We start from the raw sequence: 56533 nt of genomic DNA on the forward strand, positions 1-56533 counted from the left end.
TACCAACATCAGCGAAGCCACCATGCAAAAGGTTGATGCCGAGGTACGGCGCATCATTGACGAGCAGTATTCCCTGGCGCGCCGGCTGATTGAGGAAAACAAGGACAAGATCCACGCCATGGTGAAAGCCTTGTTGGCTTGGGAAACCATCGACAGGGAGCAGATTGATGACATCATGGCGGGCCGCGAGCCACGTCCGCCGAAAGATTGGGTACCGCGGACTATTGCCACGGGCGGTGGCAGCGGGGGCAACGGTGGAGCACCCGCCGTCTCTACGGATCCCGCACCCACGGTTGTATGATCCAGTGAAACTAAAACAGACGGGGCCTTGTGCCCCGTTTTCTCATTTCTGGACTGCGACGGGAGTACGGCCATGCGATGGCAAACCAGCCACTTTTTGATCGACCTGGGCACGCCCAAGGTCATGGGCATTGTCAATGTGACGCCCGACTCGTTCTCCGACGGCGGCCAGCATGCCAGTCGTAAGGCCGCGTTGGCGCACTGCGAAAAGCTGGTGAAAGACGGTGCCGACATTTTGGACATTGGCGGCGAATCCACCCGCCCTGGGGCCCTGCAACTTCCGGTGGAGGAAGAGCTGGAGCGCGTGCTGCCGGTTGTGCGTCACGCGGTCAAGCTGGGCGTGCCGGTATCTGTGGACACCTATAAGCCAGAGGTCATGCAGGCCGTGCTGGACTTGGGAGCAGACATCATCAATGACATATGGGCCCTGCGCTGGACCGGTGACCCCGCCGGCCGCTCCGGCGTGGACGTGGTGCGGCAGCACCGCAACTGCGGCGTCTGCCTGATGCACATGCACCGCGACCCGCAGACCATGCAAGCGGCGCCGATGGAAGGCGAGGTCATGCCACAGGTGCTATCTTTTTTAGAGCGGCTTACGCACGACCTGCGAGGGCTGGGGGTCGATCCGGCTCGCATCTGTATCGACCCCGGCATCGGTTTCGGCAAAACCGTGCAGCAGAACTTTGCGCTGCTGGCACAACAGGCTGCGCTGCTGCCCATGGGCTATGCGGTGCTGGCGGGCTGGTCGCGCAAGTCTTCGCTGGCGGCTGTGGCCGAGCGTTCGCTGTCAACGGTGGCGTCGCTGGACGTGCACGACCGCCTGGTGCCCAGCGTTACCGCGGCGCTGTTGGCGGTGCAAAACGGCGCCCACGTGGTTCGCGTGCACGATGTCCGGGAAACGGTGCAGGCGCTGCGGGTTTTCAGTGCCATGCAGCAGCGGTGCTGAGGCGGGCTTTGGTTTTTCAAAAAGAAGTAAACGTACAAACATGACACGACAATATTTTGGTACCGATGGCATACGCGGTACGGTGGGCCAGGCCCCCATTACCCCCGACTTCGTGATGCGCCTTGCGCATGCAGTGGGCCGTGTGCTCAAGCGCACCGAGGCTCGGCCTACGGTGCTGATCGGCAAGGACACCCGTATCTCCGGCTATATGCTGGAGAGCGCGCTGGAGAGCGGTTTCAACTCTGCCGGAGTGGATGTCGTGCTGCTGGGCCCGCTGCCCACGCCGGGTGTGGCCTACCTGACGCGGGCACAACGCGCGTCACTGGGCGTGGTTATCAGCGCCAGCCACAATCCGTTTGCCGACAATGGCATCAAATTCTTCAGCGCCCAGGGCACGAAACTGTCTGACGCGTGGGAGCTGGCCGTAGAAGCTGCCGTGGGCGAGCCACCGGTATGGGCCGATTCGGCATCGCTGGGCAAGACCCGCCGTCTGGATGATGCAGCCGGTCGTTACATCGAGTTTTGCAAGAGCACCTTTGCCAATGACCTGACACTCAAAGGCATGCGAATCGTTGTCGACGCCGCGCACGGTGCGGCCTACCACATCGCACCCAAAGTCTTCCACGAGTTAGGCGCTGAGGTGGTCGCCATCGGTTGTGCACCCGACGGCCTGAACATCAACCACGACGTAGGCGCCACCCATCCGGCCGCGCTGGTATCTGCGGTCAAGGACCACCGAGCCGACTTTGGCGTGGCGCTGGACGGCGACGCCGACCGCCTGCAAGTGGTGGACGCGCAGGGCCGCCTGTACAACGGCGACGAGCTGCTATACCTGATGGCAGATGACCGTCTACGTCGCAACGAGGACGTGCCCGGCGTAGTGGGCACGCTGATGACCAATTTGGCCGTAGAAGTGGCGCTTAAGGCACGTGGCGTGCAGTTTGTGCGCGCCAAGGTGGGCGACCGCTACGTGCTGGAAGAGCTGGAAAAAAACAAATGGATTCTGGGCGGCGAAGGCTCGGGCCACCTGCTGGCGCTGGACAAACACACAACCGGTGACGGCCTGATATCCGCCCTGCAGGTGCTGCAGGCTTTGCAGCGCAGCGGCAAGACGATAGCGCAGTTGTTGTCGCAAGTGACGCTGTTCCCGCAGACCCTGGTCAATGTGCGACTCAAGCCCGGCCAAGATTGGAAGAGCAATGCCCGTATGGAGCAGGAAACCCGTGCCGTGGAAGCCGAACTGGGCGATACCGGCCGCGTGCTGATACGCGCCAGTGGCACCGAGCCGCTGGTGCGCGTCATGGTCGAGGCACGCGATGCACTCCAAGCCAAAACCTGCGCCCAACGCATTGCCGACACCTTGGCCGTCTGAGAATCTGCCGATGACGACCACTACTATCCGCGTGCTGCGCGCCGACTATGCCAACCCTATCCACGCAGAAGCTCTGATCCAGCTTATGGAGGCCTACGCCCACGACCCCGCCGGCGGTGGCCATGGCCTCAGCGATTTCGTCAAGACCAACCTGGTGGCCGAGCTGGCTGCGCGGCCCCAGGCTTACAGCGTGCTGGCCTTTGATGGGGACCACGCCGTAGGTCTGGTCAACTGCCTGGAAGGCTTCTCCAGCTTTGCCTGCCGCCCGCTGGTCAATGTGCACGATGTGGCCGTGCTGGCCAGCCATCGGGGTCAGCGCATTGCCGAAAAGATGCTGGCTCTGGCCGAATCTTTGGCTCTGGAGCGCGGCGCCTGCAAGCTGACGCTGGAGGTACTGTCTGGCAATGCGGGCGCCTACAAGCTGTACCAGCGCCTGGGTTTTGCCAACTACCAGTTGGACCCCGCGATGGGGCAGGCACAGTTTATGCAGAAGTGGTTAGACTGAGCAGTTACGCCTAGGCCCCGGGCTTGCAGAAAGAGGGGGGCCATACAGCAGACACCGTCAACCAGGGGGTCCCATGCCAAACAAGCACAGAACGATTGCCATCGTCGAAGATGACGCCATGATGGGTGCCTTGATCGTTCAGATGCTGGCCCAGCATGACCAAGTCGCAGTGCACTACCAGGCCGGGTTGGACCTGCTGCGCAGCAGCGCTCTGCAAACTTACCAGACCATTGTCCTGGACTTGTCACTCCCCGACATAGACGGCTTCGAAATGATCAGCCGACTCGCCGACCATGCGCCTATGGTGGACCTGCTTTTGATCAGTGGTCGCGGCAATGCCACCCTTGACAGCGCACGCCTGGTGGCGCAAGGCCTGGGCTGTCATGTGGTCGCAACCCTCAACAAACCCTTTTCCAGCATGGAGTTGTGCATCGCCTTGAAGCTCGAAGGCGCTTTCTCCCCATCGCAGCGCATGCCGCTGGGCTAGTCGTACCAGGCGCGCAGCGCGTCGGCATGCAGCTTTGCCCGCGCTTCGTTGACCGGCACCCACCGCGCGTGGCTGGCGGTGGCCCGCGATAAAAAATCGAGCAGCGACAAATGCCGCCGCAACACGCGGTGCTGGCGGTGTGCGATCAATGGGTTGAAGATGCCCTTCAGCGAAAACATCTGGCGCGGGTTCTTCTTGATCCACAGCCACGAGCCCATCTCCAGCGTCAGCGGCAAGAAGATGCGTTCCGGCTCGACGCAGGCCTCCCGGTACAGGTAATCCCAAACATCGCCGTGGGCCAGGTACTGCAGGCTTTGCGGCTCGAACACATAGGGGTGGTGGCTGTAGGTTTGTAAAAACACCTCTTTTAGCGCCTGCATCTCCGCCAAGTGCGCGATCGGCTTGCGGGTATGGGCGTAGGGCAGCCAGATGCGGTCGCTGGCGCCAAAGCCTGAGTGGCAGTCCAGAGCCATGCTGAAGGGGCGCGACAGCAGCTCGCTGCGCACGGTGTCGCACAGCGCCATAGCCTCTGGCTCCATATCAGCGTCGGCCCGTCCGCGGTACCACGGCAGCGTTGCGCTGATGCGCTGGCCGCCCACCAGAAACGGAACCTTGTCCACCGCATCCACTGGCGCATTGCGCATCAGGTCTACGCCTTGCGGGTTGGCACGCGTGCCCAGCAACATGCCACCGGGGTTGATGATGGGCATGAACAGCAGGCGCACCGATTCCAGTTGGCTGTGCAGCGTCGCGTCCCACTGCAGGCGCATCACCAGGCTTTGCAGGAAAGCGATCACCACCTCAGCGCCGATACGCTCCAGCCCGTGCACACCACCGAAGAAGCCGATAGCGGGCACCTGCGGGCTGGGGTTGCCCAGGCTGATAGCGTAGACGGGCAGGGCGGTACCGGCAGGGGCTGTTACCTGGTGCGCCACCCGCACCTGCAGGTGCGGCGCGCCCAGGTCCAGGATACGTTCCAGGGCTTCGAGTTCTGGCAGATGGGTGGCTTGCACGCTGGAGTACGGGTTGAGGGCAACAGATGGAGAAGCGCCAAGCTTAGCCCGCAAAGCCTCTTGTTGCTGCATGGCACAGCGTAGGGCAGGGGTATGGATGCTTTACGCAAAACTGTCACACAACGTCGATAGCCTAGAGGTCTTACTACACCACTAGGAGGCCACCATGCTCTGGAAACTTTTGGGTTTGCAAAAGAAGCTGGATGCTTTGTTTGACGATGGCTGGATCAGCCTGGGTCTGCCCACGGGTGGCAGCAGCGCTGCGAAGGCCTGAGGCCATGCGTCGCCTGTATGTGCTCAGCAGCATCACCTGGGGCGTGGTGGAGCTGGTAGCCCTGCAACGCTCTCGCTACCAGGCCTGGCGGCGGCGACGCTAATGGATTGTCTTTTATTTCTGTATTGACAGAAATAAAAGACAGAAGTACAGTTGCAGCCAAGGACACACCGGCATGCAACTCAGCGAAACCAGCCAAAAATTCATACTCCACTGGGGCGAGATGGGCACGCGCTGGGGCGTCAACCGCACCGTGGCCCAGATCCATGCGCTGCTGTACCTGGCGGGCAAGCCACTGCCGGCTGACGAGATTGCCGACACGCTGAACGTGGCGCGCAGCAATGTCAGCAACTCCATCCGCGAGCTGCAGGCCTGGAACCTCACCAAACTGGTCCATGTGATGGGCGACCGGCGCGACCATTTTGAATCCAGCACCGATATCTGGGAACTGTCCCGCACCATCGTGCGTGAGCGCCAGGAGCGCGAGTTGATGCCCACGATTGCCATGTTGCGTGAGCTGTTGAACCACCCCGAGATCATGCTCGACGGCGTCGAGCGCGCCAGCCGCATGCGCGAGATGCTGACCATGCTGGAGACGATGACCGCGTGGAGCGACGAGATGCTGCGCCTGGACACCGAAACCCTGACCAAGGTTCTCAAACTAGGTGCCAAGATCCAGAAACTGATACGCGGTGAGGCCGCCAGTACCGACGCCAAATCCGCAACGCGCGACAAGACTACCGATCTGCAAGCCATGGGTTCGGTGATAGGGCCCTGAATGCAAAGACGGGCCTTTTTTTGCCCTTTAATTTCTGTTTAGACAGAAATAACTGAATGAAAGGATTGCGTATGAACGATGAGCGACCCGACAGCAGCCACTATCCCCTGACCCTGTACTTCGATGCGGCTTGCCCGGTCTGCAACCTGGAGATGGACAACCTGAAGGCCCGCAATACCGCAGGACGGCTGCGCTTTGTCGACATCAGCAACCCGGCCTTTGACCCGGCACCGCTGGGCGTCAGCCTGCAGGCGCTGAACGGCTTGCTGCACGCGCAGCGCCCCGATAGCAGCCTGATCATCGGCGTCGAAGTGTTCCGGCTGGCCTATGGTGCTGTGGGCCTGGGGCACTGGACGGCGCCTACGCAGTGGCGGCTGGTTGCGCCGAGGATAGAGCAGGCGTATGGCGCGTTTGCGCGCAACCGCTACGGCCTCTCTCGCGCCACGATGCCGCTGCTGCTGTGGCTGCGCCGATACCGGGCGCAGCCGCGCGCCGCACAACTAGAGCACACGGCGCCGCGTGCCGCGCGGGCCGCAACAGCCTGCCACGACGGGGTGTGCGCCCCATCCACCGGGGTAAAACCATGAACATCCTCGTCTTCGGCGGCGCCGGCGTGCTGGGCCGCGCCATTGCCAGTAGCCTGCGTCGGGCCGGCCACACCGTGACAACGGCCGGGCGCACCGGCTGCGATGTGGCGGTGGATTTCCGCTTTGACACCACGCCCGAAGCCTTTGCCGAGCTGTTGCGCGGCACGCACATTGTCGTCAACGCCGTAGGCCTGCTGATCGAGCGCGGCGACAACCGGTTCGACGCAGTCCACGTGCAGGCACCCGCAGCGCTGTTTGCCGCCTGCGCCAAGGCGCGCGTGGCCCGAATCGTGCAGATATCCGCGCTGGGGGTTGGCACTGGCATACCCGGCGCTTACATGGCCAGCAAGCTGGCGGCCGAGCAGGCATTGCAAGCGGGCCCGGTGGACTACGCGATCGTGCGTCCAGCCTTGCTGTTGGACGATGCCAGCCCTAGCACCCGGCTGTTCCGATTTCTGGCCCGGCTGCCCGTGATCAGCCTGCCGGGGTTGCTGCACCCGGGCGCCTCGCGCATGGCGCCCATCCATACCCAAGACGTGGCCGATGCGGTGGCCAACCTGTGCGAGTACCCCAAGGCGCTGCGCCGCGTCGTGGAGCTGGCCGGTGCGCAAACCCTGTCATACCGCGAGCTGCTGGCGGGCTTGCGCCGTGCGGCGGGCAAGGGCGCTGCGCTGTACCTGCCGATGCCATGGTGGCTGGTGCATGTGGGTGCTTGGATGGCTACATTCCTGCCGCAAAACGTGTTCAGCCGCGACACCGTGCGCATGCTGCAGGCCCAGAGCCTGCCCAGCCCCAATGCTGCCCAGACCTGGCTAGGCCATATGCCAAAACCAGCGCTAGCCCTCGTGCAGAGCGCGTAAGCAGCTACCAAAAACATAGCAACATTAAAGGCCTTTACCCATGAGCGCTGCCGTACCACCCCCGCCCGAATCTTCCGAATTGCCCGAACCCGCCGAATGGCCAGAATTACCGCTGGTGATACAACCCAAGTCCATGATCCCCTACAGCTGGTGGGCACCGTTGTTGGCCGGTATTGCCGGTGGCCTGGTGTTGCGCTTTTTGTTTTCCGGCGCTGCGGGCAGCAACTGGTCGCCGATGGCTGGCGCATTCATTTACTTGTCGCCACTGGTCGTGGGTGCACTGACCGTCTATGTGGCCGAAACGCGGGAGCGCAGAACCTGGGGCTACTACCTATGGGCGCCGTTTGTGGCCAACTGCCTCTACGTGCTGGGCACACTGTTGATCATGGTGGAGGGGCTAATCTGCGCCATCATCATCATCCCCATGTTTGCAGCCCTGGGCGCGCTGGGTGGCTTGCTGATGGGCTGGGTGTGCCGCATGACCAACTGGCCGCGCCAGACCCTGTACGGCTTTGCCGCGCTTCCCTTGGTGTTGGGCGCTTTGGGCGACTACTTGCCCGAGCCCACGGTCTTGAACACGGTACAACGCAGCGCCGTAATCCAGGCCGCACCCGAGCAGGTGTGGGCGCACCTGAACCAGGCCACCAATATTGCGCCGGAGGACTTTGGCGCCACCTGGGCCGCCCGCATTGGAGTGCCCATGCCATTGTCTGGCGTGACCACATCCACGCCCGAAGGCCACGTACGCACTACGCGCTGGGGCAAGGCTGTGCACTTTGACGAGCCCATCTCCGATTGGCAACCCAGCCGCTACCTGCGGTGGACCTACCGTTTTAGCCCTACCTCGTTCCCGCCCCAGGCGCTGGACGACCATGTGCTGATCGGCGGGCACTACTTTGACCTGCACGACACGGCCTTCACGTTGACGCCAGTAGCCGGTGGTGGCACGCGTGTCGATGTGGTGGTGCACTACCGGGTGACGACACAGTTCAACTTCTACGCCGACCGGGTGGCGCAGTGGCTATTGGGTGACATGTTGGATACCGACCTTCAGTTTTACAAAAGCCGTAGTGAGGCGAGCGCCCGGTCCGGTTGACGGCTTACCTCGCCGCGTTGTATACAGGGCCTTTGTAGAACGTGTAAGTTCTTGCTTGCCCTGTGCGTCGCACGGGGCACAAGAGTGTCAGAAAGTACCCTATGAACGCGGCCTGGCCTGCCACTTTGCCCCATGCGCGCAGCGCTGCATACAGCGTATTGTTGTGGTTGTGCGGTCTGCTGCTGGCTGCAGGCCAAGCCTGGGCTGGCGAAGCGGTGCTGGACGCCAGCCGCATGGGTTCCAAGCCAGTCTCGCTGACCGGATACCTCTCAGTATTGGAGGACAGCAGCCTGAGCCTGCGGATCGATGACCTGCAAAAGCCCGATGTTGCCGCCCGTTTCAAAAGCGGTGTTGCGTCGGGCGAATCCTTGAACTTTTCCTACACCCAGTCAGCCATCTGGCTGCGCCTGCATGTGCAAAACACCGGCTCGCAACCGGTGGTGCGCATGCTGGAGATTGCCAATCCACTGCTGGCACAGTTGGCGCTGTACCAGCCGGTCGATGGCGGCGGTTACCAGAGTACGCAAACCGGCTATGCATTGCCTTTTGCGACGCGCCCGCACGCCAGCCGCTTCTTTGTGCTGCCCATCACATTACCGGCACAGGCCGACCAAATGCTGTACCTGCGGATTGCCACACCCAATTCGATGATCCTGCCGATTTCGCTGTGGGAGCCGCAGGCCTTCCACGCCCACGAGCGGGCCGACTACGTGTTCCAGGCCCTGTACTTTGGCAGCGCGCTGGCCATCATCCTCTACAACCTGATGCTGTTTGTAGCGCTGCGAGACACCAGCTATCTGCTGTACGTCGTGTCGGCGGCCTTCAGTGCGCTGACCTTGGCCGCCTTCGTCGGCGTGGGCACGGAGTTCATCTGGGGGGACCAGCCGCAGCTGACGATGGTGGCGACCAATGTGTCGCTGGCCATTGCGCTGACGGCATTTTTGCTGTTCACGCGGCGCATGTTGTTCACGGCCCAGCATGTGCCGGTGCTGGATCGGTTGCTGAAGCTGTTCGTGTTCGTCAACATCGCGTTCTGTGGCCTGCTGGTGCTGTGGTTCCAGCACTTCGCGCGCCTGTTTGTCATCAACTACGCCGTGACCGCGGTGCTGCTGCTGGTCACCGGCGCCGTCTGCGCGTTCAAGCGCGAGCGCAGCGCCTACTTTTTCATGGCGGCGTTTGTCGTTGTGTTGCTGGCGCTTGCCATGCTGTCGATGCGGCAGCTGGGCATCTTGCCGACGAATGCGCTAACCACGTCGGGTGCCCAGATAGGCTCGGCGCTGGAGATGCTGCTGTTGTCATTCGCACTGGCTGACCGCTACAACGTGATACGCCGCGAGAAGGAAGCCGCCCAGCAGCGCCTGGTGGAGAACCTGCGCTCGTCGGAGGCCATTTTGGAGGAGGGCGTGGCCGTGCGCACCCACGAGCTGCAGATACTCAACCAACGGCTGGAGGCCCTGAGTACCACCGACGGCCTGACCGGCATCGCCAACCGGCGCCACTTTGACAAGTTGCTGGCCAACGAATGGCTGCGCAGCACGCGGCTGCAGCAGCCCCTTGCGCTGGCCATGGTGGACATCGACTGGTTCAAGAAATACAACGACTGCTACGGCCACCAGGCGGGGGATGAATGCCTGCGCAACTTCTCTCGCATCCTGGCCGCTACCGTGTGCCGCACCGGTGACATGGTGGCACGCTACGGTGGCGAGGAATTCGTGTTCTTCGCACCCGCCACCGATGCCGAAGGCGCGCTGAATATGGCACACAAGGTGTGTGAAGAGCTGGAGATGGCGGCGCTGCCGCACGCGTTCTCGACCTTTGGTTACGTGACAGCCAGCATCGGTGTGGCCGTCATGGTGCCACGCGAGGGGCAGGAGCCGGCTGCGTTGATCCAGGCTGCCGATGCATCGCTGTACCTGGCCAAGACCCAGGGGCGCAACCGCGCGGTGCTGGCGTCCATGGTGGTATGAGCCGATAAGCCTCGGTTTAAGGGTTGCTATCGTTTCGGTAGCGGCTTACGCTCATTGGGCGAGGGCTACAGCCCGAAAAGACTTATGTGATCGCGCGGAAGGCATTTCCTTCTGCCGCCCGTGCCCTGTCATACAACTGCCATCTAACTGACGTGAACGCGTCATCTGCGCCTCTCAAAATCGCCGCATAACAAGCACGATGGAGAGAAGCACATGGGAAAACATCTGCACGCAGCAGTGGAGTTTGGCAGGTCTCTGACAACGTCCACCAGCCGCCCCACCTACGATTTTGAGCAGCAGTGCATGCGCATCCTGCGCTGCACCGCGCATGCGCTGGCCAACAGCCCTGGCGGTCTGCGGTTCAAGGCCGGCACCCAGCCCTGGCTGGATGCACTGTCCGAGCACCGCGCCCAACCGCGCGTGGCCATCCACACCGGAAACTGATCATGGCAGACAACTTCGGCATCAACCTGTCATCCGCGACCAGCCTGGCCCTGGATACCCAAACCGCGCTGGGCGCGCAGCGCGGCGCTGGCCTGCCAACAGCGGCATCTCAACCCCTGGCGATCAAGGTCTTCTGGGCCCAGCACCTGGACGAAGTGCGCGCCGCCCAGCGCCTGCGCTATGACATCTTTGCCGGTGAAATGGGTGCGCGGCTGAGCACAACACTGCCTGGCCACGACATCGACCTGTTTGACAACTTTTGCGAGCACCTGCTGGTCTGCGACGAGATCACAGGCCAAGTCATCGGCACCTACCGCGTGCTGACGCCGGTGCAGGCCCAGCGCGTGGGCAGCACCTACAGCGACACCGAGTTTGACTTGACCCGCCTGCGGACGCTGCGCGATCGCATGGTGGAGCTGGGTCGCAGCTGCGTGCACAAGGACTACCGCCATGGCGGCGTCATCATGGCGCTGTGGGGTGCTTTGGGTGCCTTCATGGTGCGCAACCAGTTGGACACGATGATCGGCTGCGCCAGCATCCCCATGCTGCACAACGGCGTGGTCAGTGGCGACCTGGCGGCCAGCATCTGGCGCAAGGTGGCGGCGACGCATCTGGCACCGATTGAATACCACGTGCGGCCGCGCTTGCCGCTGCCCATAGAGCAGCTGGACGCGTCGCTGGATGTGGAGCCACCCGCACTGATCAAGGGCTATCTGCGCCTGGGCTCCAAGGTTCTGGGCCCCCCGGCCTGGGACCCAGATTTCAATTCCGCCGACCTGCCGATGCTGATGCGCCTGGACGACTTGCCCGCGCGTTACCGCAAACACTTTCTGGGGGCCTGATGCGCGCCGGCCTAGACGCGTTTGCCCCGCAGATGCAGGGCATGCTAGCCGGCGCCCGCATAGATACCAGCACCGACGACGATGATGAGGATGACAAGCCCGGCCGCCGCTACCGGGCTATCTTTGTATCTGACATCCACCTGGGCACGGCCGGCTGCCAGGCCCAGGCATTGCTGGGTTTCCTGAAGGCCCACCCCAGCGACACGCTGTACCTGGTTGGCGACATTGTCGACGGTTGGCAGCTGCGCCGGCGCTGGTTTTGGCCGCAGTCGCACAACGACGTGGTGCAAAAGCTGCTGCGCCGGGCGCGCAAGGGCTGCAAAGTCATCTTCATACCTGGCAACCATGACGAATTTGCGCGCGGCTTTCTGGGCCATGAGTTTGGTGGCATAGAGGTACGCGAAGACGCGGTGCACACCACGGCCGATGGCCGACGCCTGTGGATCACGCACGGCGATTATTTCGATGGCGTCATCCAGTGCGCGAAGTGGCTGGCTTTTCTGGGTGACAACCTGTACGAGTTCACGCTGAAGCTCAACCGCCACCTGAACAACCTGCGCGGGCGCATGGGCTTGCCGTACTGGTCGCTGTCGGCCTACCTGAAGCAGAAGGTCAAGACCGCGCTGAACTATGTGACTGATTTCGAGGTGGCGGTGGCCAACGCCGCCCGTTCGCTGGGGCACGACGGCGTGGTCTGTGGCCACATCCACCGTGCCGAGATGCGTGACATCAACGGCATCCTGTACTGCAACGACGGTGATTGGGTAGAGAGCCGCAGCGCGCTGGTCGAGCACATGGACGGCCGCCTGGAACTGGTGTACTGGAATGAAGAGCGGACCAGCACAGTGCTGGTGCACGCTGCACAGGAGGTAAGCGCATGAAGCTGGCGCTGGTAACGGATGCCTGGCTGCCCCAGGTCAATGGTGTGGTGACAACTTTGGTGGAACTGGTGCGCGAGATGGAGGCCCAGGGCCACCAGGTCGAGGTCATCCACCCCGGCCAGTTCGACACCCGGCCCTGCCCGGGCTACGCCGGCATCGACCTGGCCGTGCGACCTGCCAAGGCGTTGTGCCGCCGAATGGATGCCATTGGTGCTGACGCTGTTCATCTGGCAACCGAAGGCCCGCTGGGCTGGGCTGCGCGGCGCTATTGCCTGCGCCGGGGTCTGGCATTCACAACGGCCTTCCACACGCGCTTCCCCGAGATTTTGAAAGCAGCCATTGGCGTGCCCTTGTGGATGGGCTATGCGCTGTTTCGGCACTTCCACCGGCCATCGTCCGGCGTGCTGGTGCCCACCGACAACGTACTGCGTATGCTGCAGGGCAGGGGTTTTCGCAACCTGCGCAACTGGACGCACGGTGTGGACGTGCGCCTGTTCCAATACCAAGAGGTACCGCAGGTGTTTGCCCCGCTGGGCACGATGGCGCGGCCGGTGTCGCTGTTTGTCGGGCGGGTGTCCTACGAGAAGAACATTGATGCATTCCTGCAAATGGATGTGCCGGGGACCAAGGTGGTCTGCGGAGTAGGGCCGCTGGAGGCCAGCCTGCGCGAGCGCTATCCGCATGTGCGCTGGCTGGGCGTGCTGCCGCGCGATGTGCTAGCCCAGGTCTACGCCGCGGCCGATGTGTTTGTAATGCCCAGCCGTTCTGAGACCTTTGGCCTGGTCATGCTGGAGTCCATGGCCTGCGGCACGCCAGTGGCGGCCTACCCGGTGGACGGCCCGCTGGAGGTGGTGGGCCAGCCCGCCTGTGGCGGAGCACTGCAGGCAGATCTGTCGCTGGCCTGGTACCAAGCGCTGAGCATCCCCCGACATGCGGCTCGCGCGCGAGCGCAGGCCTTTAGCTGGGCGCACGCCTCGCAACTCTTCCTGGGACACCTGGTGCCGGCGCGCAAGGGCCTGCCTGGCAGCACGGAACTTGCAATTCACAACACTGTCACACAACTGTCATCCCGCTCGTAAACAATCCGTCACCGTTGTGTCATAGTGAAGCCTGAGCCTATGTTGTCTTTCCTGCGCAGTTCTCCGTTGCAAGCCCCTGATAAGCCGCCGAGCCAGGCACCGGATCTGCTGGACCGTGACCACAGTATTCTGGCCTTCAACGAGCGTGTGCTGGACTGGGCCGTGCGCAGCGATGTACCGCTGCTGGAGCGGCTGCGCTTTCTGTGCATCGTGTCGTCCAACCTGGACGAATTCTTCGAGGTGCGGGCCGAACCCCATGTGATTGCCGTGCAGGCAGGTGAGCGCAAGGGCGTGTTCTCGGTCGGTTCGTTCGAGCGGCTGGCGGCATCGTTGCACGACATTGTGGGCCGCCAGTACACGCTGTACAACGAGCAGCTGATGCCAGCCTTTGAGCGGGAGGGTATCCAGATCGTGTCGCACGGCGACCGCAACACGGCGCAGCGCAACTGGGTGAAACAATATTTCGAGCGCGAGGTGCGCCCCCTCTTGATACCGGTGGGGCTAGACCCCTCGCACCCATTCCCGCAGGTGGCCAACAAGTCGCTGAACTTCATCGTGCGGCTGGGCGGGCGCGATGCCTTCGGGCGCGAGAACGAGATCGCCATCGTCAAAGTGCCGCGCGTGTTGCCGCGCATGATCCGCATGCCGGCCAAAGTGTCGGGTACGCGAACGCTATTCGTGTCGCTGTCCAGCGTGATCCGCGCGCATCTGTCGGAGCTGTTTGCAGGGCGGCACGTCGGCGAGTTTTCGCAGTTTCGGGTGACGCGGCATTCCGATCTAGCGGTGGACGAGGACGATGTGCAAAACCTGCGCATGGCCTTGCGCCAAGGATTGGTACACCGCCACTATGGGCAGGCTGTGCGCCTGGAGGTATCGGCCGGGTGCTCGGAATACCTGTCCGATTTCTTGCTGCACCAGTTTGATTTACCGGCCAAGGCCTTGTACCGGGTCCATGGGCCGGTCAATCTTGTGCGTCTGACCCAATTGATCGACCTGGTGGACAGGCCCGACCTGTGCTTTGCGCCGTATAGACCGTCCTTCCCTGCGCGCCTGGATACCAACCTGTCCATCTTCGAGCAACTGAAGCTGGGTGATGTGCTGATCCACCAACCGTTCGAGAGTTTTGACGGCGTGTTGGAGTTCTTGCGCGAAGCTGTCAACGACCCGCAGGTGCTGGCTATCAAGCAAACCATCTACCGGACGGGCCCCAACTCAGAGCTGATGGACCTGCTGCGCGAGGCGGTGCGCCGCGGTAAAGAGGTGACCGTGGTGGTGGAACTGAAGGCCCGTTTCGACGAAGAGGCCAATATCAACTGGGCCGAGATGCTGGAGTCGATCGGCGCACAGGTTCTGTACGGTGTCGTTGGTCTCAAGACCCACGCGAAGATGATGCTGATCACCCGGCGCGAGGGCAAAACACTCAAGCGTTATGGCCATCTGTCGACCGGAAACTACAACCCCCGAACAGCACGCTTGTACACCGACGTCAGCCACATCACGGCAGACTCGGTGCTGACGACGGACATGGAGCACGTGTTTGTGCACCTGGCGAGCCAAAGCAAGCTGCCGACCTTGCGCAAGCTGTGGTTTGCACCGTTTTACCTGCACCGCAATTTGCTGGACCGCATAGATGCGTTGGGGTTGGCGGCGGCGCGCGGCGCAGATACGCGAATCGTTGCCAAAATGAACTCGTTGACGGATGAGGCGCTGATACGCAGTCTGATGCGTGCAGGCAGCAAGGGCGTGCGCATCGACCTGATTGTGCGCGGAGCATGCATGCTGCCGGCTCAGGTGCCCGGGCACACAGACAACATCCGTGTGCGATCGATCATTGGGCGATTCTTGGAGCATTCGCGGGTGTTCTATTTTCGCGAAGGCGACACGGAAGAGCTCTACCTCTCCAGCGCCGACTGGATGAACCGCAACATGGTGCGTCGCGTCGAGCTGGCTTGGCCGGTGACCGATCCCGTGCAGCGCCAGCGCATTGTTGATGAATGCCTGGTGGCTTATCTGCACGACGGCGTTGACGCCTGGGACCTGGGGCCAGACGGCAAATACACACGCAGCCGGGCCGACGGCAGCAAGCCCGTACACGGTGCGCAGGCAGCGCTTATGGCGCGCTACGCACAGGCCGGCAAAACCCACGGCGGAGCCTAGGACGATTATGGACCTGATCCTGTGGCGGCACGCCGAAGCCGTTGAAGACATGCCGGATGGCGATGACATGGCGCGGGTGCTGACATCGCGTGGCGAGAAGCAGGCCGCGCGCATGGCGGCCTGGCTGGACCGCCAGTTGCCAGACAGTGCACGTATCTTCGTCAGCCCGGCGCGGCGCACCGAACAAACGGCCCGCGCGCTGGAACGGAAATTTCGCTTCAGCCCGGCCCTGAGCCCCGCCGGTAGCAGCGCGCAGCTACTGGAGCTGGTGCAGTGGCCGCAGTCCAAAGGCTGCGTGCTGGTCGTGGGGCACCAACCCATTTTGGGCCAAACGATTGCCAGCCTGCTGGGCCTGAACGCCAGCGAGTGCGCTGTCAAAAAAGGCTCTCTGTGGTGGCTGCGTCACCGCGAACGCGAAGCCGGTGCGCAGACGGTCGTAGTGACGGTTCAATCGCCAGAAGTGCTGTAGCCGAGGAAGGTTTCACCGCGGGGCGGCGCATCACACGTCGTGGCAAGCGCCGGGGCTCTATACCGCTTTAGCGGGGCGCCCGGTTTTCAGGCTGGGGACCGATTTCAGTGCGGCGACAAATGCAGCATCTTGCATGGCCGCAATCACTTTGATACCGGCACGCAACAACTCGGTTTTCTTGGCCGGACTGCCGAGCTTGGCGGCGCGCATTTTCAGACCGTCCAGCACCGCGTATTCGGCTTTGGGGAAGGTAAAGCTGTCGCGCACCATCTTTGGCTTCTTGACCTTCACAGCTTTTGCTGGTGCCGGCTTTGCAGCAGACTTTGCGGAGGGCTTGACCGCCAGCTTTACCGGGAGCTTTACCGCCGGTTTGGCCGCAGCCTTGGGTTTCGGCACCGTAGAGGTTGTAAGCTTTTTAACCCGTGGCGCGGCTTTGGCCACTGTCTTGGATTTGGTCGCGCGCTTGGGAGTTGCAGCTTTTGCTGGAGCAGCCTTGGGAGCAGCAACAGGGTTCTCGATAACAGTCATGTACTCTTTCATATAAACGGTATATACAGTTTATATGGTTGACTTGGCAGTGTCAATTTTTGGGCGGCGCACCCGCGTTGTGGATCAGTGCAATGCGCCTCTGGATGCGCTCTGCCTCTGCAGGCTGACCTGCCGTTGTCGCCCGCTGCAATTGCACACCTAGCCATGCCAACAGCGGTCGGCGCCAGCCCTGGTTGGAGGCCACGTCCACGGCCTGTGCGATGGTGGCCGGATTGGCCTTGCCGGACTCCAGTAAAACACCGGCCGCCACCAATAGCGACAGCGGGTCTTCAATGCCGAGCAGGGCGCTGGGGTCATTGGTACTGCGCGCGGCGGCCGCCTGTTGTGCAGCGGGCAGCAAGGGTATGCGCGATGGTGCGATTTGCCCACGCAGGTAGTCGGCGTAGGCGCGTTGGGCTTCCGTGGCATCGGGCCGGAGCGATTCAAATCCGGGGCAAGGCTCGAAAGCCAGACTTGCTACCTGGGCGGCACAGTGCAGCAGTTCAGCGCCCGCCACCAGGTCGGCACGGCCCGTGCGGGCCAGCTGCGCGCGGGCGCGACCCAGCTCAGCCACCTCAACACGTGTGTTGCCCTCCAGGTAGGCGGCCACCGCACGGTCCACGGCACCTTTGGATTCAAGTTGCCAGTCCGGAGTCTTGGGGGTGCTGGAGCAGGCGGACAGCAGTAGCGCACCCATGAGCATCGACGCACAGCGGAAGGTTGGGTTGAAATGGTTCATGGCAGCTGAATATCCGTGGTGCGGGCAAACGGCCACTTGCGGTTGATCTCGTTGACCAGTCCGTCAATCTTGCGCAGGCTTGCTTCCACGTCGCTGCGCAGCACGCCCAAGTCGGCCGTTGCGTCTTTGGCGTTGGCGCTGATAGCCTGTGCGTTTTGCAGCACAGTGTCGACCTTCTTCAGGCTCTCGCGTGCGTCACCCAGCAGCGCATTGAGTTGCACGACGGTGACGCGGGTCTCGGGCATCAAGCCTTTTTCGCCAAATACTTGGGTATCAGTTTTGGCGGCCAGACCGTCGAGCCTGGCCAGCAGCGCGTTGGTGCGGTCCAGGGTCGTCAAAATCTTTTTGGCATCTTGCTCGCTGCCCAAGAGCACGCCGAGTGCGCCACCTGGACCGTTGAGCTTGCCGGTCAGCGTTTGGATATTCCCCAGCGTGCCATGAACGGCGCCGCCTCCACTGACCAATGTGTTGAGGTTGTCGATCAGTTCGCGTGTGGACGAGATGACCTTGGGGATTTCTGCGCTGACATCGCCCTGCAGCACGGTGCGCACAGATCCGTCGGGCAGGGCGGGGGCATCCAGCACGCCGGTGTAGGCGCGCAGATTCGGCCCGCCCACCACACCCCGAACGAGCGTGAAGACACTGCTGGTGCGCAGCCAATGCGCATCCTTCTGACTGACATCGATGAGAATGCGGACCTTGCCGGTTTCTGCCAGTTCTATGCTGCGCACGCGGCCGATCGGAAAGCCGGAGAAGGTAAGGTCCATGCCTATGACGACGCCCTCGGAATCGTCGGCCATCAGCACCAGTTTTTGCGTGGCGTCAAAGGCGCCGCGCGCATACATGACAAACAGCACGGAGCCGCATACCAACACCAGCATGAACACCATCAGCAGACGTGCTTTGAACTCCAGGCTTTCGCCGGTTGGGGTAGGGGGTGGGGATTCGTTTGCGTTCATGGAAGAAGCGTGTGGAACATGTCAGTAATAGTTGCCGACCAGGGACACTATCTCGATCAACAGTATCACGGTGAACATGCGCACCAGACCGCGCATCTCGGCGCTGGTGCGCACGGTGCTGGCGTACATGCCGGAAGTCCCGCGCATGCCAACCAGGGCTGACACCATGGGTAGCAGAGATACGGTCAGGCAGAAAAAGATGATCTTGAGGACAAAAATCAGCGACACGGCCGGACTGAACACTTGGCCAAAGAGCCGGGTGAAGTTGGCCAAGCCCGACAGCGTGAAACCATAGCTTGCCAGGTAGGCCACGACAAGCGCCACGACACTGCTGAGCGCTGCCAGCGTGGCGCCGGCAAACAGACCCGCCACCAGGCGTGGGGGCACCTCGCGTTGCATGGCCGCCCATTCCTGCCCGGGCGACATGTCCAGCTGGCCTTTGGCGTGCAGCGCCAGCAATTCTGCACCGTCCGGTATCGTGCAGCGCAGGGCCACAAACAGTGCAGAGGTCAAAGGAATCAGCTCCAGTACCAGCACGCGTATCACCAGTTGCAGCGCGTAGTGCGAAAGGCCATAGCTGTGGGCCGTGACCACGACAATGCGGGTCAGCACCAAGGCCGCCAGTGCACACACGATGCTGAAGCCCAACAGAATGGGCGCGGTATTGGCGTACATATTGCGCTGTAAAGATGCGCGGTTGGCGGGTACGTAGCTGCTTGGGGACAGCGCAAGCACCAGAATATGCAGGCCCAGGCTCAGCAGCTGAACCCACTCCATCAGCGCCTGTTGGCCGGCCCGGCCCATGTTGGCCAGCCATCGGTGCGTGTATACCGAAACAGTCATGCAGGCATGATACCCGTGGCTGTCAGCAATCCACCACGGTCAGCAACCCACCACGTTCAGCGACCAAGGCGTTTTCTGCCAGGCCTGCGCTTCTTCGCGCAGCAGGTAGGCCGATTGCGGGAAGGCCTCGGCCCAGCCTGCGCGGCAGCGCAGCTGCATGTTGCGGCCCTGCGGGTCCAGGCGCTCCAGCACCAGACCGGCCATGTCCGGATCGCGGCGGGCGTGGCACAAAATGACCGCCAGGCGCAATGCCATCAGCTGGGCCAGCAGATCGGTGTCTGCCAGTGCGGCCTCAATCTTGCGCAACTTGCCGCGGTGGCCCAGCACCAGCAGGCTCAGGCGGTGCATTTCAGACAATGAGAACCCCATGGCGTCTGCATGGTCCAGGATATAGGCGCCGTGCTTGTGGTATTCGCTGTGTGAGATGTGGCTGCCAATCTCGTGCAGCTGGGCGGCCCAGCGCAGCTTGCGCAGGTGGCGGTCGCCGTCGACGGAAACGGTCGCAGCAGGGGACGTCATCAGTTGGCTAAACAAATGGGTGGCGACCTTGCCCACGCGCTCGCCATGCACGCCGTCCACACCAAACTTGGTGGACAGGCGTTGCACGGTTTTCACGCGCAGGTCATCGGTGTGGCTGTTGGTATTGCCAAGCAAGTCGCAGATCAACCCGTGGCGCAGGCCGCCCGCAGCCTGGTGCAGCGTGTGGATGCCCAGCAGGTCGAAGACGGCGCGCACGATGCTGACACCGCCGCCAATGATGGCCTTGCGGTCTTCGCGCATGCCGGCCAGCTTCAATTTGTCGGCACTTTGCGCAGCCACCAGTTTGTCCAGCAGCCAATCCAGCCCGTCTTGCGTCACGCTGCCCGCGGGCCAGCCCGAGGCCACCAGCACGTCCGCAATGGCACCTACGGTGCCAGCGGAGCCATAGGCCATTTCCCAGCGGTCCGGGTGGTAGGCGTCCAGAGCCTCGTCCAGCACCGCCTTGGCCGCGATTTCGGCAATGGCAAAAGATTTTTTGGAGAACTGCCCATCGGGAAAGTACCGGGTGGACCAGGCTATGCTGCCTACGCGAAAGGATTCCATGACCAACGGGTTGGTGCCCTGGCCCAGGATCAGCTCGGTAGACCGCCCCCCAATGTCCAGCACCAGGCGCCGCTCGTCTGACTGGGGCAGCATGTGCGCCACACCCTGGTAGATCAGCCGTGCTTCTTCACGGCCAGAGATCACGTTGATCGGAAAACCCAGCATGGTGTTTGCGCGCTGCAAAAAGGCGTCGCGGTTGCGGGCTTCGCGCAGGGTCTGGGTGGCTACGGCGCGCACTTCGCCGGGCTTGTAGCCCGCCAGCCGCTCACCGAACCGGGCCAGACAGTCCCAGCCGGCCTGCATGGCTTGGGGTGTCAGATTGCGTTCATCATCCAAACCGCCACCCTGGCGTACGGTTTCCTTCAGGTACTCGGTGCGTATAAAACTGCCATGCTCCACACGCCCGATCTCGAGTCTAAAACTGTTGGACCCCAAATCCACGGCGGCCAGGCGATTTCCCATTTGCATCGGTAAGTTTCGGTAAAAGACGGAAAGATCGCCCGAGCATAGCACCGGCCCCGTAGCGTCTTAGCCGATCAGGCGGCCATCCGCGGCGATCATGCTTTGGGTCACGTAGGCCACCCCGCGCGTGCGGCTGTCGGGGACGATACGAAAGCCGCCCAGGTCTACGGTGTTACGCCGCGTAAAGGCCTGCAGCGCATTGGTGCGGGTGATCGGGCCGTCTATGCCTTGCAATACCTCGTACGTGTAACGGGCAGACATGTAGCCGGCCAGGCTCAGCGGCGTTGGCGGCTCGTCGAAGAAACGCCCCAATGCGGCGCGGTAGGCTTTGACGATGGGCAGCGGGGCATTCACCATGGGCACGACCTGGGTTGCGATCATCGGCGTGAAGCGCGACATGCCCATCTGCTGGATGCTCTGCAAGTTGACGTCCGACATCGCAATGATGTAGCGCTGGGCCGCCTGCTTTTCCACCCCTTGCGAAAAGCGAACCAGTTCAGGCGTTCCGCCCACGAACAGCAGGATACGCGGGCTGTCTGGCTTCAGCGATTGCGCCAGATCCCGCAGGTCGCCAGCCGTGGTGTAGGACACGATATCCAGATTGAGCGCCTGCGCCACCTGTTGCAGATCGGTCTTGTAGGCAGCGTGTTCGGCGGATGAGCCATACACTGCGCCCACCTGTGTAATGCCCATCACCGCCAACGACTTGATGGCATGGGCTATCTGCTCCTGGCGCGACGCAAAGATGGTGAAGGTGCTGGTCGACGTGACCGCTTCCACGTTCTGCAGCCACGGGGCGACGTGTGCCAAGTCTGGCAGCTCGCGGCCCAGAACGCCCACAAGTTGGGACGCAGCCCTGTCCCCGGACGAGCCAAACATTGCAATGCACTGGGGCACGCCCTTTAGCGAATCCACGGCCGCGCGAAGGCTGGCTGCACTGCCGTCCACCTCCATGACCATATGCTTGACGGCATTGCCCTGCAGACCGCCGCGGCTGTTGATTTCTTGCCACGCGGCACGCGAGCCGACCAGAAAGTCTTTGGACACGTCGATCTGGCTGGTCGACACGTCGGCAATTTGCGCCACCGCTATGGCGCGCGTGCCCTTGGACGGCTGGGCCCACACAGGAGCGGTTGCCGCCAGGCCAATGCCTGACAGAGTGCGCAACACGGCGCGGCGGTGGGGGTTTTGTGGAGTCGACATGGCGGAATCCTTGGCCAGATGGAGGAAACAGTGGCGGACAAGCGCCCACCCGCTATTATTTTGATAGCTGCTTACGCTCGCCCCGCGAGGGCTAGCGTCTGATTTGATACATTGTCCTGCGGCTGGCGGGCCGCAGGACCGGCTGGCAAGGGATTACTTCTTGGGGGGCATCAGCACGGTGTCGATGGTGTGCACCACGCCATTGGTTGCGCCCAGGTCGGCTGTTACCACAGCGGCGTTCTCCACCGTCACAAAGTCCCCGGCCTTGGCCAGGGCCAGCGTCGCTCCGTTCAGTGCCTTGGCGTTGCTGTTCTTGATTTCAGTGGCTGTGAGTTTGCCAGCGAGCACGTGGTAGCCCAGCACATCCTTCAGCTTTTCGGGGTGCTTGTTCAAGTCATCCATGGCCGCGGCGGGGACAGCTTTGAAAGCTTCGTTGGTGGGGGCGAACACGGTGTACGGTCCGCCGGATTTCAGGGTCTCAGACATACCGCTTTTGGCAACCAGGGAGTTGAAGGTGCTCAGCGACGGGTTGGTGGCAATGCTGTCGGCCAGGTTGACCGGGGTGGGTGTGGTTGCGCAAGCGGCCATAGCCAGCGCGACAGCGGCTACCAGCGCTGTACGGGAAAGACGTGCGAAAGAGGGAGTGTGTGACATGGCGATGGATCCTTGAACGTAACGGGTTTGTTGGAGGGGTAGAAACGGCTTAGCGTAGAAACGTCGTGTGACAGGTATGTGACAAATCCTTGAAAGTTTCGCGACAGGGCTTTGCGAGGGTCATTTGGTACAAATGGAAAGAAATACATGAAATTTGTCACCGACTTGTCACAAAACTTTCTTAAAGTCCCCTCACTCCTCCATCAACCGAATAAGGGTTAGCCATGCGAATCGCGTTCAAATTGCCACTTCTGTCCTTGGCCGTAGCGGCCTCCCTGGGTTTTTCTGGTGCGGTTGGCGCCCAGGAAATCACCGGCGCCGGCGCATCTTTCCCCGCGCCCATCTACTCCAAGTGGGCCTCTGAATACAACAAGGCGACTGGCGTCAAGGTCAACTACCAGTCCATCGGTTCCGGCGGCGGCATCAAGCAGATTGACTCCAAGACCGTAGATTTCGGCGCATCCGACGCGCCGCTTACCGATGAAGTGCTGAAGTCCAAGGGCCAGATGCAGTTCCCCACCGTGCTGGGCGGCGTGGTGCCGGTCATCAACGTCAAGGGCATCGAACCCGGTCAGCTGAAGCTCACGGGCCAGTTGTTGGGCGACATTTTTCTGGGCAAGATATCCCGCTGGAACGACCCGGCTATCAAGGCGCTGAACCTTAGCCTGGCTCTGCCGGATGCGGCCATCGCCCAGGTGCGCCGTGCCGACGGTTCCGGCACTACCTTCATCTTCACGAACTACCTGAGCAAGGTCAACGCCGAGTGGAAAGCCAAAGTGGGCGAGGGCACAGCGGTGAACTGGCCGGTGGGCGCCGGTGGCAAGGGCAACGAGGGCGTCGCAGCATTCGTGGCCCGCCTGCCCAACTCCATGGGCTATGTGGAATATTCGTACGTCAAGCAAAACAAGCTGAACTACGCGGTGATCCAGAACGCGGCTGGCAACTTTGTGAAGCCGGATGACGAAACATTCAAGGCTGCTGCTGCTGGTGCTGACTGGAACAAGTCTTTCTACCAAATATTGACGAACCAGCCCGGCAAAGATGCATGGCCCATTTCTGGCGCGACCTTCATCCTGATGCACCTCAAGCAGGACAAGCCCGCCAACGCTACCGAGACGCTGAAGTTCTTCAACTGGGCTTATACGAACGGCGCCAAGTCTGCTGCAGATCTGGACTACGTGCCTATGCCACCAGCCGTGGTCGCGGCCATTCAGAAGTCCTGGGGTGAGATCAAGGACGCGTCCGGCAAACCGGTCGCGTTCAAGTAAGCAGGACTGTGCACAGCAGGGACTTGCAAGGTACAACAACCATGTCAACTACACTCGTACGCGACGATTTCTCCTCCAGTCCCTCTGTAAACCAGTCGGTGCGCGCAATGACCCAACCTCCTCCTGTCAAGAGAGCCCGTTCGGGCCCTTGGGCTGATCTTGTTTTTGGCTGGCTGGCCAAGGGTGCTGCCCTGGTGACGCTTGGCATGTTGCTGGCGATCCTGGCATCGCTGACGATCAGCGCCTGGCCTGCCATCCACAAGTACGGCTTTGGTTTTTTGACCAGCACCACCTGGGACCCCGTCAAGGAGGAGTTTGGGGGCTTGGTGATGATTTACGGAACGCTGGCCACGTCCTTCATTGCGCTGCTGATTGCGGTGCCGGTCAGCTTTGGCATTGCGCTGTTTTTGACCGAGTTGTCCCCCGCCTGGCTTAAGCGCCCACTGGGCACGGCCATTGAACTGCTGGCGGCGGTGCCCTCCATTGTTTACGGCATGTGGGGCTTGCTGGTATTCGGACCGGTGTTGGCAACCTACGTTCAGCAGCCCATGCAGGCAGCCTTCTCCGGGGTGCCCTACCTGGGGGCGTTTGTCTCCGGGCCCCCAGTCGGTATCGGTATTTTGTCGGCCGGCATCATACTGGCCATCATGATCATTCCCTTCATTGCCGCCGTGATGCGCGACGTATTTGAAGTGACGCCCCCGCTGCTCAAAGAGTCTGCTTATGGGCTGGGCGCTACCACCTGGGAAGTAGTATCCAAGGTCGTGCTGCCCTACACCAAGACGGGTGTGATCGGCGGCATCATGTTGGGCCTGGGTCGCGCCATTGGGGAGACCATGGCCGTGACCTTCGTCATCGGCAACTTCAACCAGCTCGATTCCCTCAGCCTGTTTCAGGCTGCCAACAGCATCACCTCTGCGCTGGCCAACGAGTTTGCAGAAGCCGGCGAGGGTCTGCACCAGGCATCGTTGATGTACCTGGGTCTGGTGCTCTTCTTTATTACCTTTGTGATCCTGTCGCTGTCCAAACTGTTGCTGGCGCAGTTGCGCAAAAACGAGGGAGCCAAAACATGAGCGCGGCCGCACACCAACTCAAGCTTGACAAGTTCGCCCGTCGCAAGCGCGTCAACCAGTTGGCAACCGGCCTGGCGCTGGCTGCGATGGCCTTTGGCCTATTCTGGTTGTTCTGGATTTTGTGGGAGACCATTCTGTTGGGCGTGGGCGGACTGTCGGTTGCGACGTTTACCCAGATGACCCCGCCGCCCAACGAGGAGGGCGGCTTAGCCAACGCGATCTACGGGTCTTTTGTCATGGTGGCCCTGGCGACCGGAGTGGGCACACCAGTGGGCGTGATGGCAGGCATCTACCTTGCGGAGTTTGATTCCAAGAGCTGGCTGGCATCGCTGACGCGTTTCGTCAACGACATTCTTTTGTCGGCGCCGTCCATCGTCATTGGCCTGTTTGTGTACGCCGTAGTCGTCTCGCGTTTCAAGTCATTTTCGGGTTTCGCCGGAGTTGTTGCCCTGTCGCTGTTGGTGATTCCGGTGGTGATCCGCACCACAGAAAACATGCTGCAATTGGTGCCCGCAGGCTTGCGCGAAGCGGCCTATGCGCTGGGCGCACCGAAGTGGAAGGTCATCCTGAGCATCACTTTGAAGGCCGCGCGAACCGGCGTTATTACCGGCGTGCTGCTGGCTGTGGCCCGCATTGCTGGCGAAACAGCCCCGCTGCTGTTTACCGCGTTGAGCAACCAGTTCTGGACTTCTTCTCTGAGCGAACCGATGGCCAGCCTGCCGGTGACCATCTTCAAGTTTGCGATGAGCCCGTATGAAAACTGGCAGAAGCTGGCCTGGGCTGGCGTCTTCATCATCACCGTAGCGGTACTGGGTCTGAACATTCTGGCGCGGGTACTGACCCGCTCCAAGGCTTGATACCTGCGGTAGCACTCATTCAAAGAATATTCCATGCTAAACACCTCTACTGCACCCGAGAAGACAAAGATCGCTGTCAAGGACCTGAACTTCTTTTATGGCAAGTTCCATGCTTTGAAGGGCATCAACCTGCAGATCCCCGAGAATAAGGTCACAGCCTTCATCGGCCCGTCCGGCTGCGGCAAGTCCACGCTGCTGCGCGTGTTCAACCGCATGTTTGAGCTTTACCCCGAGCAGCGCGCAGAGGGGCAGATCATGCTGGACGGCGAGAATCTGCTGACCAGCAAAGAAGACGTGGCCCTGCTGCGCGCCAAGGTGGGCATGGTCTTCCAGAAGCCCACCCCGTTCCCGATGTCCATCTTCGACAACATCGCCTTTGGCGTGAAGCTGTTCGAGTCACTGAATGCCAGCGACATGGAAGAGCGCGTGGAGTGGGCGCTGCGCAAGTCGGCACTGTGGAACGAGGTCAAGGACAAGTTGCACCAGAGCGGTTCCAGCCTGTCCGGCGGCCAGCAGCAGCGCCTGTGCATTGCGCGCGGCATTGCGATCAAGCCTGAAGTGTTGTTGCTGGACGAACCTTGTTCGGCACTAGACCCTATCTCGACCGCCAAGGTGGAAGAGTTGATCGTGGAACTCAAGAGCGACTACACCGTGGTCATCGTCACGCACAACATGCAGCAGGCGGCGCGCTGTAGCGACTACACGGCCTATATGTACCTGGGCGATCTGGTGGAATTCGGCGCCACCGAGCAGATGTTTTTCAAGCCCACGCGCAAAGAGACAGAAGACTACATCACCGGCCGATTCGGTTAATTCAATGTGTTTGCGGGACAGACCTTTAGCGCTGTCCTCAACTGATTAGTAGGAGACATATGGCTGACAAACACTTATCGACGCAATTTGATAGCGAACTGACCTCCGTGTCCTCCCAGGTCATGGAGTTGGGTGGACTGGTGGAGTCGCAAATCCGGCGCGCTATCTACGCCTTGTCGCAATTCAGTGTCGAGGTCGCCAACGAGGTGACCGCCAACGAGGCCCGCGTCAATGCGATGGAGATCGAAATTGATCGCGACCTTTCCTCCATCATCGCCCGCCGCCAGCCCACCGCGCGGGACCTTCGCTTGCTGATCGCTATTTCCAAAACCACGGCCAACTTGGAGCGGGTGGGAGATGAAGCAGAAAAAATCGCGCGCATGGTGCGCTCCATTATCCAAAGCGGATCTCCGCGCTCGCTGCCTTCATTGGAGTTGCGTGTCGCGTCTGATCTGGCGTCGGGCTTGCTCAATAAGGCATTGGATGCCTTTGCCCGGCTAGACGTCGCGGCTGCGGTCGCCATATTGAAAGAAGACGATCTGATCGACGCTGAGTTCGATGGTTTTGTGCGCAAGCTCATCACGTACATGATGGAAGACCCGCGCATGATCTCGCCCAGCCTGGACCTGCTGTTCCTGGCCAAAGCTATTGAGCGCATCGGTGACCACGCCAAGAATATTGCCGAGTTCATCATCTACGTGGTGAAGGGTGAAGACGTGCGACACACATCGATGGAAAAAATCGAGTCGGTGGTTAGATGATGTGCCCTTACGCTCCACCGATACGCGGGTCACTGCCCTCCGAGGGGGCGAATTTTCCTTGGGGCGGCCCTGCGGCGAATTGTCGCCCCCCCGCCTTGTGCGCGATGCCATCGCTGAGGCTTTCATGAGAAATATGCCCTCCGTGCTGGTGGTGGAGGACGAGTCCGCCATCGCTGAACTCATTGCTGTCAATCTGCGGCACAACGGATTTCGCCCCATTTGGGCAAGCGACAGCGTTACTGCCCAGCGCGACCTGGATGCTGGCTTGCCCGATCTGATTCTGCTGGACTGGATGTTGCCGGGTGAAAGTGGTTTGGTGCTGGCGAAACGGTGGCGTGCCGACCCTCGTACGCGATCAGTGCCAATCATCATGCTGACGGCACGTGGAGACGAGGCAGACCGTGTAGCCGGCCTGGATGCCGGTGCGGATGACTATATTGCGAAACCCTTTTCGACCAAAGAGCTGTTGGCGCGCATCCGCGCCGTGCTGCGCCGCCGAACACCCGAACAAGCCGGCGAGACGTTAACCATTGGCTCACTTGCCCTTGACCCTTCGACGCACCGTGTTTCGTTTGATGAAAAGCACCTGAAATTGGGTCCCACGGAATTCAAACTGTTGCACTATTTAATGGGTCATGCCGAACGCGTGCACAGCCGCGCCCAGCTGCTCGACAAAGTCTGGGGCGACCATGTTTACATTGAAGAGCGCACGGTGGACGTACATGTCAAACGCCTGCGTGAGGCACTGAGTACTGCTGGCTCCATGGTTGAAACAGTGCGGGGCGCCGGCTACCGCCTCACAGCTACTCCCGTTCCAGTCGTGGCTGTTGCGGAAAAGACCGGGCCGTAGTTGCGCGCCCATTACCGCATGTTTTGGCGAGTGCTCTCATTGGTGCTGTGTCAGGCCGGCGCAGCTGTGTTCGGCTGGATGCTTGCGCCCCTGGGTGATGAATGGCACTTTGCGCTGGCCATGGCATTGGCCGGTGGCTATGTTTGGTTCGTACTGGATGGCGTTCGCGGTCTTCGGTTGCTTCGCTGGTTGCAGGGGGGCGCATCTACCGATGTGTCCATTGGAGCGGGTCTATGGGGTGAGGCCTACGACCGCATACGCCGCATGCTGCGCGCCAGCAGCCGGTTGACAGTTGAGAGCGAAAGCCGGTTAACAGATTTCCTTGCCGCGCTTCAGGCCTCTCCAAACGGCGTGGTGTTGCTAGACGCTGAGGCCCGTATCGAATGGTTCAACCAGACGGCGGCGGACCACTTTGGCTTTGACGCAAGGCGTGACCTGTTGCAGCATTTTGGCAACCTGGTGCGCGACCCAGTCTTTGCCGCATACCTTGCCGAGCGGGATTTTCTACACGGTGTCACGATGCCCGGGCGGGACAGCAGCAATGCCAAACCGGTCACGCTGTCGGTGAACCTGCACCCCTATGGCGATGGTCGCCTGTTGTTGCTGTCCAGGGACATCACGGCCGTCGAGCAGGCGGAAGCCATGCGGCGCGATTTTGTTGCCAATGTCTCGCACGAGATTCGCACGCCGCTGACGGTGCTGGCCGGTTTTGTCGAAACACTGCAGACGCTGCCGCTGGATGACCGCGAGCGACAGCGTTACCTCGGCTTGATGTCGCAACAGGCCACCCGCATGCAAACCCTGGTCAGTGACCTGCTCACGCTATCCCGGCTGGAGGGTAGCCCGTTGCCGTCTACGCACGAGTGGGTATCGGGTGATGCTTTGATGGAGCAGTGCGAGCAGGATGCGCGTGACCTGTCGCACCTGCTGTGGTCCCAGTCCCATGACCTGCGGTTTGATCGCGTGCCCGGGTGCGAGATCGCGGGCTCTGCGCTGGAGCTGCACAGTGCAATGTCCAATTTGATTGGCAATGCAATCCGCTATACGCCCGCGCAGCGCCGCATCGACGTGGGTTTCAAATCGCTGCCAGAAGGTGGAGCTGTCTTTTTCGTCAAGGACCAAGGGCCAGGCATTGCGCAGGAACACATTCCGCGCTTGACCGAGCGCTTCTACCGGGTAGACAGAAGCCGTTCGCGTGAAACGGGTGGTACCGGTCTGGGCCTTGCCATCGTCAAGCACGTGGCACAACGCCATGGGGCTGAGCTGTCCATCGACAGCTTGCCGGGTAGGGGCTCTACTTTTTCCCTGACGTTTCCGCCGCAACGGGTTCGCTCGGCATTGGAAGTACCGATTCTGCATTGACCAAAGCGTTAGTGTTGCGCTTGAACAGCAACACGGATTCACCACGGATCGGGGGATGCTGGACCAACTCCTGCAGCGTCCACGTGGAGGGGGCTATATACGATGGGGTCGACAAATCTGGCAAAGGTTCAACCAGCAGCCAAGGACAGTGCGCTGTGGACTGCATGGGCATCAGGTGCAAGTTGCCATAAAACTGGAAAGCGGCAATCTGTCCTTGTCCCAGCCCCAAGGTTTCCACGCAACCTGGAGGCGACATTTGCAACTTGGTCCGTTGCACCAACAGGGCGTAGCTTTGAACATAGTTGAGCGCCGGCATGCACAGCGTCATGAACAGCAGCCAACTGAGTGTCGCGCCGCCCGCTGGCAGAACCAGACTCTTCCAGATGGCGGCGCGGTGGCGGCCCACGCGCCACTTGACGAGCGCGATCCAGGCAACGGTTGCAACGGCCGCGACTGTAAAGGCCAGCAGTGAAAAACTGGCCTGGAACCCGGGAGCCAGGCGCGCCACGTTGGCCGCAGGTTGTGCAGGTACGCCCGTTTGCATCGCAATCCAGTGCACCCAGATCGTGAATGCGCAGCCGGTGAAGAACAGCAGCGTGAACCAGTCGATCAGCGCCGAAACCTGGCGTTTGAGCGTAGGCAGCGCAAAGGCCGCCAGCGTGGCTAGGGCCGGCAGCGCCAGCAGCAACGTGCGGTCTGACGACCCGGTCGTCAACGTGGCCACGGCACACACCAGAACGAACCAGGTCGGCAGCGCGATATGGCGACTGATGCGGCGGCTGAACAGTTGGTAGCGCCAGCGCCACAGTGTCCACAGCGTCAAGGGCCATGCGGGCCAGGTGAACCACACCAATAACTCCACATAGCCACTCCAGTCGGACCACAGCGCGCGCGGCAACTCAATCTTCCAGCGCAGCAGACCCAAGGCGAAGGCCAGTGCGGCGCCGACGAGGGTAGTGAGCACGATGGCGATGCTTTCGCGTGCCACGCGGCGTCTGCGTGCGGTGTCGGGCACGTCGGCTTCACGGTCTGCGTAGTGCAAAACTGCACTGCCCAAACCGAACAGCATGGCCAAGCTTGGCGCACCCGACAGCGAAAGGCCGACCAGGCCCACAGCAGAAGCGATGGCAGGGCCATGCCGGCGGTAGGGGAGCGCGCCCATCGCATAGAAGAAGAGCGCAGAGAAACCCAGTTGTACCAGCGCTGGTGTTGCCTCATGCGCCAACTGCGCCAAACCGAGGCAGGCAATAAAGGCGAGTAGCCCGCCGTCGGCCATGGCACGCGCGTAGTCGGCTGGCAGGGCCTCGCCGCCAAACGCAAAGGGAACGGGCTGGGCAAGCGGGTTGCGGGCCAGATAGTAGGTGCCGTACCAGGTGGCAACCATGGCCAGACCCAGGAACAGCAGGAAAGGGATGCGCACAACAAAGTCTGCGCTGGCCCAGGCGGGTGCCAGTTGCAGGGCCCAAGCCCCTAGCCAATAGGGTAAGACCGCTGGGTTATCGGCCGGGTAGCCCATCAGCGTGGGCGCCAGCCATTGGGATGTACCCTGCACCAGCTCCGCCATGAAGCCGAGAGTCGCCATGTCTTCGGTCTTCCATGCATCGCGACCCAGAAAACCAGGCAAGGCGTAGGCTAGGCACAGCAATACCAGTGCCCAGCGTGGCAGGCGTCGGGCGCCGGCTTGGGTGACGATGGCGGGGTTTGGGTGGTTCACAGATTCATGGAATGCATAAAAAAAGCAGCGCGGAAATCCGGGCTGCTTTTTTGGTGACGTTTCAGGCCAAAACCTGAAGCCGCGTTACTTCGCGACTGTAGCGGTTGTCTTGCCGAAACGGTTACGGAACTTCTCAACACGGCCACCCATGTTGTCCACAGATTTTTGTGTGCCAGTGTAGAAGGGGTGCGATTCGCTGGTGGTATCGAGCTTGATCCACGGCAGTTCGCGGCCGTCTTCCATTTTGATCATTTCCTTGGCGTTGGCGCAAGAACGGGTCACAAATTTGAAGCCGTTGGACATGTCCTGGAAGCACACGTCGCGGTAATTGGGGTGAATGCCTTCTTTCATGGTCTCTTCCTGAAGTTGCGGGAGCCGGGTCAGCCATGCGCAACCCTTTGCGCATTGAAATTCTTGGCCTACTTTCCGCGAAACGGCGAATTATACAACTAAATCAAGGACTTGTAGCCCCCACGTTCCACCGCTGCGCGGATCGCTGCCCCCTCAGGGGGGCTAATTTTGCTTGGGGCGGCCCGGCACAAAATTGCCGTTTCGCCGAGTTGCTTTAGCCTCCGCGGCGCATCATGTCAAAGAACTCGCTGTTGGTCTTGGTGGCCCGCATTTGCTTGAGCACCATTTCCATTGCTTCGATTTCGTCCATGTTGTACAAAAACTGGCGCAGGATGCGGGTCTTTTGCAGGATCTCGGGCTGCAGCAGCAACTCTTCGCGGCGTGTGCCACTGCGGTTGAGCTGGATAGACGGGAACACGCGCTTTTCGTACAAACGGCGATCCAGGTGGATTTCGGAATTGCCGGTACCCTTGAATTCTTCAAAGATCACTTCGTCCATACGGCTGCCGGTATCGACCAGCGCGGTGGCGACAATGGTCAGCGAGCCGCCTTCTTCCACATTGCGGGCGGCACCCAGGAAGCGCTTGGGGCGCTGCAGGGCATTGGAGTCCACGCCGCCGGTCAGCACCTTGCCACTGGAAGGCACCACGTTGTTGTACGCGCGGGCCAAACGGGTGATGGAGTCCAGCAGAATGACCACGTCTTTTTTAAGTTCGACCAGGCGCTTGGCGCGCTCGATGACCATTTCGGCCACGTGCACGTGGCGGGCGGCTGGTTCGTCGAACGTCGAAGCGATCACCTCTCCCTTGACGGTGCGCTGCATTTCGGTCACTTCTTCCGGCCGCTCGTCGATCAGCAAGACCATCAGGTAGCTGTCCGGGTAGTTGGTGGAGATCGCATGGGCAATGTGCTGCATCATCACGGTCTTGCCGCTCTTGGGCTGCGCCACGATCAGTGCGCGCTGGCCTTTGCCGATGGGGGCAATGATGTCGATGACGCGCCCGGTGATGTTTTCTTCACCCTTGATGTCGCGCTCCAAGCGCATCTGCTCCTTGGGGAACAGCGGCGTCAGATTCTCGAACATCACCTTGTGCTTGTTCTCCTCGGGGCCGCCACCGTTGACCTTGTCCAGCTTGTTCAGTGCAAAGTAACGCTCGCCGTCCTTGGGCGTGCGCACTTCACCTTCAATCATGTCACCGGTGTGCAGGTTAAAGCGGCGTACTTGGCTGGGGCTGATATAGATGTCGTCCGTGCTGGCCGTAAAACTGGTGTCAGGGCTGCGCAAAAAACCAAAACCGTCGGGCAGGATTTCCAGCACACCATCGGCAATGATCTGCTCGCCAGCGCGCGCGCGCTTCTTGATGATGGCGAACATCAGCTCCTGCTTGCGCATACGGCCGGTGTTTTCAATCTCAAGCTCTTCGGCTTGCTTGAGGACTTCCGACACGTGCAGTGCCTTGAGTTCGTTTAAGTGCATGGAATGGGTCCCGTGTGGGAAATGACCGAGAGTTCGGGTTAATGAGAGAGAGAAAAATCAGGGGAGGGGGTGAGGCAAGACCTGCGACTTGGCCTCTGTGTTCTTAGCCCGGGTAGCGGGACCAGCCCTTGTGGGTTGCTGGTAACTGTTTTGAATTATGACAGGAAATTGCCCCCACGCTGCACATTGCCTCCACGCTTGCCAGTGCCTGTACTGCGCTGCCCCCCGCGGGGGGCGAGTTTTCCCTAGCGGGGCTGACCGCAAAGCGGTCCAAAACCTAGGGGCGGCCCGTCGGAAAACTGCCGGGAGGAGAGACCGAATCAGGCCAGCTGCTGGTCAATAAAAGCAATCAATTGCGCTTTGCTCAACGCACCAACCTTGGTCGCAGCCAGTTGACCGTCTTTGAACAGCATCAGTGTGGGGATGCCGCGGATGCCGAACTTGGCGGGAATCTCACGGTTCTCATCCACGTTCATCTTGGCAATATTGAGCTTGCCCTGGTATGCGGTAGAGACTTCGTCCAGAATCGGAGCAATCATTTTGCAGGGACCGCACCATTCGGCCCAATAGTCCACCAGAATCGGCTGTGCGGACTGCAGCACCTCGGATTCGAAAGTGGCGTCGGTTACATGTTTGATCAGGTCGTTGGCCATGGAGGGATCCTTTTTGAGTTTTGTGATACGTCTAAAGTGGCGACCATTGTGACAGAAAGCAAGACCTTACCCAGCCCGCGCTGCCTATGACCAGCATAGTGAAAATTGATCCCCCACCACTGCCCGCGGCGGCTGGTCTTGCAGCGTCCCATCCGTCCCTGCGGCTATGGACCACTGCGAGCCATGGTCTGCTGCCGCGCATCCATGCGGTGATGCAGCGCCGCGGAGCCCACCCGGCCCGTGCGATGGTTCTGCTGCCTTACGCGCAACTGCGCCCGTTGGCCGCTCGGCTGTGGGCCCAGCAATTCCCCGATGGCTTTGTGCCGCAGTTCGAGACCACACAAAACTGGAGCACCAGCATGGGCTGGCCCAAGCCGGGCGCGACCGACATCGCCTTCGACATGGCGCAGGACACGCTGACCGCCTCGGCCTTGCTGCGTGCGGCAGGCCTGGGCGCACAGGAGGATGCGTTGGCCGGGCTGCTGGTGCAGGCCGCACACCAGTTGGGCCCGATGGCCGCCGCACGTGCACCGGTCGACCGCCCGCAGTGGGCGCACGAGGCCCGCGCCGCCGCGGCACTGGGCATGGACTCCCCCGCACTGGCCACCGAGGCCGCAGTGGCCCGTATTGCCGTGGAATGGGCGGCCCAGTCTTCCTTTGCTGGCGACCTGTTGTTTGACGCCGGTGTGCAGGCCGGCGTGGATTGCCTGGTGGTTGTGCAGGGCTTGGCGGCCGATCCTATGCTGCCCGTGCTGCAACAGCTGTGGGGCGACCGCATGGCGTGTCTTGCGCTGGCCGCGCAGCCGGTATCAGCACCGGAGCTGACGGCCAGCTCCATCGCCTGGCACGCCTGCAGCGACGCCGAAGACGAAGCGCAACGCACAGCAGCCTGTGCCATCGCCCACATCGCAGCCGGACGCTATCCGCTGGCGCTTGTGTCGTCGGACCGCGCGCTGACGCGCCGCGTACGCTCGATGCTGGAAAGTGTGGACGTACAGATCCGTGATGAGAACGGTTGGAAGTTGTCCACCAGCCATGCCGGCGCGCAAGTCATGGCCCTGCTGAAAGCCGCGGTGTGGAATGCCTCCAGCGATGCCGTGCTGGGTTGGCTCAAGGGCGCCCCCGCGTTCTCCACGGCGGGCGTCGGCGAACTGGAAACCGCGATCCGACGCGACCAGAGCAGTGACTGGCGTCGCGTGGCCTACGGTGCTGCTGTGAAAAAGTCGCCGTCCTGCCTGCAATGCCATGCCGCCGCTGATGTGTTGCGCGATGACCTGCAGGGCAGCCGCACGCTGGTGGGCTGGCTCAATGCGCTGCGTGCTGCACTGCAGGGCAGCGGACTGTGGGATGGCCTGCATGCTGACGAAGCCGGCACCAAGGTGCTGGCGGCTCTGCGCCTGGCCGGCCCAGAGCTGCAGGCTTGGGAAGCGCTGTCGCAGCAGGCGCTTTGGTCGGCGCGGCGCATGGACCTGGCCGAGTTCACGCACTGGGTCAACCAGGCCTTGGAGGGCGCCAGCTTCCAGCCTCCGTATCCGCTGCATGAGCAATTGGTCATTTTGCCGATGAGCCAGATGCTGGGCCGGCCCTTCGCGGCCGTGGTGCTGGCCGGTTGCGACGAGGTACGCCTGAACCCATCACCCGAGCCACCCGGCGGGTGGACCGCCTCCCAGCGCGCCGCCTTGGGCCTGCCATCGCGCGACGACTTGCAGGCCATCACCACCGCGGCTTGGCTGCATGCGTTGCAGACGCCGTTCTGCGATGTGCTGTGGCGCTGCAGTGACGATACCGGCGAGACCCTGCTGCCCAGCGTGCTGGTGCAGCAAGTGCAACTTGCCAGAAGCAACCCGCCGTTGGCGGATGACCCCCGCCAGGCCAGGCTGGTCGCGCCGGCACCCGTGCTCCCCCCGCTGCCGGTCGGGCAACAGGTCCCGGTCGCCTATTTGTCGGCCAGCGCCTATGAGGATTTACGCAACTGCCCTTACCGGTTCTTTGCGATGCGCCAGCTGGGTCTGCAATCCGCCGACGAGTTGGATGCCAGCGTGGACAAGCGGGACTTTGGCCTGTGGTTGCACGATGTGCTCAAGCGCTTCCACGAAGCCCTGGCCCCGCGCAACCACCCCAGCGCAGAGCTTAAAAAGCAATTGCTGGAAGAGTCCGCCGTTGCCACCACCGCATCCATGGGGCTGGGCGAGGGGGAATTCCTGCCCTTCGCCGCGGCCTGGCCCGCGGTGCGCGACGGTTATCTGCGCTGGCTGGACCGCCACGAGGCCAGCGGTGCCATCTTCGACCGCGCGGAAGTGGCGCAGACCCAGCGTGTGGGTCCGGTCAAGCTGCTGGGGCGCATTGACCGCATAGACCGGATGGCGGATGGATCGGTGCTGGTGCTGGACTACAAAACCGAAGCCAGCGCCAAGACCGCAAGCCGCACCAAGGACCCGCTGGAGGACACCCAGCTTGCCTTCTACGCCGCGCTGTTGCCCGAGGACACGCTGCAGGCCGCATATGTGAATGTGGGTGAAAAAGACGCCACCAAATCCTATTTCCAGGCCGATGTGGTGGAGGCACGCGATGCGCTGATCGCCGGCATCGTCGTCGATATGGAGCGAATTGCGCTGGGCACACCGCTGCCCGCACTGGGCGAGGGTTCTGCCTGTGATTTCTGCCAAGCGCGTGGTCTGTGCCGCAAAGACTTTTGGAATATCACATGACGACCGGGTACGACGATTCCCAGCATCCCCCGCCAGAAGCCTGGGCGGCAGAGCGTTCTGCTCCGTGTCCCCCGCCCGCTTCGCAGGCTCCTCCTTTACCTGCGCAGAACGCTCCGCCGCCCAGGCTTCCGGCTGCGTTCGAGCACAACGGGGCTACCGTCGAGCGCACGCGTTTTTACGCCATCGCTTGCGACCCGCGTCGCAGCGTTGCAGTCGAAGCTTGTGCGGGAGCAGGCAAGACTTGGATGCTGGTCTCGCGCATCGTGCGTGCACTGCTCGAGGGCAGCGCACCGCATGAGATATTGGCCATCACCTTCACCAAAAAAGCCGCCGGCGAGATGCGCCAGCGGCTGCAGGAATGGCTGCTGCATTTTTCACACCAGAGCGATGCCGAACTGCGCCAGGAGCTGATCCACCGCGGCCTGACGCAGGAGCCCACCACCACTCAATTGCAGACCCTGCGCGGCCTGCACCAGGCCCTGTTGCTGGCCGGCAGACCGGTACAGATCCGCACCTTCCACAGCTGGTTTGCCGCGTTGTTGCGCAGTGCGCCGCTGCAGGCGCTGGCTGATCTGGGTTTGCCCGGCCAATACGAACTGCTGGAAAACGATGCCAAGGCCGTGGCCCAGGTCTGGCCCCGTTTCCAGGCGGGCGTGGCGGGCCAGCCCGATGCGCGGCAAGACTACCTCGACGCCGTCGCCACCCACGGCCGGCACCAGACACAAAAGGCGCTGGAGGCTGCGTTGTCCAAACGCGTTGAGTTTGCGCTGGCTGATGCACACGGCGTTGTGGACGCCTCGGTGCTGCACTTTGCCGAGCAGTTCCCCGACTTGGCCGGCGTGGCCTCACCCGCAGACCTGCTGAACAGCGACCGTGTGCGCGGCCTGCTGCTGGACGCAGCGCGGCTGCTGGGGGCATCGACGCTGAAGACCTGCCTGGATGCGGCCACCGCGCTGGAGCAGGCCGTCACCGCCGGAGACCTCGCCGCTGCGCAGGATGCGCTACTGACGCAAAAAGGCACACACCGCAAGCTCAGCGACAAGTTGGCCGGCATAGAAACCGTGCGCCAGGCCCAAGACTGTCTGGTTGCAATCGCCCAGGCCCAGGCCCAGCATGCGGCATGGCTGCACCAGCAGCGCATGGCGCGGCTGACCCGCCTGCTGGTCGTCGCCTATGCGCAGCTCAAGCGCGAACGTGGCTGGATCGACATGGGCGACCTGGAGCGCTCAGCACTCGCGCTGATGTCCGACCCCGTTCTCAGTGGCTGGGTGCAGGAGCGGCTGGACGCCCGCGTGCGCCACCTGCTGATCGACGAGTTTCAGGACACCAACCCGCTGCAGTGGCAGGCCCTGAGCGCATGGCTGTCCAGCTATGCCGGTGCCGGCCATGCGCCCAGCGTGTTCCTGGTGGGCGACCCCAAGCAAAGCATTTACCGCTTCCGCCGCGCCGAGCCCCAGGTGTTCAAGGCGGCCCAGCGTTTTGTGGCCGATGGTCTGGGTGGCGACCTGCTGAGCTGCGACCACACACGGCGCAATGCGCCAGCCATTATCGGCCTGGTCAACGCGGTGATGGCCCAGGCCCAGCAGGCACAGGAATTTGAGGGCTTTCGCGCGCACAGCACCGAGTCCACAGAGGCCGGGGCCATCTTTAAACTCCCACGCATCGCCCGTGCCGCGGACGACGACGCAACTGCCGATCTGGCGGCGGAAAATGAGGCTGACGGGCTGATGGAAGGCCTGGCCGGCGGCTGGCGCGACTCGCTGAGCACACCGCGGCTGATGGCCGAAGAAACCCGAAAGACGCTGGAATGCCGCCAGGCCGCGCAGTGGCTGGCGCAGCAGCTGCAAACCGGCGTGCTGCGACCGCAGGACATCATGGTGCTGGCCCGCAAGCGCGAGCGCCTGGGCCTGATGCAGGCCGAGCTGGCCGCGCTGCGCATCCCCGCCCAGCAGCCCGAGAAGAACGAACTGGCCGACATGCCCGAGGTGCAGGACGTAGTAGGCCTGCTGGATGCGCTGGTGTCCCCGGCACACGACCTGTCGCTGGCCCGGGCGCTGAAGTCGCCGCTGTTCAGCGTCTCGGATGACGACCTGGTGCAACTGGTGCTGTGCCAGCGCGCGCTGCAGGCCGCAGCCCAGTCGGCGGCCCAGACTTCGCTGTTTGACGACGTAGCGGCGTCCGACCCTGCACCCAAGCCGTCCGCCAAACTGTCGTGGTACCAGGTGCTGCAGCAGGCAACGGATTTGCCCCCCACCTTGGCTCCCATCGGTGCCACGCTGGCGCTGTGGAAAAGCTGGGTCGATACGCTGCCGCCGCACGATGCGCTCAGCGCCATCTACCACCACGGCGACGTGCTGGCCCGCTTCGCCGCCGCCACGCCGGCCAACCAGCGCGAGGCCGTGCTGGCCAACCTGCGCGCGCTGCTGTCGGCGGCGCTGCAGGTGGACGGCGGGCGCTATGTCACCGCTTATGGCCTGGTGCGTGCCTTGCGCGCGGGCGGCAACCAGGCGCCGGTGCGGGCCGATGCGCACGCCGTGCGGCTGCTGACCGTGCACGGCGCCAAGGGCCTGGAAGCGCCGTTGGTGCTGCTGCTGGACACCGACGGGGAGGCGCTGAAGGCCCAGACCATGGGCGTGCTGGTGGACTGGCCGGGCGAAGCCGCCTATCCGCAGCGCTTTGTCTACCTGGCCAGCGAATCCAGACCGCCGGCCTGTGTCGTCGACGTGCTGGCCATTGAACAGGCCGCCCGCCGCCGCGAAGAGCTGAACGCGCTGTATGTGGCGCTGACCCGCACCCAGCGCACGCTGGTGCTGTCCAGCCTGCAGCCGCATATTCCCAACCCCGGCAGCTGGTGGCAGCGCCTGCAGGAGCATGCGGCCGATGCGCTGTGGCAAGACGAAACCGCCAGCGCCATGGAAGGCGTGGACACGGTTGAAGAGGCGTTCTTCACGCTGCCTTCATTGCCAAATATGCCGCTAGCCCTCGTGCAGCGACCACAAGCTGCTACGAATTTTGTAGCGCCTGCAGAAACCGAAACACCTGGGGACAGCCTGTACAGTCGCATCGGCCAGGCCATGCACCGCCTGTTGGAGCGCTATCTGCCACCGCACGCCACACCAGCGGCAACGGCTACGCCCTCCTGGCCAGACGCGCTATGCGATGGCGTGGCGCAGGAGTTCGCGTTGGACGCCGCCCAGTTCGACGCCGCGCGGGCCATGGCGGCGCGCATCTTGCAAGGCGAGGGCGCATGGGCCTGGGATGCCGATCAACTGGCCTGGCACGGCAACGAAGTGGCCCTGGTGCACCAGGGCCGGCTGCTGCGGCTGGACCGCCTGGTGCAGCGCCGGGCACAAGGGCAGGGGGCCGATGACGGACAATGGTGGGTGCTGGACTACAAATCCAGCGCCCAACCGCAGTTGCAGCCCGAGCTGCGCGCCCAACTCCTGGAATACCAGGCCGCGGTTGCCAAGGCCTATGCCGGACACACGGTCCGCGCCGCTTTTTTGACTGCCTTTGGCACATTGATTGAACTACAAGCCCCATGAACGCTGATTCCCCCACGCCATCCCTGTCTTCGCCGTCCCTGCCCGTTGTTGTGATCGGGGGCGGCCCGGCCGGCCTGATGGCTGCCCAGGTGCTCAGCGACGCCGGAGTGCCGGTACACCTGTACGACGCGATGCCGTCGATTGGCCGCAAATTCCTGCTGGCCGGCAAGGGCGGGCTTAACTTGACCCACTCCGAAGGCGCAGACACCTTTGCAGGCCGCTATGGCGCACGCCGCGAGGCCATTGCCGGCCTGTTGCAAGACATGGACGCCGGTGCCGTGCGCGCCTGGGCCGAGGGCCTGGGCATAGAAACCTTCGTCGGCTCGTCGGGCCGCGTGTTTCCCAAGGACATGAAGGCCGCGCCCCTGTTGCGCGCCTGGCTGCAGCGGCTGCGCAATCCTGTCGGCGCTATCGGCGCTATCGGCGCTATCGGCGTGCAGTTCCACATGCGCCACCGCTGGACCGGTTGGGCGGAAGACTCCAGCCTGGCATTCGACACCCCGCAGGGCACCGTGCACGTGCAGGCGGCTGCCGTCGTGCTGGCACTGGGTGGCGGTAGCTGGGCCCGGCTGGGCTCCAACGGGGCCTGGGTGCCGCTCTTGGCCGCGCGCGGCGTGGCCGTGGCGCCACTGCTGCCAGCCAACTGCGGGTTTGATGTCCAAGGTGGCTGGAGCGAACACTTCTCCAGCCGTTTTGCCGGCCAGGCCTTCAAGACCGTGAAGATTGCGGTCAACACTTCGCAGGGCGTGGCCTTTGCCCGCAAGGGTGAGTTTGTGGCCAACGCTACCGGCGTCGAGGGCAGCCTGGTCTATGCCGCGTCCAGCCTGCTGCGGGATGACATCATCCGCACCGGCAGCGCCACCTTCCACCTGGACCTTTTGCCCGATATGAGCGCCGAGAAGGTGTTGGCCGAGGTGCGCCACCCGCGCGGCACACGCTCGCTGTCCAGCCACCTGAAGAGCCGGCTGAATATTGACGGCATCAAGGCCGGCATCCTGTACGAACTTGTGTCCAAGGAGGCGATGGCCGACCCGGTCCAATTGGCCGCAGCCATCAAGGCCGTGCCCATCACGCTGACCGCCGCGCGCCCATTGGACGAGGCTATCAGCACCGCCGGCGGTGTTCTGTTCGAAGCGCTGACGCCAGGGCTGATGCTCGAATCGGTGCCCGGTGTGTTCTGCGCCGGTGAGATGCTGGACTGGGAAGCCCCTACCGGCGGCTATTTGCTGCAGGCCTGCTTTGCCAGCGGCCAGCGTGCAGGGCGGGGCGTGCTGCAGTTCCTGCAAGCCAACTCAAAAGCTAATTAAGGCTGTAGCCCCCGTGGGCTGTGCGTAAGCAGCTATAGATTTGGTAGCGGTTTGGGTGGTGCTGGATTGGCAGCTATGCCGGGCGCGTGGCGCTTAGCATTCGCAACTGCGGCGGCTGTGTGCCGCGTCTGTCAGCGACGCTGATGCAGTTGTTCAGAGAAAAATGAGGTTGACGAGCCTTGACCCCAGCACTAGCTCCACAGTTAGGGCTGCTTGGTTCCCCACCTGACCCGGTTGGCCGCTTCACCATGTGGGAAGGCCCGTCAGCATAGATTGTAGCCGCAGGAAATTGACCTCAAAGAGGCGTGGGGGAAGTCGGGGTGGGTTTGCCCGTTGAAAAATGGTAGCGGTTGCGCCCAGCGCCCTTGGCGTCGTACATGGCGCGGTCGGCGCGGGCCATCAGTTCGGTAGCGGTGCGACCGTGTTCGGGGTAGAGGCTGATGCCGATGCTGAAGCCCACCTGCAATTCCGTACCCCGGTACAGGATGGGGGAGCGCACGCTTTCGAGCAATTTTTCGGCGATATTGGAGATGTCTTCGCGCTGGGTGGGGTTGTCCAGCAGCACGACAAATTCGTCCCCTCCCATGCGGGCAATGGCATCGACCTTGCGGGTCGTGGCGACCAGCCGCAGTGCGACGATTTTCAACAGCGCGTCGCCGCCAGCGTGGCCCCAGCGGTCGTTGAGGGCCTTGAAGTTGTCGACGTCGATGAAGAACAGCGCAAAGTGTTCGCCGCTGCGCTGGGCGCGCGACAGGGCCTGGTCCAGCCGCTCCTGGAAGGCGCGGCGGTTGGGCAAACCGGTCAGCACGTCGTGCCGTGCCATGTGTTCCAGCTCTTCGCGGTTTTCTTCCAGGTCGCTCAATTGCTGGCGGATCTCGTCCTGCATCTGCTGGAAGCTGCGGGCCAGCACGCCGATCTCATCCTGCCGCTCAATCGCCGGCGTCGGCGCGGGTACCAACTGGTGGTTGAGGGCAAAGCCCTGCACGGCCGCGCTCATGGAGTTGATGGGCTTGGTGACCGCGCGGGCCACCAGCGCCGCAATCACCACGCACACCAGGCACAGCCCGATCACCAGTTGCAACACCACGACGCCCAGCTTGTCGGCCTGCTCCACGACGTGGGACAGGGGCTGCGCCAGCCCCAGCACGAAGTTGTCCTCGTCGCTGCTGATCGGCACGGCACGGCTGACGAAAGATGCGACCACAGGCGCACCGGCATGGCGGCCATCGCTGACTTCCATCAGCGCTTCGGTGAGCTTGCCCTCGACCAGCTCCCGGGTGGCAGGAAACTCGTCCTGCACCAGCGCGCGCTGGCCCCGGTCAAAGCCAAAGCTGCGGCTGGAGTCGGGGTGGATCAGGAAGTCGCCCCGGCTATTGGCCAGGAACAACTGGAAGTCCCTGGGCAGGTCGGCTGCCAGCGTTGCAAACACTCCGTTCAAATCCACATTGATGACGACGGCGCCTACTGCGCGACCGTCTGGCGTAACGACCGGCATTGCCAGTATCACCGAGGGCTGGTCCAGGCCGGCATGGGCGCCGCGCTCATGGTTGATGACGATGCGCGACAAATAAGTGGCACCGGCCGGCAAGCGCAAGGTGCCCGACACGTAAGAGAAATGGCCTTTCTCCTGCAAATCATCGCCCTGCACGCGGACGATGCGGTCATCGGCCCGGTCCACGCGGACCCGCTCCAGGCCGTGGTCGCTGGCGGAAATCAGCCGGATCTGAAAGTACGCCGGGTTGGCCTGCATCACCGATTCGAACAGGCCGGCCAGCTGGTCCTGCTGCGCCGGTGTCGCGTTCGGCGCCAGCGCGGCCAGCGCCATAGTGCTGCCGCTGAGCACCTGCAGGTTGCGCGACACTTCGTCCCGGCTCAGCGTGACCCGGCGCGCCAGCACCACAGTGGTGGTCAGCAATTCCCCCTTGGCCGACTGCACCAGCAGGTCGCGGCTGGCCTGGTAGGCATAGAAACCGGTCAGGCCCGCAGCCAGGATGCTGACCCCGGCCAGCAACAGGCCCAGCTTCCATGCGATGCCGAATTTCATGGAGCCAACACCCTGCTGGCGCGGTCGCCGGCCAGAATGCGTTCCCACAGCGCGCTGCGCCGGTCCACGTTCTCAACCGGCTCCAGCCAGACGATGCGGTCCTGCGGGCGCAGGTACGGTGATTCGGAGGTGGTGTTGGCCAGGCCCTGGCGCGTCAGCAGCGCGTGGCCGGCCTGGGGCTCCAGAAAGAAGTTGATCCAGGCCTGGGCCAGCTTGGGGTTCTTGGCGCCGCGGGTTATGGCCCAGCAGTCCAGCCAGGCCAGCGCTCCCTCTTGCGGCACGACGTAGCCTACGTCCACACCGGCTTTCTTGAGCAACTGCACCTGCTGCGAGCCGTAGTTGGCAAACATCAGCGCCGCATGGCCGTTCTTGAACATGGCGACCGATTCCTCGGGCTGGGTGTAGAAGCCTTGCGCATTGCGCCGCAGCGCAATCAGCTGGTCCACAGCGGCCGGCCACTCGTTGCCGCCCAACCGGTACGGCGTGGCGTCGCCCATGGCCTGGGCTGCCAGCGAGAAATTGTGCGAGCCACCGTTGTACAGCAGAACCTTGCCGTGGTAACGGGGATCCCACAGCGCTCGGATGGATGTAGGAGCAGGCTTGACCTGCTGTTTGTCATAGACCAGGCCCATTTCGGAGTAGGTGTACGGTATGGCGTAGACCTTGCCCCCATGCACTACCCCCGGTATGCGTTGGAAGTCGCGAAAGCGCGGCAGTTGGGCCGCCGTGTTGGGCACGGCGCTGGTGTCAACAGGGACGACCAGCGCAGCGCTGATGTAGCGCTGCAATTCCGCGGTGTTGACGGCAAACACGTCAAAATCGGCGGCCTTGTTTTTTTGGAGCTTTTGCCACATCACATCGTCGGAGTCGATGAAGGTGACCTCTACCTTGCTGCCGGTCTTTTGCTCAAAGGCCTTGACCAGATCAGGGTCGGCATAGCCCGGCCATGTCAGCACCCGCAGCACATCCTGTGCCTGGGCGGACATGGCGGCCGAGAACACCAGCGCTACCGCCGCAGCCCATTTCAGGCCGCCAAGCAGGTGCCTGCAGCGAAAAATACAGATTGCCATGGAGTCTCGATAGTGGCCGGAATGGGTGAGCGTTCAGTCTAGCGCAGCGGTTGCCGCTTTGTAATGGCCTGTGACAAAGATAAGCAAAGAAAAGCAGCCCAGGCCGCCCTTTAGAATCGCCCCATGTCCTACCTCGTGCTCGCCCGCAAGTACCGCTCCCGCAATTTCACCGAAATGGTGGGGCAGGACCATGTGGTGCAAGCCCTGACCAATGCGCTGACCACCCAGCGCCTGCACCACGCCTACCTGTTCACCGGCACCCGGGGCGTGGGCAAGACCACGGTGTCGCGCATCCTGGCCAAGTCGCTGAACTGCCAGGGCCCGGACGGCAATGGTGGGATAACCGCCAGCCCTTGTGGAATATGCCAAGCCTGCTCCGATATTGATAGCGGACGCTTTGTCGACTACACCGAGCTGGATGCAGCTTCCAACCGTGGCGTGGATGAGGTGCAGGCCCTGCTGGAGCAGGCGGTCTACAAGCCGGTGCAAGGGCGCTTCAAGGTCTTCATGATCGACGAGGTGCACATGCTGACCAACACGGCGTTCAACGCGATGTTGAAGACGCTGGAAGAGCCACCGGAGTATCTGAAATTTGTGCTGGCCACGACCGACCCGCAAAAGGTGCCGGTCACCGTGCTGAGCCGCTGCCTCCAGTTCAACCTGCGGCCGATGGCGCCCGAGACCATACGCGAACACCTGACCTACGTGCTGGGCCAGGAAAACGTGGCCTCCGAGCCGCAGGCCCTGCGCCTGCTGGCCCGTGCGGCCCGCGGCTCCATGCGCGACGCGCTGAGCCTGACCGACCAGGCCATTGCCTTTGGCTCTGGCCAGTTGCAGGAGGCGACCGTGCGCCTGATGCTGGGCAGCGTGGACCGGTCTTACGTGTTCCGCCTGATCGAGGCACTGGCCACCGGCGACGGCAAGACCGTGGTTGAAACCTCCGAGGCGCTGCGTCTGAATGGTCTCAGCGCAGCTTCCACGCTGGAAGAAATGTCCACCGTGCTGCAGCGCATGGCGGTGGTGCAGGCCACCGGTTCTGCAACCGATGACGACAGTGACCCCGAGGCGCAAGACACGGCCCGCCTGGCCGCGCTGATGCCGGTGGACGAGACCCAGCTGCTGTACAGCATCTGCCTGCACGGCCGCGCTGACCTGGGCCTGGCGCCCGATGAATACGCCGCGCTGACCATGGTGCTGCTGCGCTTGCTGGCTTTCAAACCGCAGGGCGCACAGCCCACAGCGGAAAAAAAAACTCTAAATAGGCCTGCGGCGCCACCGGTTGCGCCTTCGCCAGTCTCAAAACCGCCGTCCGTTCAGCCCTGGGAAGACGAACCCGTTCCCGTAGATGCATTACCTGCCGAGCAGCCCGCGCCACAGGCCCGTCCGCAAGCGCCGCCTGGCCAGGTGTTGCCCGTGCGCGAAAGCGCCAGGCCCGGCGCCCACACCGATGCGGATGACGACGGCCGGCCGGATCTGCCGGATGTCTATGTGCCAAATACGGCTGCAGCCCCCGTGCAGCGCCCACAAGCAGCTACCAAAATCGTAGCGGTTCCGGTGCGTGCCCAGGCGGAGTCACGCGCAGACGTTGCCGCGCAACAGGCACCCCATACGCTGGTGCCTACCGAAGAAGGCGACTTTTGGCACGCCACGGTGCAGCAGCTGATCAAGGCCGAGGCCATCAATGCCATGGTGCGCGAACTGGCCCTGCAATCGCAGTTGGTGGCGCGCGATACCGACCAGTGGATCCTGCGTGTGGAGCGCGAATCGCTGAACCAGCCCGGTACCCGGGAGCGACTGACCAACGCCCTGAAAACGGTCGGGCATGATGTGAAGCTGGTCGTGGAAATTGGCCGCGTCAACGACTGCCCGGCGCGGCGCAACACGGCGGCTTCCGAAGAGAAGCAACTGGCCGCCGAGAAGATTATTTTTGACGATCCCTTCGTGCAGAGCATGATGCGGGACTTTGGCGCGAAAATCGTACCCGGTTCCATCAAGCCGCTCTAGTGCGCTGATGCGTCTGTTTTTTAATAAAAGGAAACCTATCCCATGTTCAACAAAGGACAACTCGCCGGCCTGATGAAGCAAGCCCAGGCCATGCAGGACAACATGAAGAAGGCCCAGGACGAGCTGGGCAATATCGAAGTGACCGGTGAATCCGGCGCCGGCCTCGTCAAGGTCACGATGACCTGCAAGCACGATGTCAAGCGCATCACGATTGATCCGAGCCTGCTGGCCGACGACAAGGACATGCTGGAAGACTTGGTGGCAGCGGCCTTCAATGCGGCTGTGCGCAAGGCTGAAGAGACCTCCAACGAGAAGATGGGCAAGCTCACACAAGGCATGCCCGGTTTGCCTGGCGGAATGAAGTTCCCGTTCTGACGACCTGACGCGTGTCGGACACCAACTCACTGGACGTGCTGGTCCAGGCGCTCAAACGCCTGCCGGGCGTGGGCATCAAGTCTGCCCAGCGCATGGCCTTTCACCTGCTGCAGCACGACCGCGGTGGGGCGCAGGCGCTGGCCCGGGCGCTGGAGCAGGCGGTGGTGGGCGTGCGGCACTGCGAGCGTTGCCACACCTTCACCGAGGCCGACGTCTGTTCCACGTGTCTGGACGCCCGGCGTGACCGCAGCAAGCTGTGCGTGGTGGAGACCCCGGCCGACCAGGCCGCGCTGGAGCGCACCGGCGCCTACAAAGGCCTGTACTTTGTGCTGATGGGCAAGCTGAGCCCGTTGGATGGTGTAGGTCCGCACGACATCGGTTTGAAGAAACTATTTGACCGCGCGCTGGATGGCGAAGTGCAGGAATTGATTCTTGCCACCAACTTCACCGCCGAGGGTGAGGCCACGGCCCATGTCATCAGTGAAGCGCTGAAGGCTCGCGGGCTGGGCGTGACCCGCTTGGCGCGGGGTGTGCCGGCCGGCAGCGAACTCGAATACGTCGACCTCGGCACCATAGCGCATGCCCTGGTCGACAGGCGATAACACGTAATTTTTCATGCAAAACATACATTTCTCGCTGGCGTACTGGTGTGTGCTGGTTGCCGCGCTGTTGCCCATCGCCTGCGCTGGCCTGGCCAAGGCCGGCATGTTTGGCAAACCCCGGCGAGAGGGCGGGTATGACAACGGCAATCCGCGTGTCTGGCTGGCTCGGCAAAAAGACTGGCGCGCCCGTGCCAACGCGGCCCAGTCCAACAGCTTTGAAGCGCTGCCATTGTTTATGGCTGCGGTCATCATCGCCCACCAGTTGGGCGCTAACCAGACCTACCTGGACTTGCTGGCGTTTTTATTTGTGGTGCTGCGCATCCTGTACATCATGATGTACGTGGCGGGTATGGCGACAGCCCGCAGCGTGGTGTGGAGCGTTGCGCTGGCGGTCAACATCGCCATCCTGTTCGTCGGCTACCGCTAGGGTCCGGCGCCCTACCGCGGACCCCACCGCCAGACCCTAGCGCTTGGCGCGGCGGGGGCTGGCAGCGCGTGCCGTGCGTGTTGCACGATGTGGCGCCGCCTTGTGCGCAGCGGTGCGGGCGCTCGGACTTGTGCGACGCGCTTGCGACAGCGGCAGGAAAACCACGACCTGCTGGCCCGCCTTGAAGCTGGCCGACAGCGCAACCTTGTTCCACTGCGCCACCTGGTCCGCATTCACCTTGTATTTGCGGGCAATGCTGGCGACCGTTTCGCCCTTGCCGGCGCGCACCGTGCTGCGCTTGAGCACCACCTCAGGCGCCAGCGACAGTTGGCCGTTGTCGGCCACCTTGACGGCCACGTCCTGCTTCACGGCATCGGTACGGGGCACCAGTAGCGACGATCCGGCCTTGATGACAACCTTGGGTGGAATGGCGTTCACCGAACGGAAATCGGCCTCGCTCATGCCCACGCGCTTGGCGGCATCGGCCGGGCGCATTGTCGACGGTGCGACCCAGACGGTCCAGCTGGCCAGGCGGCCCCCCGAATAAGACTCCAGGTTGCTCTGGAAAACCTCGGCGTTGTCCCAGGGCAATAGCACCTGGGGCGTGCCGGCTGCCATGATGACGGGGCGGTGGATGGAGGGGTTCAGCGCCTTGAAGTCGTCCAGCGGTACTTCGGCCAGCTTGGCGGCGAGTGCCACGTCGATATCGCGGCGTATCGTCACGGACTGGAAATAGGGGTGGTTTTCGATCAACGGGAGCTTGGAGTTGAAGGCGCTAGGCCGGGCCACGATGTTTTTCACCGCTTGCAGCTTGGGCACATACATCCGGGTTTCCATTGGCATGTTCAGGTCCATGTAGCCGGTACCTTGTCCGGCGCGCTGGTTCTTGGCAATGGAGCGGCCCACGCTGCCCTCACCCCAGTTGTAGGCGGCGAGCGCCAGGTGCCAGTCGCCAAACATGCCGTGCAGCTTTTGCAGGTAGTCCAGCGCCGCGCGGGTGGAGGCCAGCACATCGCGGCGGTCATCGCGGAAGGCGTTTTGCTTGAGTTCGAAGTATTTGCCGGTGGCCGGCATGAACTGCCACATGCCGGCCGCCTTGGCGCCGGAGACCGCTTGTGGGTTGAATGCGCTCTCGATAAAAGGCAGCAGGGCGAGCTCGGTCGGCATATTGCGCAGTTCCAGCTCTTCAACGATGTGGAACAGGTATTTCTTGGACCGTTCTGTCATGCGGAAGATGTAGTCGGGGCGCGTGGAATACCATTGCTCGCGGTCGTGGACCAGGTCGTTATCCAGGTCCGGCATCGCATAGCCCCGGCGGATGCGGTCCCACAGGTCCGTGGGCGGTGCCAGCGACGCTACGGTGCGCGGATTGGTCTCCTGCGCGTACAGCGGCGCGAATGGCGGAAGCGCGTTGGACGGCGTCGTGGTGTAGGCAGGCCGGGAGGGCTGGCTGGGCGCTATTTCGCGGCTGGGTTGCTGGGTGATGCCGGTGGCGTCGGTTACCGGGGCTTGTGAGGAGGGGCTGGTCGTGGCACAGGCTGATAGCCAGAGCAGGGCAACCAGGCCGCCAATTTTCAGCAAAGGTGTCATCGGTATTGGTTTTTCCATTGGCGTAGCGTAGTGAAAGCGCCGTTGTTGGCAAAGCCATCCGCATCGAAGCGCTGGGCGGATGCCATGATGGTGGGCTGCGTACTGCGCAAAAAGGGGTTGATCTGGCGCTCGGTTCCAATCGTCGAGGGCAGGGTGGGCAGGCCTTGCGCGCGCAAGGCTTGGCAGTGCGATTGGTAGGCGCGCAGTTCGGGGTTGTCGGGTTCAACCTCTACCGCGAACTTCAGGTTACCCAGCGTGTACTCATGTGTGCAGCAGACGCGGGTGGTGTTCGGCAGCGCGGCCAGCAGATCCAGTGAAGTCTGCATTTGCAGGGCGGTGCCCTCAAACAGGCGCCCGCAGCCGCCGCTGAACAGCGTGTCCCCGCAGAACAGTAGTGGCGCTTGGCCAGCAACTTCGGCAAAGTAGGCAATATGTCCGGCAGTGTGCCCCGGCACGTCCAGCACCGTGAAGTTCAGCCCCAGCAACTGCACCGTGTCGCCGCCGTGCAGGCGCTGCAAGGGCTCGGGCATCTGCTCGCGGGCGGGGCCGAAGACGCTGGCACCGGTGGCGTCGCGCAGCACATCAACGCCACCCGTGTGGTCGCCGTGGTGGTGCGTGACTAAAATACCTTGCAGGTGCAGGCTTTCGCGTTGCAGAGCCGCAGTAACTGGCTGTGCATCGCCGGGGTCGACTACCAGCGCCCTTTGTCCATCGTGGAGCATCCAGATGTAGTTGTCATCAAAAGCGGGCAGCGGTATTAACTTCATGAGCGACCAAAGTATAGCGATGCGGAATTGGCTCCAAACTCCGGCCGGCCACTACCTGCTGGACTGGGAGCGCAGGCGCGTGGACGCTGCAGTAGTGGACATATTTGGTTACCACGCGCTGCAGTTGGGTGTGTCTGAACTCGACGGTCTAAGGGCCAACCGTATGCCACACCAATGGCTCGCCAGCGAAACCCCGCCAGATGGAGAGAATGGCGAGGACGACTGTGCAAAACCGCGTAAACGGGCCGCAGTGTTCTGTGATTTCTCTGCCTTGCCGTTCCCGGCTGCCAGCCTGGATTTGGTGCTGTTGCCCCACACCCTTGAATTCAGTGTCGACCCGCACGCTGTTCTGCGTGAAGTGGAGCGCGTACTGGTCCCGGACGGCCGCGTTGTCATTTGTGGATTGAATCCTGCGAGTCTCTGGGGGCTGCAGCAGCGGCGCGGCCATTTGTACCGGAAGATGGGGTTTGGTCAGCTTTTCTTGCCCGATGGTGGCGAGTTCATTGGCTATTGGCGGTTGCGCGACTGGTTGCGGCTGCTGGGCTTTGAGGTCGAGGTGGGCGAGTTTGGCTGCTACCGCCCCGGCGTGACCAGTGACAAGTGGCTGCAGCGCTTTCAATGGATGGACAAAGCTGGCGCCCGTTGGTGGCCGATATTTGGTGCGGCTTATTTCCTGGTGGCGGTAAAGAGGGTGCGGGGGGTACGGCTGCTGGGGCCAGTATGGAAGGCTGTACCGGTGAGCCCGCGCAAGTCGGTATCAGTGGCCAACCGTACGCATGAACATGGATTTGAAACGGAGACCAAAGTTTGAACGAAGTCGTTATCTACACGGACGGTGCCTGCAAGGGAAACCCTGGGCCAGGTGGCTGGGGCGTATTGCTACGATCCCCCGATGGCACCGAAAAGGAACTCTGCGGTGGCGAACGGGACACCACCAATAACCGCATGGAAATGATGGCGGTGATACAGGCCCTGATGGCACTGAAACGCCCGTGCACCGTGACCCTGCACCTGGACAGCCAATACGTTCTGAAAGGCATCACGGAGTGGCTGGCCGGGTGGAAGGCCAAGGGCTGGAAGACGGCTGCCAAACAGCCCGTCAAGAACGTGGACCTATGGCAACAGCTGGACCAACTGGTTGCCGAGAAGGGTCATACCATTGATTGGCGGTGGGTCAAGGGCCACGCCGGCGACCCTGGCAATGAGCGCGCCGATGGACTGGCCAACAAGGGTGTCGAGATGGCGCTGCGGCGTTGACAGTAGGGTCTTAGAGTTTTGCAAAGTTGTGCCCCTTGGCCCAGGCCCAAGCGATGGCACGCTGATAATTGGCCCCAACCATGAAAACAAAATCACTGTGTTTCCGTCTTTCTATGGGTGCCGGGGCGGCCTCCCTGTTATTGGCAGCGTGTGGTAACAATTCCACGGACACAACGGGTGCGGCACCCGCTGCTGGTGCGGCCAGTGGAGCGGGCGGTGCGAGCCGGGCGCCGGGCGCACCGATTGCGGTGACGACGGTGGCAGCGGCTCAGCGAGACTTTGACGTCGCACTAGACACCATTGGTACGGTGACGCCAATGGCCAGTGTCGACGTCAAACCCCAGGTCAACAGCGTAATCACCCAGGTGCACGTCAAGGAAGGGCAGTTCGTCAAGAACGGCGATCGTCTGTTCACGCTGGACCCGCGCCCGGATGAGGCCAATGTGGCCAAGGCCCGCGCGCAGCAGGCCAGGGACCAGGCCGTGCTGGACGACGCACAGCGTCAGCTGGCACGCAACCGCGATCTGCTCGCCAAGGGCTTTATCTCTCAAGGCGCTGTCGATTCGAGCCAGGCCCAAGTGGATTCCCAACGGGCCAACCTGGTTGCCGACCGTGCCGCGCTGGATGCGGCCCAGCTCGCCCTGTCGTATACCAGTGTGCGCGCCTCAGGCGCGGGGCGGTTGGGAGCCGTCAACGTGTTTCCCGGCACCGCTGTGCAGGCCAACCAGACGGTGCTGGTGACGATCACGCAGCTGGACCCCATCAACATCAGCTTCAACCTGCCGCAGCGCAACCTGGACGCGGTGTTGCAGGGGCTGAAGTCCGGAGGCGCGCAGGTGACCGCCACCCTGCCGGACGCCAGGAACGAGATTCAGGGCCGGCTGCAATTTGTAGACAACGCGGTGGACGCCGCCACCGGTACGATCAAAGTCAAGGCCCGTTTTGATAACCGCGACGCCAAGCTGTGGCCCGGGGCCTTCGTCAAAATCGCGCTGATTTCCGATACGCTGAAGAACGCGGTGGTGATCCCTACATCCGCCGTCATCCAAAGTGCGCGTGGCTCTATCGTGTACGTGGTAGTGGATAAAACCAAGGCGGTATTGCGCCCGGTGAAGGTTGTGGCCTCGCAGGGTGAGTTGTCTGCGGTGACCGGCATCGCGGCCGGCGACAGGGTGGTCTTAGAAGGCCGCCAGAATTTGCGGCCCGACGCCGCTGTGGTTGAGCGCGCGCCAGCCCCGGCCAAACCTGCCTCTGCAGCCGCTTCTTCCCAACGCGCAGCCGCTTCTGCTATGCAACCTGCATCTGCCGCGCCATGAACCTGTCAGAGCTCTTCATTCGCCGTCCGGTGATGACGGTTTTGCTGAATGTGGCCATTGTCGTGGCCGGTGTCATTGCCTACCGAAGCATCCCGGTGGCAGCCTTGCCCAGCTACGACACACCGGTCATCAACGTCGGTGCGTCGCTGCCGGGTGCCAACCCCGAGACCATGGCTACCTCGGTGGCCCTGCCATTGGAGAAGCAGTTCCAGACCATTCCCGGGCTGGCCGTCATCAGCTCCGCCAGCACGTTGGGCAGCACCTCGCTGACGCTGGAGTTTGAAGAGGGCCGCAATATCGACGGCGCGGCGCTGGATGTGCAGGCTGCGCTGTTGCGGGCACAGCGTTCGCTGCCGCAAGATATGACGCAGCTGCCGTCCTACCGCAAGGTCAACCCCGCGGATGCGCCCATTCTGTTTGTGGCTCTGACTTCGCCGTCGATGGCCTTGTCCGATCTGCAGGACTTCGCCGAACATCTGATTTCGCCGACGCTGTCAACGATCAACGGTGTGGCACAGGTGAATATCTTCGGGGCCAAGCGATTTGCAGTGCGCGTGCGCGTGCAGCCACAAGCGCTGATCGCCCGCAACATCAGCCTGGAAGAGTTGTCCGCTTCCCTGCGCGGGGCCAATGTGAATACCCCGGTGGGTACGCTTGAAGGCGCCAAACAATTGCTGACCCTGCAAGCCAACAAGCAATTGCGCAATGCTGCTGAATTTGCAGAACTGATTGTGGCGACACGCGGTGGCATCACCGTGCGACTGAAGGACGTGGCCAGCGTCGAGGACAGCGTGGAGACGGTCAAGTCCTACGCCAACCTGAATGGCGAGCCCTCCATCACGCTGGCCATCTTGCGCCAACCCGGTGCCAATACGGTGCGCGTCGTGGATACGGTCAAGCAGGCGCTGCCCAAGTTGAGGGAACAAATGCCGCAGTCGGTCAACATGACCCTGGTCAACGACCGTTCCGTATCCGTGCGCGAGGCCCTGCATGACGTGTCGCTGACGCTGATGGGTACCATTGCGCTGGTGGTGTTGGTCATCTTTTTGTTTCTGCGGCGTTTTGTGGCCACGGCCATCCCCACGCTGTCGCTGCCGGTGTCGCTGATTGGCGCGGTCGCGCTGCTGTGGGGCCTGAACTACAGCCTGGACAATGTCTCGCTGCTGGGCCTGACGCTGGCCGTGGGCCTGGTTGTGGACGATGCCATCGTGATGCTGGAAAACATCATGCGCCACGTCGAGAACGGCGAGGGGCCTTTCAACGCTGCGCTGCGGGGCTCGCGGGAGGTGGGTTTCACCATCATCTCCATTTCCACATCGCTGATTGCGGTGTTCATCCCCATCTTTTTCATGCCGGGCGTCATAGGGCTGCTGTTCCACGAGTTCGCGGTGGTGGTGGGCCTGTCCATCCTGGTGTCGGCCTTTGTGTCGCTGACGCTGGTGCCCATGCTTGCCAGCCGCTTCCTGAAAGCCGAGCCCCACGGGCAGCAGCACAGTTACCTGATCAATCTGTTTGAGCGCGGATTCAACAGCGTGCTGCGCCAGTACACGCGCTCGCTGGATGCGGCCCTGGCACACCGCATGGTGGTGCTGGTCGTGGCGCTGGTGACGTTTGTGGCGACTGCCTTGTTGTTCAATGCCATTCCCAAGGGATTTTTTCCGGAGGAAGACATCGGCCAGATCACGGCCACCACCGAGGCGGCGGAAGATACATCCTTTGCCGAGATGGTGCGTCTGCAGGAGCGCGCTGCGGCGCTGATCCGGGCCGACGCCAATGTGTTTGCCGTCAGCTCCTTCAACGGTGGGACCGGCGCACAAAACTCCGGACGCATGTTCATCACGCTCAAACCGCGTGGCGAGCGCAAGCAGATGAAGGATGTAGTGGAGGGCCTGCGGCGCAAATTGCGCGAGGTGTCGGGCATCAGCGTATTCATGCGGCCCATACAAAACCTGCAGCTCGGTGGCCGGCAGAGCAAGGCGCAGTTCCAGTACATCTTGCAAAGCATCAAGGCCGATGAGTTGAACGACTGGGCCGTCAAACTGCAGGACAAGTTGCGAGGCGACCCACTGTTCCGGGACGTGACCAGTGATGCGCAGCTGCGCGGCTTGCAGGCGCAACTGAGCATTGATCGGGACCGGGCCAACGCGCTGGGTGTGTCGATAGACGCGATCCGGACCGCGCTGTTTGGTGCCTTTGGCGAGCGCCAGGTGTCCACGATCTACCTGCCCACCGATAGCTACCAGGTCATTCTGGAGCTGGCGCCCGAGGACAAGCTGGATGAAAGCGCCATCAACAACATCTACGTGCGGGCGTCCACAGGGGCACTGGTGCCTCTGGCATCCTTCACCAAGGTGAGCCGCACGGTCGGTCCGACGTCAATCAACCACGTGGGGCAACTGCAGGCGGTAACCATTTCATTCAACTTGGCACCCGGCACAGCGCTGGGCGATGCCACGGCACAGATCGACAAGGCCCGGGCCGACATCAGCCTGCCTAGTTCGGTGATCACCAGCTATGGCGGCGAGGCGGCGGTGTTCAAGAGTTCGCAGGGCAGCCAAGCGGTGCTGATTATTTCTGCGCTGCTTGTGATTTACGTGCTGCTGGGTGTGCTGTACGAGAGCTACATCCATCCGCTGACGATTCTGGCGGGCCTGCCGTCGGCCGCGGTGGGTGCTCTGGCGACGCTGATGCTGTTTGGCCAGGACCTGACGGTGATCGCAATGATCGGCATCCTGCTGCTGATCGGTATCGTGAAGAAGAACGCGATCATGATGATCGACTTTGCATTGGACGCGCAGCGCCACCATGGCATGACGCCGGAGCAGGCGATCCGCGAGGCTTGCGTGTTGCGGTTTCGCCCCATCATGATGACCACGCTGGCAGCTCTGATGGGGGCCTTGCCGATAGCCTTGGGCATCGGGGCTGGTGCAGAGTTGCGGCAACCGCTGGGCTTGGCTGTGGTGGGTGGATTGGTGTTTTCGCAGGCGGTGACGCTGTACATCACGCCAGTCATCTATTTGGCGCTAGACCGCTTCAGCGGACGGGGCCCGCTTACTACGCCTGAAACTGCCGTGTCCTGAGGCCCGTGCCTCGGTGCTCAGCCGCCTATGTAGCTCATCTCTACACGGCGCGCCACACCTTGTGTGCCGTCTGCGGGCAGGGCGCCTCGCAGTTCGGAATAGCGGTCGCCACGTGCTGTCCAGATACGGCCTATGGCCGAGGCCAGGTCTTCATCGCTTGCCACACTTCTGACAATGCTGCGCAGGTCATAGCCCTGGTTCGCAAACAGGCACAGGTAGAGCTTTCCTTCAGTCGACAGGCGGGCCCGGTTGCAGTCGCCGCAAAAGGCCTGGGTCACGCTGCTGATGACGCCGACTTCCCCCGCCTTGCGGTCGTGCCCGCCCGACCCGTCGGCAAAGCCCCAGCGCTGCGCGGTCTCGCCCGGATGGGCTGCCTCCAGCGGCAGCAGCGCAAACTCCTGCTGCAGGCGCTGTATCACCTCGGCGGACGGCACGACATCGTCCATGCGCCAGCCGTTCGTGGCCCCCACGTCCATGTATTCGATAAACCGAAGCACCATGCCGCTGCCCTTGAAGTAGCGGGCCATCGGCAGTATTTCCTGGTCGTTGGTGCCGCGCTTGATGACCATATTGACCTTGATCGGGCCCAGGCCTGCGGCGTGGGCGACCTGGATGCCGTCCAGCACGTCGGCGACCGGAAAGTCCACATCGTTCATTTTGCGGAACACGGTGTCGTCCAGCGCGTCCAGGCTGACGGTGACGCGCTGCAGGCCGGCGTCTTTCAGGGATCGGGC

51 protein-coding genes and 1 other RNA gene (2 of these 52 running past the window's edge) are annotated in these 56533 nt (G+C 62.5%); 34 read left to right on the top strand and 18 right to left on the bottom strand.

The genetic code is table 11. The features are described from left to right. The 5 genes from ftsH to AC097P_RS14745 all read left to right on the top strand — a co-directional run. Nucleotides 1–301, top strand: partial view of an ATP-dependent zinc metalloprotease FtsH gene (ftsH, locus tag AC097P_RS14725; RefSeq protein WP_479611179.1) — the end only. It extends 1625 nt beyond the left edge of the window; 301 of the gene's 1926 nt are visible here — the last part of the coding sequence; its start codon lies beyond the left edge, outside the window; its stop codon occupies nt 299–301. A gap of 72 nt (nt 302–373) precedes the next feature. Then, nucleotides 374–1246 carry a dihydropteroate synthase gene (gene folP, locus AC097P_RS14730; RefSeq protein WP_479611180.1) on the top strand — a complete coding sequence of 291 codons (873 nt, stop codon included), beginning with the start codon at nt 374–376 and terminating at the stop codon, nt 1244–1246. A 40-nt stretch (nt 1247–1286) separates the two neighbouring features. Continuing rightward, on the top strand, nt 1287–2618 hold the full coding sequence (gene glmM, locus AC097P_RS14735) for a phosphoglucosamine mutase (RefSeq protein ID WP_479611181.1): 1332 nt from the start codon (nt 1287–1289) through the stop codon (nt 2616–2618). A gap of 10 nt (nt 2619–2628) precedes the next feature. Next, entirely contained in the window at nt 2629–3123 is a 495-nt protein-coding gene (locus AC097P_RS14740) for a GNAT family N-acetyltransferase (protein WP_479611182.1), read from the top strand. A 73-nt stretch (nt 3124–3196) separates the two neighbouring features. Continuing rightward, entirely contained in the window at nt 3197–3610 is a 414-nt protein-coding gene (locus tag AC097P_RS14745) for a response regulator transcription factor (RefSeq protein WP_479611183.1), read from the top strand. Here AC097P_RS14745 and AC097P_RS14750 read toward each other — a convergent pair. Beyond that, nucleotides 3607–4695 (bottom strand): M14 family zinc carboxypeptidase, encoded by a 1089-nt coding sequence (locus tag AC097P_RS14750; RefSeq protein ID WP_479611184.1) that lies wholly within the window; start codon nt 4693–4695, stop codon nt 3607–3609. The genes AC097P_RS14745 and AC097P_RS14750 overlap by 4 nt on opposite strands. A gap of 377 nt (nt 4696–5072) precedes the next feature. Here AC097P_RS14750 and AC097P_RS14755 point away from each other — a divergent pair, with 377 nt between their 5' ends. The 11 genes from AC097P_RS14755 (at nt 5073) to AC097P_RS14805 (ending at nt 16057) form a co-directional block, all read left to right on the top strand. Then, nucleotides 5073–5675 (top strand): GbsR/MarR family transcriptional regulator, encoded by a 603-nt coding sequence (locus tag AC097P_RS14755; RefSeq protein ID WP_479611185.1) that lies wholly within the window; start codon nt 5073–5075, stop codon nt 5673–5675. Nucleotides 5676–5731: 56 nt separating this feature from the next. Continuing rightward, complete coding sequence (locus tag AC097P_RS14760) at nt 5732–6262, top strand: thiol-disulfide oxidoreductase DCC family protein (protein ID WP_479611186.1); 531 nt, start codon at nt 5732–5734, stop codon at nt 6260–6262. Next, nucleotides 6259–7122 (top strand): NAD(P)H-binding protein, encoded by an 864-nt coding sequence (locus tag AC097P_RS14765; RefSeq protein ID WP_479611187.1) that lies wholly within the window; start codon nt 6259–6261, stop codon nt 7120–7122. Before AC097P_RS14760 ends, AC097P_RS14765 begins: the two co-directional genes overlap by 4 nt. Nucleotides 7123–7162: 40 nt before the next feature. Beyond that, a complete protein-coding gene (locus tag AC097P_RS14770) occupies nt 7163–8218 on the top strand; it encodes an SRPBCC family protein (RefSeq protein ID WP_479611188.1) in 1056 nt (351 codons plus the stop codon). Between the two features lie 101 nt (nt 8219–8319). Continuing rightward, nucleotides 8320–10185: a sensor domain-containing diguanylate cyclase gene (locus AC097P_RS14775; RefSeq protein WP_479611189.1), complete on the top strand. Its 1866-nt coding sequence runs from the start codon at nt 8320–8322 to the stop codon at nt 10183–10185. A 213-nt stretch (nt 10186–10398) separates the two neighbouring features. Next, the gene (locus tag AC097P_RS14780) at nt 10399–10629 is read left to right on the top strand and encodes a hypothetical protein (protein WP_479611190.1); all 231 of its coding nucleotides are present in this window, start codon (nt 10399–10401) and stop codon (nt 10627–10629) included. A 2-nt stretch (nt 10630–10631) separates the two neighbouring features. Next, nucleotides 10632–11471 carry a GNAT family N-acetyltransferase gene (locus AC097P_RS14785; RefSeq protein ID WP_479611191.1) on the top strand — a complete coding sequence of 280 codons (840 nt, stop codon included), beginning with the start codon at nt 10632–10634 and terminating at the stop codon, nt 11469–11471. Then, nucleotides 11471–12352: a UDP-2,3-diacylglucosamine diphosphatase gene (locus AC097P_RS14790; RefSeq protein WP_479611192.1), complete on the top strand. Its 882-nt coding sequence runs from the start codon at nt 11471–11473 to the stop codon at nt 12350–12352. The genes AC097P_RS14785 and AC097P_RS14790 overlap by 1 nt, the downstream gene beginning before the upstream one ends. Then, nucleotides 12349–13431 carry a glycosyltransferase family 4 protein gene (locus AC097P_RS14795; RefSeq protein ID WP_479611193.1) on the top strand — a complete coding sequence of 361 codons (1083 nt, stop codon included), beginning with the start codon at nt 12349–12351 and terminating at the stop codon, nt 13429–13431. Before AC097P_RS14790 ends, AC097P_RS14795 begins: the two co-directional genes overlap by 4 nt. Nucleotides 13432–13470: 39 nt before the next feature. Beyond that, nucleotides 13471–15588: a polyphosphate kinase 1 gene (gene ppk1, locus AC097P_RS14800; RefSeq protein WP_479611194.1), complete on the top strand. Its 2118-nt coding sequence runs from the start codon at nt 13471–13473 to the stop codon at nt 15586–15588. A gap of 7 nt (nt 15589–15595) precedes the next feature. Further along, on the top strand, nt 15596–16057 hold the full coding sequence (locus AC097P_RS14805; protein WP_479611195.1) for a SixA phosphatase family protein: 462 nt from the start codon (nt 15596–15598) through the stop codon (nt 16055–16057). 57 nt (nt 16058–16114) lie between these two features. Here AC097P_RS14805 and AC097P_RS14810 read toward each other — a convergent pair whose 3' ends face one another. From AC097P_RS14810 to AC097P_RS14840, 7 genes are all read right to left on the bottom strand, one after another. After that, nucleotides 16115–16585, bottom strand: a complete 471-nt coding sequence (locus AC097P_RS14810; protein WP_479611196.1) for a hypothetical protein — start codon at nt 16583–16585, stop codon at nt 16115–16117. 52 nt (nt 16586–16637) lie between these two features. Further along, nucleotides 16638–17324: a hypothetical protein gene (locus AC097P_RS14815; RefSeq protein WP_479611197.1), complete on the bottom strand. Its 687-nt coding sequence runs from the start codon at nt 17322–17324 to the stop codon at nt 16638–16640. Beyond that, nucleotides 17321–18283 carry an MlaD family protein gene (locus AC097P_RS14820; protein WP_479611198.1) on the bottom strand — a complete coding sequence of 321 codons (963 nt, stop codon included), beginning with the start codon at nt 18281–18283 and terminating at the stop codon, nt 17321–17323. The genes AC097P_RS14815 and AC097P_RS14820 overlap by 4 nt, the downstream gene beginning before the upstream one ends. Nucleotides 18284–18304: 21 nt before the next feature. Then, nucleotides 18305–19126, bottom strand: coding sequence for an MlaE family ABC transporter permease (locus tag AC097P_RS14825; RefSeq protein WP_479611199.1), 822 nt, complete (start codon nt 19124–19126; stop codon nt 18305–18307). A gap of 39 nt (nt 19127–19165) precedes the next feature. Continuing rightward, nucleotides 19166–20677, bottom strand: coding sequence for a Ppx/GppA phosphatase family protein (locus tag AC097P_RS14830; RefSeq protein WP_479611200.1), 1512 nt, complete (start codon nt 20675–20677; stop codon nt 19166–19168). 60 nt (nt 20678–20737) lie between these two features. Then, complete coding sequence (locus AC097P_RS14835; RefSeq protein ID WP_479611201.1) at nt 20738–21874, bottom strand: ABC transporter substrate-binding protein; 1137 nt, start codon at nt 21872–21874, stop codon at nt 20738–20740. Between the two features lie 153 nt (nt 21875–22027). Further along, nucleotides 22028–22528 carry a fasciclin domain-containing protein gene (locus tag AC097P_RS14840; protein ID WP_479611202.1) on the bottom strand — a complete coding sequence of 167 codons (501 nt, stop codon included), beginning with the start codon at nt 22526–22528 and terminating at the stop codon, nt 22028–22030. A 224-nt stretch (nt 22529–22752) separates the two neighbouring features. On the opposite strand from AC097P_RS14840, the gene pstS reads away from it, so the two are divergent. From pstS to phoR, 7 genes are all read left to right on the top strand, one after another. Then, nucleotides 22753–23796 (top strand): phosphate ABC transporter substrate-binding protein PstS, encoded by a 1044-nt coding sequence (pstS, locus tag AC097P_RS14845; RefSeq protein WP_479611203.1) that lies wholly within the window; start codon nt 22753–22755, stop codon nt 23794–23796. A 41-nt stretch (nt 23797–23837) separates the two neighbouring features. Further along, a complete protein-coding gene (gene pstC, locus AC097P_RS14850) occupies nt 23838–24869 on the top strand; it encodes a phosphate ABC transporter permease subunit PstC (protein WP_479611204.1) in 1032 nt (343 codons plus the stop codon). Further along, complete coding sequence (gene pstA, locus AC097P_RS14855) at nt 24866–25726, top strand: phosphate ABC transporter permease PstA (protein ID WP_479611205.1); 861 nt, start codon at nt 24866–24868, stop codon at nt 25724–25726. The genes pstC and pstA overlap by 4 nt, the downstream gene beginning before the upstream one ends. Nucleotides 25727–25759: 33 nt before the next feature. After that, entirely contained in the window at nt 25760–26539 is a 780-nt protein-coding gene (gene pstB, locus AC097P_RS14860) for a phosphate ABC transporter ATP-binding protein PstB (RefSeq protein ID WP_479611206.1), read from the top strand. A 59-nt stretch (nt 26540–26598) separates the two neighbouring features. Further along, nucleotides 26599–27300, top strand: a complete 702-nt coding sequence (gene phoU / locus AC097P_RS14865; protein ID WP_394786465.1) for a phosphate signaling complex protein PhoU — start codon at nt 26599–26601, stop codon at nt 27298–27300. 124 nt (nt 27301–27424) lie between these two features. Beyond that, on the top strand, nt 27425–28150 hold the full coding sequence (phoB, locus tag AC097P_RS14870) for a phosphate regulon transcriptional regulator PhoB (protein ID WP_479611207.1): 726 nt from the start codon (nt 27425–27427) through the stop codon (nt 28148–28150). Between the two features lie 18 nt (nt 28151–28168). Beyond that, entirely contained in the window at nt 28169–29512 is a 1344-nt protein-coding gene (phoR, locus tag AC097P_RS14875; protein WP_479611208.1) for a phosphate regulon sensor histidine kinase PhoR, read from the top strand. Here phoR and AC097P_RS14880 read toward each other — a convergent pair. The 4 genes from AC097P_RS14880 to trxA form a co-directional block, all read right to left on the bottom strand. Further along, nucleotides 29445–31226 (bottom strand): hypothetical protein, encoded by a 1782-nt coding sequence (locus tag AC097P_RS14880; protein WP_479611209.1) that lies wholly within the window; start codon nt 31224–31226, stop codon nt 29445–29447. The genes phoR and AC097P_RS14880 overlap by 68 nt on opposite strands. A gap of 84 nt (nt 31227–31310) precedes the next feature. Then, nucleotides 31311–31577, bottom strand: a complete 267-nt coding sequence (locus tag AC097P_RS14885) for a type B 50S ribosomal protein L31 (protein ID WP_479611210.1) — start codon at nt 31575–31577, stop codon at nt 31311–31313. Between the two features lie 214 nt (nt 31578–31791). Beyond that, entirely contained in the window at nt 31792–33054 is a 1263-nt protein-coding gene (gene rho, locus AC097P_RS14890; RefSeq protein ID WP_479611211.1) for a transcription termination factor Rho, read from the bottom strand. Nucleotides 33055–33374: 320 nt separating this feature from the next. Then, on the bottom strand, nt 33375–33707 hold the full coding sequence (trxA, locus tag AC097P_RS14895) for a thioredoxin TrxA (RefSeq protein ID WP_479611212.1): 333 nt from the start codon (nt 33705–33707) through the stop codon (nt 33375–33377). Between the two features lie 86 nt (nt 33708–33793). On the opposite strand from trxA, the gene AC097P_RS14900 reads away from it, so the two are divergent. From AC097P_RS14900 to AC097P_RS14910, 3 genes are read left to right on the top strand one after another with little or no spacing between them, the layout of a single operon-like run. After that, on the top strand, nt 33794–36415 hold the full coding sequence (locus tag AC097P_RS14900; protein ID WP_479611213.1) for a PD-(D/E)XK nuclease family protein: 2622 nt from the start codon (nt 33794–33796) through the stop codon (nt 36413–36415). Then, nucleotides 36412–39960: a UvrD-helicase domain-containing protein gene (locus tag AC097P_RS14905; protein ID WP_479611214.1), complete on the top strand. Its 3549-nt coding sequence runs from the start codon at nt 36412–36414 to the stop codon at nt 39958–39960. Before AC097P_RS14900 ends, AC097P_RS14905 begins: the two co-directional genes overlap by 4 nt. Then, nucleotides 39957–41267 (top strand): TIGR03862 family flavoprotein, encoded by a 1311-nt coding sequence (locus AC097P_RS14910; RefSeq protein ID WP_479611215.1) that lies wholly within the window; start codon nt 39957–39959, stop codon nt 41265–41267. The genes AC097P_RS14905 and AC097P_RS14910 overlap by 4 nt, the downstream gene beginning before the upstream one ends. A 168-nt stretch (nt 41268–41435) precedes the next feature. Here AC097P_RS14910 and ffs read toward each other — a convergent pair. The 3 genes from ffs to AC097P_RS14925 all read right to left on the bottom strand — a co-directional run bounded on the left by ffs (nt 41436) and on the right by AC097P_RS14925 (nt 44381). Continuing rightward, an RNA gene (gene ffs, locus AC097P_RS14915) (signal recognition particle sRNA small type) lies at nt 41436–41532 on the bottom strand. Nucleotides 41533–41562: 30 nt separating this feature from the next. Continuing rightward, a complete protein-coding gene (locus AC097P_RS14920) occupies nt 41563–43311 on the bottom strand; it encodes a diguanylate cyclase domain-containing protein (RefSeq protein WP_479611216.1) in 1749 nt (582 codons plus the stop codon). Beyond that, the gene (locus tag AC097P_RS14925; protein WP_479611217.1) at nt 43308–44381 is read right to left on the bottom strand and encodes an ABC transporter substrate-binding protein; all 1074 of its coding nucleotides are present in this window, start codon (nt 44379–44381) and stop codon (nt 43308–43310) included. Before AC097P_RS14925 ends, AC097P_RS14920 begins: the two co-directional genes overlap by 4 nt. Before the next feature lie 123 nt (nt 44382–44504). Here AC097P_RS14925 and dnaX point away from each other — a divergent pair, with 123 nt between their 5' ends. From dnaX to AC097P_RS14945, 4 genes are read left to right on the top strand one after another with little or no spacing between them, the layout of a single operon-like run. After that, complete coding sequence (gene dnaX, locus AC097P_RS14930) at nt 44505–46385, top strand: DNA polymerase III subunit gamma/tau (RefSeq protein WP_479611218.1); 1881 nt, start codon at nt 44505–44507, stop codon at nt 46383–46385. Nucleotides 46386–46427: 42 nt separating this feature from the next. After that, complete coding sequence (locus AC097P_RS14935; RefSeq protein ID WP_479611219.1) at nt 46428–46760, top strand: YbaB/EbfC family nucleoid-associated protein; 333 nt, start codon at nt 46428–46430, stop codon at nt 46758–46760. Between the two features lie 11 nt (nt 46761–46771). Beyond that, nucleotides 46772–47362 (top strand): recombination mediator RecR, encoded by a 591-nt coding sequence (gene recR, locus AC097P_RS14940; RefSeq protein ID WP_479611220.1) that lies wholly within the window; start codon nt 46772–46774, stop codon nt 47360–47362. Nucleotides 47363–47375: 13 nt separating this feature from the next. Next, nucleotides 47376–47789, top strand: a complete 414-nt coding sequence (locus tag AC097P_RS14945; protein ID WP_479611221.1) for an MAPEG family protein — start codon at nt 47376–47378, stop codon at nt 47787–47789. 36 nt (nt 47790–47825) lie between these two features. On the opposite strand, the gene AC097P_RS14950 is transcribed toward AC097P_RS14945, so the two are convergent. Both AC097P_RS14950 and gloB read right to left on the bottom strand, forming a co-directional pair. After that, nucleotides 47826–49397, bottom strand: a complete 1572-nt coding sequence (locus AC097P_RS14950; RefSeq protein ID WP_479611222.1) for a transglycosylase SLT domain-containing protein — start codon at nt 49395–49397, stop codon at nt 47826–47828. Next, entirely contained in the window at nt 49376–50146 is a 771-nt protein-coding gene (gene gloB / locus AC097P_RS14955) for a hydroxyacylglutathione hydrolase (protein WP_479611223.1), read from the bottom strand. The genes AC097P_RS14950 and gloB overlap by 22 nt, the downstream gene beginning before the upstream one ends. Here gloB and AC097P_RS14960 point away from each other — a divergent pair. The 4 genes from AC097P_RS14960 (at nt 50145) to AC097P_RS14975 (ending at nt 55799) form a co-directional block, all read left to right on the top strand. Beyond that, nucleotides 50145–50957 carry a class I SAM-dependent methyltransferase gene (locus AC097P_RS14960; protein ID WP_479611224.1) on the top strand — a complete coding sequence of 271 codons (813 nt, stop codon included), beginning with the start codon at nt 50145–50147 and terminating at the stop codon, nt 50955–50957. The genes gloB and AC097P_RS14960 overlap by 2 nt on opposite strands. Further along, on the top strand, nt 50954–51403 hold the full coding sequence (gene rnhA / locus AC097P_RS14965; RefSeq protein WP_479611225.1) for a ribonuclease HI: 450 nt from the start codon (nt 50954–50956) through the stop codon (nt 51401–51403). Before AC097P_RS14960 ends, rnhA begins: the two co-directional genes overlap by 4 nt. Before the next feature lie 80 nt (nt 51404–51483). Continuing rightward, nucleotides 51484–52719: an efflux RND transporter periplasmic adaptor subunit gene (locus AC097P_RS14970; protein WP_479611226.1), complete on the top strand. Its 1236-nt coding sequence runs from the start codon at nt 51484–51486 to the stop codon at nt 52717–52719. Continuing rightward, entirely contained in the window at nt 52716–55799 is a 3084-nt protein-coding gene (locus AC097P_RS14975) for an efflux RND transporter permease subunit (protein ID WP_479611227.1), read from the top strand. Before AC097P_RS14970 ends, AC097P_RS14975 begins: the two co-directional genes overlap by 4 nt. Nucleotides 55800–55816: 17 nt before the next feature. On the opposite strand, the gene moaA is transcribed toward AC097P_RS14975, so the two are convergent. Continuing rightward, nucleotides 55817–56533: the 3' portion of a GTP 3',8-cyclase MoaA gene (gene moaA / locus AC097P_RS14980; protein ID WP_479611228.1), read on the bottom strand. It continues 444 nt past the right edge of the window; only the last 717 of its 1161 coding nucleotides appear in the window; the start codon falls outside the window, past its right edge — the gene reads right to left on this strand; the stop codon is at nt 55817–55819.

Source organism: Rhodoferax sp. ZS1R8 (assembly GCF_056521325.1).

What these genes read in the sequence shown, in the direction of transcription:
- folP (WP_479611180.1), top strand. Translation starts at nt 374, where the DNA reads ATGCGATGGCAAACCAGCCACTTTTTGATCGACCTGGGCACGCCCAAG.
- glmM (WP_479611181.1), top strand. Translation starts at nt 1,287, where the DNA reads ATGACACGACAATATTTTGGTACCGATGGCATACGCGGTACGGTGGGC.
- AC097P_RS14740 (WP_479611182.1), top strand. Translation starts at nt 2,629, where the DNA reads ATGACGACCACTACTATCCGCGTGCTGCGCGCCGACTATGCCAACCCT.
- AC097P_RS14745 (WP_479611183.1), top strand. Translation starts at nt 3,197, where the DNA reads ATGCCAAACAAGCACAGAACGATTGCCATCGTCGAAGATGACGCCATG.
- AC097P_RS14750 (WP_479611184.1), bottom strand. Translation starts at nt 4,695, where the DNA reads ATGCAGCAACAAGAGGCTTTGCGGGCTAAGCTTGGCGCTTCTCCATCT.
- AC097P_RS14755 (WP_479611185.1), top strand. Translation starts at nt 5,073, where the DNA reads ATGCAACTCAGCGAAACCAGCCAAAAATTCATACTCCACTGGGGCGAG.
- AC097P_RS14760 (WP_479611186.1), top strand. Translation starts at nt 5,732, where the DNA reads ATGAAAGGATTGCGTATGAACGATGAGCGACCCGACAGCAGCCACTAT.
- AC097P_RS14765 (WP_479611187.1), top strand. Translation starts at nt 6,259, where the DNA reads ATGAACATCCTCGTCTTCGGCGGCGCCGGCGTGCTGGGCCGCGCCATT.
- AC097P_RS14770 (WP_479611188.1), top strand. Translation starts at nt 7,163, where the DNA reads ATGAGCGCTGCCGTACCACCCCCGCCCGAATCTTCCGAATTGCCCGAA.
- AC097P_RS14775 (WP_479611189.1), top strand. Translation starts at nt 8,320, where the DNA reads ATGAACGCGGCCTGGCCTGCCACTTTGCCCCATGCGCGCAGCGCTGCA.
- AC097P_RS14780 (WP_479611190.1), top strand. Translation starts at nt 10,399, where the DNA reads ATGGGAAAACATCTGCACGCAGCAGTGGAGTTTGGCAGGTCTCTGACA.
- AC097P_RS14785 (WP_479611191.1), top strand. Translation starts at nt 10,632, where the DNA reads ATGGCAGACAACTTCGGCATCAACCTGTCATCCGCGACCAGCCTGGCC.
- AC097P_RS14790 (WP_479611192.1), top strand. Translation starts at nt 11,471, where the DNA reads ATGCGCGCCGGCCTAGACGCGTTTGCCCCGCAGATGCAGGGCATGCTA.
- AC097P_RS14795 (WP_479611193.1), top strand. Translation starts at nt 12,349, where the DNA reads ATGAAGCTGGCGCTGGTAACGGATGCCTGGCTGCCCCAGGTCAATGGT.
- ppk1 (WP_479611194.1), top strand. Translation starts at nt 13,471, where the DNA reads ATGTTGTCTTTCCTGCGCAGTTCTCCGTTGCAAGCCCCTGATAAGCCG.
- AC097P_RS14805 (WP_479611195.1), top strand. Translation starts at nt 15,596, where the DNA reads ATGGACCTGATCCTGTGGCGGCACGCCGAAGCCGTTGAAGACATGCCG.
- AC097P_RS14810 (WP_479611196.1), bottom strand. Translation starts at nt 16,585, where the DNA reads ATGACTGTTATCGAGAACCCTGTTGCTGCTCCCAAGGCTGCTCCAGCA.
- AC097P_RS14815 (WP_479611197.1), bottom strand. Translation starts at nt 17,324, where the DNA reads ATGAACCATTTCAACCCAACCTTCCGCTGTGCGTCGATGCTCATGGGT.
- AC097P_RS14820 (WP_479611198.1), bottom strand. Translation starts at nt 18,283, where the DNA reads ATGAACGCAAACGAATCCCCACCCCCTACCCCAACCGGCGAAAGCCTG.
- AC097P_RS14825 (WP_479611199.1), bottom strand. Translation starts at nt 19,126, where the DNA reads ATGACTGTTTCGGTATACACGCACCGATGGCTGGCCAACATGGGCCGG.
- AC097P_RS14830 (WP_479611200.1), bottom strand. Translation starts at nt 20,677, where the DNA reads ATGCAAATGGGAAATCGCCTGGCCGCCGTGGATTTGGGGTCCAACAGT.
- AC097P_RS14835 (WP_479611201.1), bottom strand. Translation starts at nt 21,874, where the DNA reads ATGTCGACTCCACAAAACCCCCACCGCCGCGCCGTGTTGCGCACTCTG.
- AC097P_RS14840 (WP_479611202.1), bottom strand. Translation starts at nt 22,528, where the DNA reads ATGTCACACACTCCCTCTTTCGCACGTCTTTCCCGTACAGCGCTGGTA.
- pstS (WP_479611203.1), top strand. Translation starts at nt 22,753, where the DNA reads ATGCGAATCGCGTTCAAATTGCCACTTCTGTCCTTGGCCGTAGCGGCC.
- pstC (WP_479611204.1), top strand. Translation starts at nt 23,838, where the DNA reads ATGTCAACTACACTCGTACGCGACGATTTCTCCTCCAGTCCCTCTGTA.
- pstA (WP_479611205.1), top strand. Translation starts at nt 24,866, where the DNA reads ATGAGCGCGGCCGCACACCAACTCAAGCTTGACAAGTTCGCCCGTCGC.
- pstB (WP_479611206.1), top strand. Translation starts at nt 25,760, where the DNA reads ATGCTAAACACCTCTACTGCACCCGAGAAGACAAAGATCGCTGTCAAG.
- phoU (WP_394786465.1), top strand. Translation starts at nt 26,599, where the DNA reads ATGGCTGACAAACACTTATCGACGCAATTTGATAGCGAACTGACCTCC.
- phoB (WP_479611207.1), top strand. Translation starts at nt 27,425, where the DNA reads ATGAGAAATATGCCCTCCGTGCTGGTGGTGGAGGACGAGTCCGCCATC.
- phoR (WP_479611208.1), top strand. Translation starts at nt 28,169, where the DNA reads ATGTTTTGGCGAGTGCTCTCATTGGTGCTGTGTCAGGCCGGCGCAGCT.
- AC097P_RS14885 (WP_479611210.1), bottom strand. Translation starts at nt 31,577, where the DNA reads ATGAAAGAAGGCATTCACCCCAATTACCGCGACGTGTGCTTCCAGGAC.
- rho (WP_479611211.1), bottom strand. Translation starts at nt 33,054, where the DNA reads ATGCACTTAAACGAACTCAAGGCACTGCACGTGTCGGAAGTCCTCAAG.
- trxA (WP_479611212.1), bottom strand. Translation starts at nt 33,707, where the DNA reads ATGGCCAACGACCTGATCAAACATGTAACCGACGCCACTTTCGAATCC.
- AC097P_RS14900 (WP_479611213.1), top strand. Translation starts at nt 33,794, where the DNA reads ATGACCAGCATAGTGAAAATTGATCCCCCACCACTGCCCGCGGCGGCT.
- AC097P_RS14905 (WP_479611214.1), top strand. Translation starts at nt 36,412, where the DNA reads ATGACGACCGGGTACGACGATTCCCAGCATCCCCCGCCAGAAGCCTGG.
- AC097P_RS14910 (WP_479611215.1), top strand. Translation starts at nt 39,957, where the DNA reads ATGAACGCTGATTCCCCCACGCCATCCCTGTCTTCGCCGTCCCTGCCC.
- AC097P_RS14920 (WP_479611216.1), bottom strand. Translation starts at nt 43,311, where the DNA reads ATGAAATTCGGCATCGCATGGAAGCTGGGCCTGTTGCTGGCCGGGGTC.
- AC097P_RS14925 (WP_479611217.1), bottom strand. Translation starts at nt 44,381, where the DNA reads ATGGCAATCTGTATTTTTCGCTGCAGGCACCTGCTTGGCGGCCTGAAA.
- dnaX (WP_479611218.1), top strand. Translation starts at nt 44,505, where the DNA reads ATGTCCTACCTCGTGCTCGCCCGCAAGTACCGCTCCCGCAATTTCACC.
- AC097P_RS14935 (WP_479611219.1), top strand. Translation starts at nt 46,428, where the DNA reads ATGTTCAACAAAGGACAACTCGCCGGCCTGATGAAGCAAGCCCAGGCC.
- AC097P_RS14945 (WP_479611221.1), top strand. Translation starts at nt 47,376, where the DNA reads ATGCAAAACATACATTTCTCGCTGGCGTACTGGTGTGTGCTGGTTGCC.
- AC097P_RS14950 (WP_479611222.1), bottom strand. Translation starts at nt 49,397, where the DNA reads ATGGAAAAACCAATACCGATGACACCTTTGCTGAAAATTGGCGGCCTG.
- AC097P_RS14960 (WP_479611224.1), top strand. Translation starts at nt 50,145, where the DNA reads ATGAGCGACCAAAGTATAGCGATGCGGAATTGGCTCCAAACTCCGGCC.
- gloB (WP_479611223.1), bottom strand. Translation starts at nt 50,146, where the DNA reads ATGAAGTTAATACCGCTGCCCGCTTTTGATGACAACTACATCTGGATG.
- AC097P_RS14970 (WP_479611226.1), top strand. Translation starts at nt 51,484, where the DNA reads ATGAAAACAAAATCACTGTGTTTCCGTCTTTCTATGGGTGCCGGGGCG.
- AC097P_RS14975 (WP_479611227.1), top strand. Translation starts at nt 52,716, where the DNA reads ATGAACCTGTCAGAGCTCTTCATTCGCCGTCCGGTGATGACGGTTTTG.